This is a genomic window from Streptosporangium sp. NPDC050855, from assembly GCF_044456585.1.
In the GTDB taxonomy this organism is placed as follows: domain Bacteria; phylum Actinomycetota; class Actinomycetes; order Streptosporangiales; family Streptosporangiaceae; genus Streptosporangium; species Streptosporangium longisporum.
Map to the genome: position 1 here is coordinate 1 of NZ_JBITFY010000035.1, position 51,303 is coordinate 51,303.

Annotated in this window: 40 protein-coding genes; 20 read left to right on the plus strand and 20 right to left on the minus strand. The window is 69.1% G+C overall.

Translation table 11 applies throughout. The annotated features are described in order from the left end of the window. Positions 1-222: 222 nt before the first annotated feature. Positions 223-1,167 (minus strand): SDR family oxidoreductase, encoded by a 945-nt coding sequence (locus ACIBCT_RS38435; RefSeq protein WP_399196950.1) that lies wholly within the window; start codon positions 1,165-1,167, stop codon positions 223-225. Positions 1,168-1,296: 129 nt separating this feature from the next. On the opposite strand from ACIBCT_RS38435, the gene ACIBCT_RS38440 reads away from it, so the two are divergent. Continuing rightward, positions 1,297-1,863, plus strand: coding sequence for a TetR family transcriptional regulator (locus tag ACIBCT_RS38440; protein WP_399196951.1), 567 nt, complete (start codon positions 1,297-1,299; stop codon positions 1,861-1,863). Between the two features lie 286 nt (positions 1,864-2,149). Here the strand turns inward: ACIBCT_RS38440 and ACIBCT_RS38445 are convergent, their stop codons facing one another. After that, the gene (locus ACIBCT_RS38445) at positions 2,150-2,884 is read right to left on the minus strand and encodes a DJ-1/PfpI family protein (RefSeq protein WP_399196953.1); all 735 of its coding nucleotides are present in this window, start codon (positions 2,882-2,884) and stop codon (positions 2,150-2,152) included. Between the two features lie 149 nt (positions 2,885-3,033). Beyond that, entirely contained in the window at positions 3,034-3,171 is a 138-nt protein-coding gene (locus tag ACIBCT_RS38450; protein WP_399196955.1) for a hypothetical protein, read from the minus strand. 201 nt (positions 3,172-3,372) lie between these two features. Between ACIBCT_RS38450 and ACIBCT_RS38455 the strand changes: the two genes are divergently transcribed. Further along, on the plus strand, positions 3,373-4,311 hold the full coding sequence (locus tag ACIBCT_RS38455) for a GlxA family transcriptional regulator (protein WP_399196956.1): 939 nt from the start codon (positions 3,373-3,375) through the stop codon (positions 4,309-4,311). Between the two features lie 220 nt (positions 4,312-4,531). Here the strand turns inward: ACIBCT_RS38455 and ACIBCT_RS38460 are convergent, their stop codons facing one another. The 6 genes from ACIBCT_RS38460 to ACIBCT_RS38485 all read right to left on the minus strand — a co-directional run bounded on the left by ACIBCT_RS38460 (position 4,532) and on the right by ACIBCT_RS38485 (position 17,016). Continuing rightward, the gene (locus ACIBCT_RS38460) at positions 4,532-7,366 is read right to left on the minus strand and encodes an RICIN domain-containing protein (protein WP_399196957.1); all 2,835 of its coding nucleotides are present in this window, start codon (positions 7,364-7,366) and stop codon (positions 4,532-4,534) included. A 117-nt stretch (positions 7,367-7,483) separates the two neighbouring features. Next, positions 7,484-10,252: an AbfB domain-containing protein gene (locus tag ACIBCT_RS38465; protein ID WP_399196959.1), complete on the minus strand. Its 2,769-nt coding sequence runs from the start codon at positions 10,250-10,252 to the stop codon at positions 7,484-7,486. A 23-nt stretch (positions 10,253-10,275) separates the two neighbouring features. After that, the gene (locus ACIBCT_RS38470) at positions 10,276-10,416 is read right to left on the minus strand and encodes a hypothetical protein (RefSeq protein WP_399196960.1); all 141 of its coding nucleotides are present in this window, start codon (positions 10,414-10,416) and stop codon (positions 10,276-10,278) included. Positions 10,417-11,635: 1,219 nt separating this feature from the next. Then, a complete protein-coding gene (locus tag ACIBCT_RS38475; protein ID WP_399196961.1) occupies positions 11,636-13,651 on the minus strand; it encodes a beta-1,3-glucanase family protein in 2,016 nt (671 codons plus the stop codon). A 791-nt stretch (positions 13,652-14,442) separates the two neighbouring features. Then, the gene (locus ACIBCT_RS38480; RefSeq protein ID WP_399196962.1) at positions 14,443-15,708 is read right to left on the minus strand and encodes a M20/M25/M40 family metallo-hydrolase; all 1,266 of its coding nucleotides are present in this window, start codon (positions 15,706-15,708) and stop codon (positions 14,443-14,445) included. Between the two features lie 126 nt (positions 15,709-15,834). Beyond that, on the minus strand, positions 15,835-17,016 hold the full coding sequence (locus ACIBCT_RS38485; protein WP_399196963.1) for a diaminopropionate ammonia-lyase: 1,182 nt from the start codon (positions 17,014-17,016) through the stop codon (positions 15,835-15,837). 116 nt (positions 17,017-17,132) lie between these two features. On the opposite strand from ACIBCT_RS38485, the gene ACIBCT_RS38490 reads away from it, so the two are divergent. Next, entirely contained in the window at positions 17,133-18,059 is a 927-nt protein-coding gene (locus tag ACIBCT_RS38490) for a LysR substrate-binding domain-containing protein (RefSeq protein WP_399196964.1), read from the plus strand. 214 nt (positions 18,060-18,273) lie between these two features. Here ACIBCT_RS38490 and ACIBCT_RS38495 read toward each other — a convergent pair whose 3' ends face one another. Both ACIBCT_RS38495 and ACIBCT_RS38500 read right to left on the minus strand, forming a co-directional pair. Then, on the minus strand, positions 18,274-19,296 hold the full coding sequence (locus ACIBCT_RS38495) for a peptidase (protein ID WP_399196965.1): 1,023 nt from the start codon (positions 19,294-19,296) through the stop codon (positions 18,274-18,276). A gap of 18 nt (positions 19,297-19,314) precedes the next feature. Beyond that, a complete protein-coding gene (locus tag ACIBCT_RS38500) occupies positions 19,315-19,851 on the minus strand; it encodes a hypothetical protein (RefSeq protein ID WP_399196966.1) in 537 nt (178 codons plus the stop codon). A gap of 443 nt (positions 19,852-20,294) precedes the next feature. Here ACIBCT_RS38500 and ACIBCT_RS38505 point away from each other — a divergent pair, with 443 nt between their 5' ends. Genes ACIBCT_RS38505 through ACIBCT_RS38515 form a run of 3 tightly spaced genes read left to right on the plus strand, consistent with a single transcriptional unit; the run spans position 20,295 to position 22,343 of the window. Next, positions 20,295-20,483: a hypothetical protein gene (locus ACIBCT_RS38505; RefSeq protein WP_399196967.1), complete on the plus strand. Its 189-nt coding sequence runs from the start codon at positions 20,295-20,297 to the stop codon at positions 20,481-20,483. After that, positions 20,480-21,058, plus strand: coding sequence for a TetR/AcrR family transcriptional regulator (locus ACIBCT_RS38510; protein WP_399196968.1), 579 nt, complete (start codon positions 20,480-20,482; stop codon positions 21,056-21,058). The genes ACIBCT_RS38505 and ACIBCT_RS38510 overlap by 4 nt, the downstream gene beginning before the upstream one ends. A gap of 43 nt (positions 21,059-21,101) precedes the next feature. After that, positions 21,102-22,343, plus strand: a complete 1,242-nt coding sequence (locus ACIBCT_RS38515; RefSeq protein ID WP_399196969.1) for an MFS transporter — start codon at positions 21,102-21,104, stop codon at positions 22,341-22,343. Between the two features lie 237 nt (positions 22,344-22,580). On the opposite strand, the gene pulA (ACIBCT_RS38520) is transcribed toward ACIBCT_RS38515, so the two are convergent. The 5 genes from pulA (ACIBCT_RS38520) to ACIBCT_RS38540 form a co-directional block, all read right to left on the minus strand. Continuing rightward, a complete protein-coding gene (gene pulA / locus ACIBCT_RS38520; RefSeq protein WP_399196970.1) occupies positions 22,581-25,943 on the minus strand; it encodes a pullulanase-type alpha-1,6-glucosidase in 3,363 nt (1,120 codons plus the stop codon). A 92-nt stretch (positions 25,944-26,035) separates the two neighbouring features. Next, positions 26,036-27,733 carry a glycoside hydrolase family 13 protein gene (locus ACIBCT_RS38525; RefSeq protein ID WP_399196971.1) on the minus strand — a complete coding sequence of 566 codons (1,698 nt, stop codon included), beginning with the start codon at positions 27,731-27,733 and terminating at the stop codon, positions 26,036-26,038. Positions 27,734-27,866: 133 nt separating this feature from the next. Then, positions 27,867-28,652 carry a sugar ABC transporter permease gene (locus ACIBCT_RS38530; protein ID WP_399196972.1) on the minus strand — a complete coding sequence of 262 codons (786 nt, stop codon included), beginning with the start codon at positions 28,650-28,652 and terminating at the stop codon, positions 27,867-27,869. Between the two features lie 146 nt (positions 28,653-28,798). Further along, entirely contained in the window at positions 28,799-29,794 is a 996-nt protein-coding gene (locus ACIBCT_RS38535; RefSeq protein ID WP_399196973.1) for a carbohydrate ABC transporter permease, read from the minus strand. Positions 29,795-29,874: 80 nt separating this feature from the next. Next, a complete protein-coding gene (locus ACIBCT_RS38540; RefSeq protein ID WP_399196974.1) occupies positions 29,875-31,179 on the minus strand; it encodes an extracellular solute-binding protein in 1,305 nt (434 codons plus the stop codon). A 288-nt stretch (positions 31,180-31,467) separates the two neighbouring features. Between ACIBCT_RS38540 and pulA (ACIBCT_RS38545) the strand changes: the two genes are divergently transcribed. Beyond that, positions 31,468-34,971 carry a pullulanase-type alpha-1,6-glucosidase gene (gene pulA / locus ACIBCT_RS38545; protein ID WP_399196975.1) on the plus strand — a complete coding sequence of 1,168 codons (3,504 nt, stop codon included), beginning with the start codon at positions 31,468-31,470 and terminating at the stop codon, positions 34,969-34,971. Positions 34,972-35,016: 45 nt separating this feature from the next. On the opposite strand, the gene ACIBCT_RS38550 is transcribed toward pulA (ACIBCT_RS38545), so the two are convergent. Both ACIBCT_RS38550 and ACIBCT_RS38555 read right to left on the minus strand, forming a co-directional pair. After that, positions 35,017-36,090 carry a LacI family DNA-binding transcriptional regulator gene (locus ACIBCT_RS38550; RefSeq protein WP_399196976.1) on the minus strand — a complete coding sequence of 358 codons (1,074 nt, stop codon included), beginning with the start codon at positions 36,088-36,090 and terminating at the stop codon, positions 35,017-35,019. A 578-nt stretch (positions 36,091-36,668) separates the two neighbouring features. After that, positions 36,669-37,664 (minus strand): GlxA family transcriptional regulator, encoded by a 996-nt coding sequence (locus tag ACIBCT_RS38555; protein ID WP_399196977.1) that lies wholly within the window; start codon positions 37,662-37,664, stop codon positions 36,669-36,671. A gap of 126 nt (positions 37,665-37,790) precedes the next feature. On the opposite strand from ACIBCT_RS38555, the gene ACIBCT_RS38560 reads away from it, so the two are divergent. The 6 genes from ACIBCT_RS38560 to ACIBCT_RS38585 all read left to right on the plus strand — a co-directional run bounded on the left by ACIBCT_RS38560 (position 37,791) and on the right by ACIBCT_RS38585 (position 43,634). After that, positions 37,791-38,675, plus strand: a complete 885-nt coding sequence (locus ACIBCT_RS38560; protein WP_399196979.1) for an NAD(P)-dependent oxidoreductase — start codon at positions 37,791-37,793, stop codon at positions 38,673-38,675. Then, a complete protein-coding gene (locus ACIBCT_RS38565; protein ID WP_399196980.1) occupies positions 38,672-39,301 on the plus strand; it encodes a maleylpyruvate isomerase N-terminal domain-containing protein in 630 nt (209 codons plus the stop codon). Before ACIBCT_RS38560 ends, ACIBCT_RS38565 begins: the two co-directional genes overlap by 4 nt. A gap of 637 nt (positions 39,302-39,938) precedes the next feature. After that, the gene (locus ACIBCT_RS38570) at positions 39,939-40,916 is read left to right on the plus strand and encodes an ABC transporter ATP-binding protein (RefSeq protein ID WP_399196982.1); all 978 of its coding nucleotides are present in this window, start codon (positions 39,939-39,941) and stop codon (positions 40,914-40,916) included. 13 nt (positions 40,917-40,929) lie between these two features. Beyond that, a complete protein-coding gene (locus ACIBCT_RS38575; protein WP_399196983.1) occupies positions 40,930-41,691 on the plus strand; it encodes an ABC transporter permease in 762 nt (253 codons plus the stop codon). Between the two features lie 10 nt (positions 41,692-41,701). Continuing rightward, positions 41,702-42,517: an ABC transporter permease gene (locus tag ACIBCT_RS38580; RefSeq protein WP_399196984.1), complete on the plus strand. Its 816-nt coding sequence runs from the start codon at positions 41,702-41,704 to the stop codon at positions 42,515-42,517. 586 nt (positions 42,518-43,103) lie between these two features. After that, entirely contained in the window at positions 43,104-43,634 is a 531-nt protein-coding gene (locus tag ACIBCT_RS38585; protein ID WP_399196985.1) for a hypothetical protein, read from the plus strand. A gap of 19 nt (positions 43,635-43,653) precedes the next feature. Here the strand turns inward: ACIBCT_RS38585 and ACIBCT_RS38590 are convergent, their stop codons facing one another. Continuing rightward, the gene (locus ACIBCT_RS38590) at positions 43,654-44,340 is read right to left on the minus strand and encodes a DUF4386 domain-containing protein (RefSeq protein ID WP_399196986.1); all 687 of its coding nucleotides are present in this window, start codon (positions 44,338-44,340) and stop codon (positions 43,654-43,656) included. 169 nt (positions 44,341-44,509) lie between these two features. Between ACIBCT_RS38590 and ACIBCT_RS38595 the strand changes: the two genes are divergently transcribed. The 5 genes from ACIBCT_RS38595 to ACIBCT_RS38615 all read left to right on the plus strand — a co-directional run bounded on the left by ACIBCT_RS38595 (position 44,510) and on the right by ACIBCT_RS38615 (position 49,409). Then, positions 44,510-45,703, plus strand: a complete 1,194-nt coding sequence (locus ACIBCT_RS38595; protein ID WP_399196988.1) for a sensor histidine kinase — start codon at positions 44,510-44,512, stop codon at positions 45,701-45,703. Continuing rightward, positions 45,691-46,365 carry a response regulator gene (locus ACIBCT_RS38600; protein WP_399196989.1) on the plus strand — a complete coding sequence of 225 codons (675 nt, stop codon included), beginning with the start codon at positions 45,691-45,693 and terminating at the stop codon, positions 46,363-46,365. The genes ACIBCT_RS38595 and ACIBCT_RS38600 overlap by 13 nt, the downstream gene beginning before the upstream one ends. A gap of 306 nt (positions 46,366-46,671) precedes the next feature. Further along, on the plus strand, positions 46,672-47,199 hold the full coding sequence (locus ACIBCT_RS38605) for an RNA polymerase sigma factor (RefSeq protein WP_399196990.1): 528 nt from the start codon (positions 46,672-46,674) through the stop codon (positions 47,197-47,199). Beyond that, the gene (locus ACIBCT_RS38610; RefSeq protein WP_399196991.1) at positions 47,196-48,317 is read left to right on the plus strand and encodes a CU044_5270 family protein; all 1,122 of its coding nucleotides are present in this window, start codon (positions 47,196-47,198) and stop codon (positions 48,315-48,317) included. The genes ACIBCT_RS38605 and ACIBCT_RS38610 overlap by 4 nt, the downstream gene beginning before the upstream one ends. A gap of 534 nt (positions 48,318-48,851) precedes the next feature. Next, complete coding sequence (locus tag ACIBCT_RS38615; RefSeq protein ID WP_399196993.1) at positions 48,852-49,409, plus strand: phosphotransferase; 558 nt, start codon at positions 48,852-48,854, stop codon at positions 49,407-49,409. A 105-nt stretch (positions 49,410-49,514) separates the two neighbouring features. Here ACIBCT_RS38615 and ACIBCT_RS38620 read toward each other — a convergent pair whose 3' ends face one another. Beyond that, a complete protein-coding gene (locus tag ACIBCT_RS38620) occupies positions 49,515-50,138 on the minus strand; it encodes an NUDIX domain-containing protein (protein WP_399196994.1) in 624 nt (207 codons plus the stop codon). Between the two features lie 247 nt (positions 50,139-50,385). Between ACIBCT_RS38620 and ACIBCT_RS38625 the strand changes: the two genes are divergently transcribed. Continuing rightward, positions 50,386-50,646 carry a hypothetical protein gene (locus ACIBCT_RS38625; protein ID WP_399196995.1) on the plus strand — a complete coding sequence of 87 codons (261 nt, stop codon included), beginning with the start codon at positions 50,386-50,388 and terminating at the stop codon, positions 50,644-50,646. 64 nt (positions 50,647-50,710) lie between these two features. Further along, the gene (locus tag ACIBCT_RS38630; protein WP_399196996.1) at positions 50,711-51,283 is read left to right on the plus strand and encodes a PolC-type DNA polymerase III; all 573 of its coding nucleotides are present in this window, start codon (positions 50,711-50,713) and stop codon (positions 51,281-51,283) included. The last annotated feature ends 20 nt before the right edge of the window (positions 51,284-51,303 follow it).

The following is a 51,303-nucleotide window of genomic DNA, read 5'->3' on the forward strand; positions in this document are numbered from 1 at the left end:
CTCAAGTCCCTCGCCGACTACCTCGCCAAGATCAACCCGCCCAGCCAACCATCATAGAAATAGTTACCCTTTGAATTTGCGGCGCAGGACACTAGCCGATCGCCTTGTGCGCCTGGGGCGGAGCCCTCATCGATGAGGAGGTCAGCAAGAACCCCTACCCGGCGGGACCCAAGAGATCTGGCCGGGTGCGAACGGCCATGATCTCGCCGCGCGGCCGGACGGCTACGGCCGCGCGGGCCGGTCGGTGCGGAAGTAGTGCCCCTTCTCCAGGTCCTCGACCAGGCTCGGCCCGGTCGGGTGCCATCCCGTCAGCTCGCGGGTGAGGTCGCTGGAGGCGGGGCTGTCGACCGAGAGGAAGTCCGCCAGCCAGCCGAAGTGCCCGGCGGCGGCGTCGGCCGGGATGGAGCGGACCGGCAGGTCGAGGTGACGGCCGACGATCTCGGCGATCGAGCGGATCGGCACACCCTGGTCGGCGGCCGCGTGCAGGACCGATCCGGCCGGTGCGCCCTCCAGGGCGAGCCGGAAGAGGTGTGCGGCGTCGATCCGGTGCGCGGCCGGCCAGCGCTGGGAGCCGTCGCCGATGTGGCCGGAGACGCCCTTGGCGCGGGCGATGCCGATCAGGGCCGGCATGAACCCGTTGTCTCCCTCTCCGTGCACGGTCGGCGGGAGCCGTACCACGCAGGAGCGGACACCCCGATCGGCGAGGCCGATGGTGAGCCGTGCGGTGCTCATGCGGATCTCCGGCCCCTCGGCCGTGTGCGCGGAGGACGAGTCGGACGCGCGTCCGTCCTCTTCGGTGCTCACTCGGCCCGAGGTGAGCCACAGCAACCCGCTGGCGAGCACGAACGGGCGGGCGGAGCCGGCGAGCGCCTTCCCGAACGTCTCGACGGCGCGGCGGTCGGCGTCGGCCGCGCTCTGAAAGCTGCCCTGGAAGGCGAGGTCGTGCTTGAAGGCGAGGTGGACCACGCCGTCCGACGCAGCGGCCGTGTCGTGCAGGACATCGAGGTCGTCGAGCGTGCCGCGGATCACCTCGGCCCCGGCCGAGGCGAGGGCGGCGGCCGAGGCGTCGGAGCGGGCGAGCGCGACGACCTGGTGGCCCGCGCCGATGAGTTCGGGGGTGAGTGCGGAGCCGATCCAGCCGGATGCCCCGGTGACGAAAACGCGCATGAGCAGATCTCCCGGTGAAAGCCGGTCGCCCGTGCCGATGACGCATGACGGACGACCGAACGATGTCAGCGACTGTCATTGCACCGTAGCACCTGATGTCAGTAACTGTCATCGGGTACGATGCAGGACATGGGGCGATGGGAGCCGGACGGGCGTGGCCGACTCGAACGAGCCGCACTGGAGCTCTACCTGGAGCGCGGTTTCGAGCGGACCTCGGTGGCGGAGATCGCCGAACGGGCGGGGCTGACCGAACGGACGTTCTTTCGGCATTACGCGGACAAACGGGAGGTGCTGTTCGCGGGCTCGAGCGCGATGCAGGAGCTTCTCGTGGACGCGGTCGCCCGCGCTCCCGGGTCCGCCCCCCCGATGAAGGTCGTTGCGGCGTCTTTCCAGGCCATCGCGGTCCCGCTGGAGGAACGCCGGGAACTGGTCCGCAGGCGCCAGGCCGTCATCGCCGCCACCCCCGAATTGCTCGAACGCGAGCTGATCAAATTCGCCTCGCTGTCGGCCGCACTCGCCGGGGCGCTGCGGCAGCGCGGGGTGGACGACGCCTCCGCGGGCCTCGCCGCGGAGGTGGGCATCGCCGTCTTCAAGATCGCATCCTCGCGCTGGATCGAGCAGGCCGACGGGAAGGATCTGTCATGGTTCATCGGAGAGTCGTTCGCGGGACTTGAGACGGTGATCGCGGGCCACTGACCGGCGATACCCAGCCGCTTCGAACTCCGGGAGATCGAGAAACTCCGCACCAAACGCCTCGTCGTCCTTGTCGTCCTGACGTACGGGCGGCGCCTAGACCATCGGCCGACGTGTCCGGCACGGCAACGAGCCGACGTGCCATCAGGCGAGGTGGACGCCAGCTCATCCGGCGGCGAACCGAGACGGAACGGCCTCGCTCGCCGACCGAGGCGCAACTCGCCATCACTTAATAGGTCGGGTGATTCAACGCCCGCCCAGGCGCACTGACTTTCGTTCGGCGAACGGCTTACACGATGGCGACGGGGCGGGCGCGTCCCCACCCTCGGGTGGCGAGGTCTTCTGCGATGGCGGTCATGGAGGTGTTGATGGGTTCGGTGAACGCGCGTGCTTGAGCGGTGAGCTCGGGCCCGGCACCTTTCGGGGAGCCTGCCGTGAAGGGCGGGCGGGGGTCGTACTCCATGATGAGCTGGGTGAATTTGGCGACGTCCTCGCCAAGCAATTCGGCCTGGACGACGAGACCGAAGTCCAGGCCGGCCGTCACGCCCCCGCCGGTGATGCGGTTGCGGTCGATGACCACGCGTTCGCTGACGTTCTCGGCTCCGAACAGGGCCAGGACATCGCGCCCGCTCCAGTGGGTCGCCGCCTGATAGCCGCGTAGCAATCCGGCGGCGCCCAGGACAAGCGATCCACCGCACACCGCGGTGACGTAGCGAGCACGAGCGCCGCGGTCTTCAAGGAAGGTCAGAACCTCTTCGTCGGCGGCGACTTTGTCCTGGGCAGCTCCTCCGGGCACGAAGAGCACGTCCAGGTCCACCGGACAGTCACCCAGGGTAGTCGTAGGCTGCACGGCCACGCCGGTGTCGGAGATGACGGGATCCGTCGTCTTCCAGACCAGGTGCACGTCCATGGTGTGGGCGAAGACAGTGTGCGGCCCGAACAGGTCCAGAAGTGTGAGACCCGGATAGAGCAGCATCGCCACTTGCGGGCGTAGGTGAGCGGGAGAAGTACCGGTGTCGGTCATGCAAGCTCCTCGGTTCGGCCGCGAGGTCATCGCAGAAGCCGGGCTGTCTTTTGGCGGGATGCATCGAGAACGGGTACGGCGGGCGTATTCCAGAGATGGCAGGCCGGCACGGGCCAGAGGCAGGCGACCGTACGGTGGCCCAGCGCAGATCAAACCTGTGAGACATAGGCGGTGACGGTGTCCAGCGGCAGGAAGACCGGGGTGGTGGCTTCGGCCCGTGGCAGGGTGACGGCCCCGGACGGGCACAACCGTTCAGCGATGGAGGCCATGAGTGCTCTTCCGTTCATGGAGCTCAAGGAAACTGTGCCGTGCGATCACCGTCGACACTAACAATGATCTTTTTGAGATCACTACTGGCATTAGTGCCTACTTTCAACGGAATATCGCCAGGGGCCTCCAGGCCGTTCAGAGGTCTCACGTGATGACGGTACGTGATATCGGCTGGTGAGCGCGTTGGCGATAATTAGTTGTTCGCCTATATTATTGACATGCACACCGTGGCCGTCCTCGCCTTGGACAACGTCATCCCCTTCGACCTCTCCACGCCACTGGAGGTCTTCGGCCGCAGCCGGTTGCCCGGCGAACGTCCCGCCTACCGGGTCCGCGTCTGCGCTCCCACCCCCTGCATCGAGGCTGGCCTGTTCACCCTTCAGGCCCGTATGGGGCTGGAGGCGCTCGCCGACGCCGACACCATCATCGTGCCCGGCACCGCCACTCCCTTCGCCTCCGTACCCGATCGCGTGCTGAACGCCCTGCGCGCTGCGAGCGCTGCGGGCACGAGAGTGGCCTCCATCTGCACGGGCACCTTCCCCCTGGCCCAGGCGGGGCTCCTCGACGGACTGCGCGCCACCACCCACTGGCTCGTCGCTCCCGAGCTCGCCCGGCGATACCCGCGCATCGACGTTGACGCGAACGTCCTCTACGTCGACAACGGCCGGCTCCTCACCTCCGCCGGCGCGGCCGCCGGACTCGACCTGTGCCTGCACATGGTCCGTGGTGACTACGGGTCGGCCATCGCCGCCGACGCCGCGCGCCTGTCCGTCATGCCCCTGGAACGAGAAGGAGGACAGGCTCAGTTCATCGTCTACGAACAGCCGCCCGCGCCTCGGGGCTTCGAGCTGGAACCTCTGTTGCGCTGGCTGGAGGACAATGGCGGTCGCGAACTCACTCTTGAGGAGATCGCCCAGTACGCCGGCATGAGCACCCGGACCTTGCTGCGCCGCTTCCGCGAGCAGACGGGCACCACACCTCTGCAGTGGCTGCATCGCGCCCGTGTCCGCCAGGCCCAGCACCTGCTGGAAACCACTGAGCATTCCATCGAACGCATCGCCGCCCAGGTCGGGTTCGGTTCTCCCACCGCTTTCCGTGATCGCTTCAAACGGGTCACCGGTGTCACCCCCCGGTCCTACCGCCGCACCTTCCAATAGAGGCTGGGATCCGCCTCTCTCGCGATCCTGGCGACGGTGCCGTCGATCGACGGCCGTGATCCTCTTGGCGTTCTTACCGACCTTCGCCCAGGTGGTGACCCGGCCGGACGCGTCAGACCTGTCCGAGGGGGTGTGAACAACCCCCCACGTCGCCCCGCGTCCTCTCGGCGCTGGGCGGCGCCGAGAGGACGCGGGGCGGCGTGGGACGGCTCCGAGCCGGTCAGGCGCCGGGGATGACCATCCAGTTGTGGTCCGGTGTGCCGTTGTCCTGGAACTGCTCCACGTTGGCGGAGTCGTCGGTGGAGGCATGGTGAACCGCGAGCACCTTGCCGCTGTGGGCGTTTTGGATGCGCATGGCGCCGCCGCCGTCCGGCAGCACGCGGATGCGCCACAGGTGGTCGGCGGTGCCGTTGTCGTCGAACTGCACGACTTGGGCCGAGTCGGCGGTGGACATGCCGTCGACGGCGAGTACCTTGCCCGAGTACTGGTTGCGGATGCGGAAGTAGCCGTTGGTGTCGGGCAGGAACTCCCACTTGTGGTCGGGGGTACCGACGTCGGAGAACTGCTGGACACGCGCGGAGTTGTCCTTCGACATGTTCTCCACCGCCAGCACCTTGCCGGAGTTCACGTTGCGAAGCTTCACCGTGCCGTCCGGGATAAGCCGCCAGTCGCGGTCGGCCGTGCCGTTGTCGTCGCGCTGCACGACCTGGGCGGAGTTCCCGGTCGACATGCCCGCCACACCGACCACCTTGCCGCTGTTGACGTTCCTGAGACGCAGGTAACCATCGCCGGTGTCGACGAGCCGCCACACGTGGTCCGGGGCGCCCACGTCGTCGAACTGCTGGATCCGCGCGGAGTCGTCCTTCGACAAGTTCTCCACCGCCAGCACCTTGCCGGAGTGGACGTTGTAGACCTTGACGGTGCCGTTGCCCGCGTCGACGATGCGCCAGAGGTGGTCGGCGGTCCCGTTGTCGTCGAACTGCACCACGTTGGCGGAGTTGTCGGTGGACATACCCTCGACTCCGAGGACTTTGCCCGAGTGGCGGTTCTGCAGGCGAAACGCCGCTCCGGCCGGCAGCCACGGCTTGGTCCCGCCGGTCTGCGGGAAGGAGGTGATGCGCAGCCGGGCGGCACCCATCGGGATGAGGGTGACCTGCTCGATCGGGGTCGTCGCGGCGACCGGACCGTCCTGCAGCGGTGTGACCACGTTCTGGCTGTCGGCCTGCCACTGCGGGATGCGCTGCGCCTGCGTCGTGATGCGCACGGGCGCGTTGGCGACGGTGAACGGATCGTTGGTGTTCCCGCCCGTCGAGACGCTGTATGACGTGTTGGGCGGCAGGCCGTAGTTCCACGCGGACCCGGCGTGCACGTCGTACTCGGGCCATTGCGCGCTGCCGCCTGTTTGCACCCAGTTCTCGGTGATGCGCAGGGACATGCCGAGCGGCCCGTAGTGGATCGACGCCGCGTTGCGCTGCGTCGGCCAAACGCGTTTGCGCACCTGCATGGGCAGGCGCAGCGTGAGGGTGTCGCCGTTGGACCAGGTGCGCCGCACCGTGACGAACCGCGGTCCCCCGGCGGCGGCCACGGGCGCCTCGTTGACCCGCACCTCCGGTGCCGAGCACCAGGCGGGGATGCGGAGCACGAGGGGGAAGGACACCGGGGTCCCAAGTCGCAGGGTAAGCGTGACGGTGTCGGCGAAGGGGTAGCCGGTCGACTCGGTGATCGTCACACTCGAGCCGCCGGCGACCTTCGCCGTCACGACGCACGGTCCGTACAGCGACGCGCACAGGCCACCGTCCGGGGTGGCCAGCCACATCTCCTCGATGTAGTAGGGCCAGCCCGTCCCGTAGTTGTGCGGGCAGCACCGGTACTGGTCCACGCCCGGCCGGTAGGACTGCATCGCGAAGCCGTTTTGGAACTGGCCCAGAGTCTTCGGCCTGTTGTCGAGGTCGACGCTGTTGGCGGAGGTGATGTAGTGGATGGCACGGCCGAGCGGGTCCAGCGCCGCGGGCAGCATGTTGAACGCCAGTTCCTCGGTGCGGTCGGACCACACCGGATCCCCGGTGATCCGGGTGAGGATCTCGTGGCTTTGCATGTACTCGACGATGCCGCAGGTCTCGAAGCCCTGCCGGGGGTCGCCGAAGCCGGGGCGGGCGTTCTCGTCACCGGCGAACCCGCCGCCCGGGAACTGCCCGTAGGTGTTCTGCACCGTGTCGTAGACGTTGTAGGTCGCGTTGCGATGAGCGGTGTCGCCGGTGAAGACCCAGTAGTGAGCGGGCTCGCGGAAGCCTTGGGCGATGTTGACGTTGTGAAGGTTGGGCAGGCCGTTCATCCAGTTCGCCGAGTTGGCGTGGATCCTGTGCACCAGGTCGATCAGGAACCTCTCTCCGGTGCGGTTGTACAGCCAGTGGATGACGTCGATGGTGTCGGCCCACCGCCACGTCCCCCATCCGTCCCGGAACACCCCGTTGGGCTGGCGGTTGACGAAGTCGAAGAACTTGAGCAGGAACGGGTTGATGCGGCTGTCGTCGGTGTACTCGGCGTGGGAGCGGATCGCGTGCAGCATCGGCATGTGCGGCCATAGATCAGCGTGCCCGTTCAGCGAGGTGCGCAGCGTCCGGGGCCCGAAGAAGCCGTCGCCGGCCTGGGTGGCGAGCACCCCGTCGATCCAGCGCCTGGCGGTGCTCAGTGCGGTCGGGTCCGCGCTGACATAGGCCATGTCGACGTATCCGCGCAGCCAGTACGGCACCTCCTCCCAGCCGCCGAGCTCGCTGCGGATCCAGCCGGTGTCGTCGTAGCGCAGGAAGTGCGACACCTGCGCGTACCGCCCGCACATCCCGTCGACCTGGCGCTGGAGTTGGGTGGCCAGCCACCCGTGGGGGCGGGTGGCCCCCGGGGGCAGGCGAAGGAAGGCGGCGGGCTGCAGCGGGGCACGGTTGGCGAGGTAGGGAGGCGTGGGCGCCGCCTGGGCCGCCCGGGGGGTGGAGATCGTGGTGACCAGGCCGCCGGCGGCGGTCAATCCGATCTTCAGCAGGTCACGTCGGTCGATGGTCATGCTCGGGGCTCCTGGTTTCATCCTTGTTCGGTGGTGTGGGGGGTGAGGGAGCGGGGGGTGGCGGCGGGAAGAGGCGCCGCCACCTCCGGTGGATCTGAGCCGGTGGGTGCCTTGCGCCTACCCCCAGGGGGCCTCCACGGCCCAGCTGGTGTCCTCCGCGTACATGTCGGGGTTGTCGTAGGTGTGCTGACCGCCGCTGGAGGCGACCCAGACCTCCTCGGCGTAGTGCCGCACGTTCGTGCCCAGCTCGTTGATCGAGGCCAGACGCACGCTGCCGGCGGCCGCTCCCGGTTGCGCGCAGAAGGTCGCGTCGCGGCGGTAGAGGTCGGTGGCCTCGGAGGGGTCGAGCCGGACGCGGAAGGCGGAGTGGCGTAGGTAGCGGCCGGGGTGGTTGCGCGATTCGAGGGAGTAGCAGGTCGGGTCGGCCAGGCCGCGCCGCACGACGAACGTCGCGTCGGCCTTCAGCAGGCTTGGGCTCTGGCCGTCGACGACGTCGGTACGGGCCAGGCTGTCGGCGTGGCGCAGGTAGCGGTTGGTGTGGCCGGGCGTGGTGACGCGCAAGGAACGCGCCTGGTTCAGTGGCAGGCCGGCCCCGCTGCGCCACAGCGGGATGGTGGCGGCCCAGGTGGTGTCGGCGGCGAAACCGGTCCCGGTGTCCCAGGGGTTTGCTCCGCCCTGTCTGGCGATGTAGACCAGTTCGTTGAAGTGGCGGATGAAGTGGCCCCGGTAGTTGTAGGACTCCAGCGCCGTTCCCCCCTGGCCTTCGCGGGCGCAGAAGGTGGCGTCCGCGGCGAACGTGGCGCTGCCGTCGTTGCGGTCCCTGCGGACCCTCCAGGTGGAATGCCGCAGGAACTCGCCGGGAAAGTTACGCGACTCGAACGACAGGCACGTCGCGTCGGCGAGGCCGGGACGGGCCCAGAAGGTGGCGTCTTGCTTGGCAACGTCGCCGCTACCGCCGTCGATCACGTCGGTACGGGCCAGGCTGTCGGCGTGGCGCAGGTAGCGGTCGGTGTACACGGACGTGGTCACCCGCAGCGACACCGGCTCACCGCGACCCACCTCGGTGCCCGCCGCCATCGCCAGAACCCGCTGGTTGACCTCGCGCACGCGCGACTCGGTCATCTTCAGCACGCGCCGGTCATAGGTGTAGAAGCCGTTGACCTCGTTCTCCACATCGTAGGGCTCGGTGTACACCGACCCCGACAGCCCACGGCCGTGGACGAACCGGCCCACCTCCTTGGTGATCTCCACATACCGGTTGGTCAGCGACCTCTCGTCCGGGTAGAGGTCGCCGTAGGCGAAACCGGCGCCGGGCTGGTACTCATGGCCCACCACGCGCCTGCCCAGCCCGCCGAACTCACCGAGCACCGCAACGCGCGTGGCGGTCGGCAACCGGGTCCCCGGTGACATCTGGTAGTAGTGGTCGTCGATCACATCGCCGTTGCTCGGCTCCGGGTCCGACACGCAGCAGTTCGACCCCGAGTTGTGGTTGATCAGACGAGTCGGGTCGATCGATCGGACCAGGTCGACGATGCGCCCGTTGTCATACTCGCCCCAGCCCTCGTTGAAGGGCACCCACATCACGATCGACGTGATGCCCTTGAGCTGGTCGACGATCCTGCGCAGCTCCGACTCGAAGTTGGCGTGGCTGCGCTCCGGCGTGTCGTCGACGGAGTCCAGCGAGGGCATATCCTGCCAGACCATCAGGCCCAGCCGGTCGGCCCAGTAGAACCAGCGGGCCGGTTCGACCTTGATGTGCTTGCGCACCATGTTGAAGCCCAGGGCCTTTTGCCGTTCCAGGTCGAAGCGCAGGGCCTCGTCCGTCGGCGCGGTGTAGACCCCGTCCGGCCAGTACCCCTGATCCAGCGTCCCGAGATGGAACACGAACTTCCCGTTGAGGACCGGCCGGAGCACGCCGCCGACCATCGCCTTGCCGATCGACCGCATGCCGAAGTACCCGGTGACGACGTCGCCCCCGCCCTCACCCAGCAGCGTGACCCGCAGGTCGTACAGGAACGGGTCGCTCGGCGACCACAGGCGGGCGTCCGGCACGGGGACGCGGATGTGCGAGCCGACCGCGCCCGTCGCCGATCCCACGACCTGGCCACCGCTCAGCACTTCGGCGCGGGCTTGGCGGCCCGAGCCCTGCACGACCAAGTCGAGCACACCGGCCTGCACGTCGGGCGTGGTGTCCAGCCGGGTGATGTGCGCGGCGTTGACCGGCTCCAGCCACACCGTCTGCCAGATGCCGGACGCCGCGGTGTACCAGATGCCCGACGGGTCGCGCCGCTGCTTGCCGATCGGGTAGGTGCTGCCGTCGATCGGGGAGGACACGCCGACGATGAGCTCGTTCGTGCCCGGCCGCAGCGCGGAGGTGATGTCGAAGGAGAAGGCGTCGTAACCGCCGGTGTGCCGGCCGACCTGCGTGCCGTTCACCCAGACCAGGGACTCCCAGGTGACGGCCCCGAAGTTCAGCTTGACCCGGCGCCCGTTCCAGTTGGACGGCACGGTGAACGTGCGCCGGTAGAACATGGTGTCCTCGTGGCGCTTGATACCGGAAAGGGCGGACTCGATGGGGTAGGGCACCAGCACCCCCTCCGACAGCGACCGGTTGAACGGCGGGGAGTTCAGGTTCGGCGCGCCGGCGAACTCCCACACCCCGTTGAGGTTGAGCCAGTCGGGGCGCACCAGCTGCGGTCGGGGGTATTCGGGCAGGGCGTTGGTCGGCGACACCTGGCTGGTCCACGGGGTGGTCAGGGGTGGTGTCTTCGGTTGCCAGGGGGCGGCGGTCGCGCCGGGAGCGCCGACGACCAGGGTGGCCAGGACGACGAGGACGGCGGTCAGGACGGCCAGGATACGCGCCAGTGGTGCGCGGGAACGGTGCATGGTGATCCCAAGGGTTGTGGGGGTTAGCCGGGGATGAGTCCGTCCGGCCCGCTGGCCTGGGTGCGCCAGTCGAGCCGGTCGGTGGTGCCGCCGGCTCGCCGCCGGCCGATCCGGTTCAGCGTGTCGCGGCCGACGTTCCGGATGGAGTCCGATCCCGGTTCCACCAGCCCTCTCCCCCGCAGGTGGCCGGGTCCCGGAAGCGGTGCGTGTAGTCGGAGACGGTCGGCAAAGGAAGGCGCGGACAGCCGGAGGGGCGAGGTCGGCCACCCGCGTCCGGCGGGGGAGGGAAGGCCGGCTGTGGCGTCAGCCGGCGCTCGGACAGAGAGCATGGCGTGGCTCCAGGTGGGGGCCCGGCATGAGCCCCGGCGTGAGGACCGGAGGCGATGAGGAGGAGATGGCGTTCCTGAAGTGAGCGCAGGTCGTGTTCGTCACGAAGCGCCGTGGCAGCGCGCGGCGGGCCGGACGGCTCAGCGATGTCCGGACGGCTCGGTGAGGACGCTGCGGGGAAGGCCGGTGCTCAGTCCGGGCCGGTGACGTCCGCACACCTGATGGCCGCCCCGCCTTCGTGGGCTTGGCGGACGCGGGCTGGCGCGGGGGTCAGGCCGAGGTCTCGTCTCTTCGCCTGCCCGGCGGTCACCGCCCTGGACGGGTCGAAGCCAGGTTCAGGCCCCGCGGCGGCCTGCGCGCTCGCAGGCGGGACGACAAGCGCGGCGAGTACTGCCACGCTGTTCAGCATGGTGAATCTCACGGCTGGTCCTTGGGGGTGGGGGGTGGACGAGACGTGAGAGCGCTCTCTTGAAAGAAACTTTACATTTACCCGACGTGAAGTCAAGACGATTGATGACTGAATCTGATCGAAACGGATCGATAATTTCCGATCGTCTCCGTTTCCCGGTCGCCGCTTGAGTCGGCCACCGAACCCGATCACGCTCCAGCCTCCAACGGCTCGTTTCACAGTGAAACAGCGTGTCGGTTGGTGACGACCGTGCCGTTGAAGGAAGATCAGCGGCGCATCTTCCCCCGGCCTCACTGTCGACGATCTGTGGGAACGCATCGCTCCGCCGCTGCCGCCCTACCCCTACGTTGCCCTCGGGAGCGACGGCCGGTCGAAGACCGCATGGCCCCGGCCGGCATCATCTCCATCCTGCGCACCGGTGTGGCCTGGCGCGACGTTCCGGCCTCGGCGATCGGCCGCTCGGGAGTGACCTGCCCGCGCCGGCTGTGCGACCGGACACATCGTGGTGGATGAACTCGACCCGCCACTTCACCGAACGCGCCCCAGCGAGCGTCGCGATGTGGACGGGATCCCGCTGGTGGGCGGCGGATGCCCGGCGGGGGCGCCTGGGTCCGGGGCGGAGCGTCGCGGACCCAGGCGCTGTCGTCTCAGGACTTGCGGAAGGACTGTGCCGGGGCGCCGTTGCAGTCCCAGATCTGCAGGCGGGTGCCGTTGCCGCTGGCACCACCCGGGGAGTCCAGGCACCGTCCCAGGCCGACGTTCACCAGCGTCCCCTCGGGCGTGGCGCGCCACTGCTGGTCCTTGGCGTTGGGCTGGCAGTCCCACAACTGCACGACCGCACCGTTGCCACCGTTGTCGTCACCGGCGACATCGAGGCAGCGGCCCAGTGTGGTGAGCGTGGAGCCGTTCCACTTCCAGTTCTGGTCACGGGCGGTGTCCTGGCAGTCCCACAGCTGTACCGCCGTGCCGTTGGCGCCGTTGTCATCGCCTGCCACGTCCGCGCACTTACCGGCCGGGCCGATGATGTTGGAGAAACCGCCGTTGTAGACGAACGACTGCGCCGGGGCGCCGTTGCAGTCCCACAGCTGCAGGCGGGCACCGTTACCGCTGGCACCCCCCGGGGAGTCCAGGCACCGTCCCAAGCCGTTCACCAGCGTCCCGCTGGGCGTCGTGCGCCACTGCTGGTCCTTGGCGTTGGACTGACAGTCCCACAACTGCACGACCGTGCCGTTGCCACCGTTGTCGTCACCGGCGACGTCCAGGCACTTACCCAGCGTCTGCAGCGTGCCGTTGTTGCGCAGCGTCCACTCCTGGTCCTTGGCCTGGGACTGACAATCCCACAACTGCACCGCCGTACCGTTGCCACCGTTGTCGTCACCGGCGACGTCCATGCACTTACCACCCGGCCCGACCACCGGATAACCCACACCGGAACCACCACCAGGGCCACCTGCGCCGAACGGGCTGAGCGTGATGGCGGCCGAGCGCGGGTTGCCGTCGTGGACCAGCGACTCGAAGGCGCCGACGTCGTCGAAGGCGAATCCGTACGCCTTGCCGTCCACCATGTTGGCGTGGATGATCCGCGAGTAGTGGTTGGTCAGCGGACCGCGGTAGAAGTCGGCGGCGTTGTAGCTGGGCTGGGTGTCGATGGTACCGAGGGTGGAGCGATTCAGCGCCGCGCAGAGCGACCGCGCGATCGGGCCCTTGACGAGGTCGTTGGGGGCGTGCAGGGCGCCGTCGCAGCCCCACACGTCCGAGGTGCTCGGCTTGTTGATGGAGTGCACCTGGCGTCCGGAGGCGTCGGTGAAGTTCATGACGTTGCCGGAGGTGCGGCCGAAGTACTTGACGTCGGGCTGATGCTGGAACGGCACGACGGTCAAGGTCTTGCCGGTGTAGGCGTTCCAGGCACTGTCGATGTACGGGGCCAGGTAATTCCTGTCGAACTGCCCGCCGTCGGCGGCCTTGCCGGGCGCCAGCACCCGTAGCACCGTCCCGTCGCCCCGCGTGTAGACGGTGTTCGCCCAGCCGGGCTGCGCCTTGATGGCGTTGATGATGTTCTCGCGGCCGTTGTTCACCACGTCGCCGGTCCGCTTGGTCGCCCCGTCACTGCCGGTCACGCTGACGCCGTGCGGGATCGCGAACTGGTCGACCTGGGAGCTGTTGAGCCACAGGCCGGCGTCGTTGTAGGTGAACTCGCTCCAGTCGAAGAGGATATCGCGGTTGGGATCGCCGCCGGCCCAGGGCGCGGGCTGGACCAGGCCGTCCGGGGTGAGGAAGAACTTGAGTTTCTCCCCGATGGAGAAGTACACCCGGGCCGACAGGAAGCGCGGGAAGTAGATGGTCTTGCTGGCGCCGTTGCCGGGGCCGGGGATCGACACGTCGGGCGCCGGGGACGGCGGCTGTGAGCCGGCCGGCCAGTTGGAGAACCCGCCGCTGCCGTTCACATATCCCAGCCGACCGCCGGGCCGGACGTCTTGACCGATGACGTACAGGTGGACCGGCTCGTTGCGTCCGGTGTTGTTGGTCACGGTGACCGGCAGCAGGTCCGGTCCAACCGCGTGCGCCGGGGTGGCCGCTGCAAAGGCGGCCATCGGTAGGGCGACCGCAAGGGCGAACAGCCAGCTGAGCAGCTTCCTGGTGATGGACTGTGGTCTTAAGGACATCGGCAACTCCTGAACAGGGGGTGTGCGCCTCATCCGGCTGATTCGTCATCGGATCGGATGGGGGCCGGTGAGCGGGTCGCTGTCTGGGCGGAGAAACCTCACGTGGGATACCCAACGGGCGAGAGAGCGCTCTCTGCAAATTTTGGGCATAGGGACGTAAATGTCAATAGAGTGTCTTGCATGTTTTGAAGCCGTGATGAGATGTGAACGACTCCGCTCGCACTGGCGTGACGACTTCCTCCGCTCCGAGCCGCCGACGTCGTCCAGGAACGCGACCATCAGGGAATAAGTTCGCTGAACAGCGAAAACCTGATGGCGAGAGGCCCGGGACGGCTCGACGAGGGGCCTGGGCGATCGGTGGGAGCGCTCCCTTCGAACGATTTTCGCCCAAGCGAGCCCTCACCAAATTCTTGGGGCTTGACAGGGGTCCCGCCTTCTGTAAAGAATCTTTCGTGAAAGCGCTCTCACTTCTTGCGCTCCCTCCGTGCCCGAACCCCTGTCCTCAAGGAGCCGTCCGGGTATCGCGGGCGGTGCGGTATGGAAGTCGGCGAGTGCCTTCTTTGGACCACCGCACGCGTCACCGAGCCGACCGAAGATCACTTCACCTGCCGACATCGCCCATCGGCGCTGATGTCCGTTTCGCCTCTCGTCAGAGCATCGACCCGCCGGACTCGTCTCGACTACCTCGATGCAAGATCGCCGGTTTGCACCTTCTCCTGTACGGCCGGTGGCACGTTTCCTACCGGCACGTCCTGGAGTCGACGGCCCTCCGTGTCACGTGGACCCCAGGGTCAAAGGCAGAAGTCCGCAACGGTAGCGGCGAGAATGTCGGTGAGACGGTCCAGGGAGGCGAGATTGACGTACTCGGTGGCCGCGTGAGCGCCCCCGCCGTCAACGCCGAAGAGCAGGCAGGGAATGCTCGCCCGATCCAGGAGAGCACAGTCGGTCCAAAACGGCTCGGCACGTACCGGGGGCGGGTGTCCCAGGACCTGCTCGGCGTGACGGATGAGGGTCCGCACGATCAGGGCCTCGGGATCGGCCTCGAAGGGATCTCGGTACAGCCCGCGGGTCAGGTGGTAGCGGAAGTCGGGGATCGTGGCGGTGAGATGATCGAGCAGGGTGCTCAGCTCGCGCTCCACGGCGTCGGCGCTCTCGCCGGGGACGGTCCGCCGCTCCAAGGTGATGCGGCAGACGGCCGGATAGGTGGAGGCCTCCTGGCCGCCCTGGATGAGGGAGGCGTGTATCGTGCCGGCGCCGAGGAGCGGATGCGCGGGCCCCTGGGCGAGGCGTCGTCCTTCCGCTTCCAAAGCGATCAGGAAGTGCCCGGCCTTGACGATGGCGTCGATGCCGAGTTCGGGGCGTGAGCCATGTGCCGCGCGCCCTTGGATCTCCACGTCGAACCAGGCGAAGCCCTTGTGCGCGAGGGTGATCTCGAGCTGGCTCGGCTCGGTCACGATCGCCGCGTCGGCGGTGAAGAACTCCAGGACTTCCTGCGTGCCGGAGCTGGCGTGCTCCTCGTCGGCGACACAGGCGAGAATGACGTCGCCACGTAGTGAGCCCCCTGCGGTGGCGCGGGCGGCGGCACACATCATGGCCGCGATGCCGCCTTTCATGTCGAAGGCGCCACGGCCGAACATCTTTCCGTCACGGATCTGCGGGGCGAGCGCGTCACCGGCGTAGTCGGCCACCCCCACCGTGTCGAGGTGACCGTTGAGCATCAGCGACCGGCCGCCGCCGCTACCGTGGGCGATCGCGACCAGCGACGGCCGGCCGGGGCGTCTTTCCAGGCGGTGGATCTCGAAACCGCGGGCGGCCAGCCACCGGCCGCAGAAGTCGGCCATGGCGGCCTCGCCCGCTCCCCCGGGTACGAGGTCGGGATTGACGGAGTCAATGGCGACCAGCCGGGCCAACAGGCGGGTGGGGTCCAGGGAGCCCGAAACCGGCGGGGGCGCGAAAGTCTTGTGAAGCATGAAGGGCCTTTCGAAGTTCTCTGCCGCCGTACCGACTGAGAGCGGTCGATTCTGGCCGCAAAGGCGCGACAGGACGGTGGTCGTCACGCAGATCCGTGTGCGCACAACTCGGGATGGAGTGGTCAGGGGGTGTGGCCGAGGCAGCCGTACTCGCCGCGAACGAAGACCATGGCTGTGGGGCTGCGTACGGCGACTTCATGGGCGTCATGGGCGTCATGGGCGGCGTCGGAGAGCGGCAGAGGGGGGTGCGATCGGGTGACGCGAGGGTGCCGTGGACAGGCGAATCTCAGGGGTCGAGGTGGAGTGCGGGTTGGCGGCCGGGCCCTCGGTGCTCAACAAGACGACCACCGAGGCCAAGCCGAGCCCCAGTTGCTCACGGTCCTCGTCGGCGCCGACGCCGGTGAGCACGACGCGGGCACCGGCGAGCGCCGCGGCCCCGCATGGGCCCGAGGCGGCACCGAGCGCGGCCAGGTCGCCGACGGCACAGGCGCTGTCGGTGTCGGTGACGGTGACGGCCGCGTCCAGCCCGTCGCGCAGGTAGGACCAGGCGATGCTGGAGGGGGTGCCGCAGTTCAGGCCGGCCATGATGGTCTGGCCGGTCGTGACGCTAACGGGTTCACCGCGGGTGAGACTTTCGATGACGCAGGCCGCCGCCTTGGGCTCGACCGACAGCAGCGCCGGAGCCCGCCCGCCCGGACGGCTGCGGTAGTGGATGATGACGGCCTGGGCCAGGGATCCCACGCCTACCGGGATCGCAACAAGATCAGGGCCTTCGATTCCTTCGGCCGTCAGCTGCTCGTCGATCTCGGCGCAGAGGGTGGAGTAGCCTTCGACGATCCAGCCGGGGATCTGCTCGTAGCCCGGCCAGGCGGTGTCTTGGATCAGGACCGCATCCGGTGCGGCGGCCGCCGTCGCCGCCAGGCGTACCGCGTCGTCGTAGGTTCCGGTTATCTCGGTGACCTCCGCGTGCTCGGCGGCTATGGCGGCGACGGCCTGCGGATGAACGCCCTTAGGGACGAAGACGCGGGCGCGTTGCCCGAGCAGGCGTGCCGTGCGGGCCACCGCCCGGCCGTGGTTGCCGTCGGTGGCGCTCACCAGGGTGAGCGGGCCGCCGCTCGCGACGCGCCCGGCAAGGGCGCGGTGAACCGCCCAGGAGACACCCAGCACCTTGAACGCGGGCAGATCCAGACGGCACGACTCGTCCTTGACGAAAACCCGGCCGACCCTCAACTGCGCCGCCAAGGGCGGGAGCTCGATCAGCGGGGTGGGTGCGTAGCCGGGCAGCGCGGCGTGGAAGGTGCGCACCTCGGCGGGTGCGGACGCACACCTCCAGGCACGGGCACCGGGCCGGACGAACCACGGTGGTGAACGGAGAGAGGAGACGTTCTCGGACACGGCATCAGTGTGAGATGTACTCCTGTGATCGGTCCAGCGAACGTTTCCGAACATCTATCATCGGAAAAACCGATCGGTTCGTGGCCGCCCCACGACGGTCCAGAGGGCGGTGTGCCATGTTCGACCTGCACCGGTTGCGTCTGCTGCGCGAGCTCAAGCACCGGGGCACACTGGCGGCCGTCGCCACCGCCCTGTCCTACGCGCCGTCTTCTGTCTCCCAGCAGCTCTCCTTGTTGGAGGGGGAGGTCGGCGTCCAGTTGCTGGAACCGGTCGGACGACGGGTGCGGCTGACGCCCCAGGCCGAGATTCTCGTCGCTCACACCGAGGCGATCCTCGAACGCCTCGAACGGGCAGAGGCGGACATCGCCACATCCCTGACCGACCTGACCGGCACCTTGCGCATCGCCTCCTTCCAGACGGCCGCCTTCACCCTGGTTCCGACCGCACTGGGCCTGCTTCGCGACATCCACCCGCACCTGCGCGTCCATGTCACCCAGCAGGAACCGCAAAAGGCGCTGCCCGCCTTGCACGCCCGCGACTTCGACGTGGTCATCGCCGAGGAGTATCCGGGCGACCCCAGCCCGCGCCCTGCCGAACTCGAACAGGAAGACCTGCTCGAAGATCCCCTGTACCTCGCTCTGCCCGACCAGGCAGGTGGTGCGGACGCCCACAGTCCCGCAGCGGCACTGCGCTCGCTCGCGGATCGGCCCTGGGTCATGGAACCCGAAGGCACGGCCGCCCGGCGCTGGGCCATGACCCTCTGCCGCAGCGTCGGTTTCGAACCCGACGTCCGGTTCGAGACCGCCGACCTGTTGCTGCACCTCCGCCTCGTCGAGCAGGGGTACGCCACCGCCCTCCTGCCCGGTCTCGTCTGGAACGGGCGCCCTCCGGCCGTCCCCTTGCGCCGGCTCCCACGTGGCCAGGACACCCGGCGCGTCTTCACCGCCGTACGTCGCGGCCGTAGCCGGCACCCCGCCATCCAGGCGTGCCGGCATGCGCTCCTGCAGGCGGCCACGGACGCCAGTGGCACGGCGCCCGGCTGATTCGCTTCCACTCCCGCACCTCGATCCTTGTGTCCGAAGGTTCCGGCAGGGAACGTATGACCAGTCGCACGTGAGACGAAAGGCGCTCCGAGCGACACCCTTTCTGCCTGTCGTTCACACGTCAGGGGCCGCACCCGCTGTCGGCGCCGAACCCCCATAGGCCGCCTGACGGCACGCCGCGGGGCATCGACGGCGATGAGCCGCCCGCGAGATCTCAGGCGTTTAAGGCGGTTCTCCATGTCCGGCGTGAACGGCGTTTGCGCCGGATCAGCAGGAAGGCGAGGACGGCGAGGACGGCACCGGTCAGGAGCGCTGTCATGGGGTGGTGGCCGGTGTCCATCTGTGCCTTGACCGCTTGGGCCGTCCCGGTGGCGGGGAAGTGGACGGTTGCTTCGGCGGTGCGTTGTGTCAGCCCGCTCTGCAGGCGTATGTGGGCGTGCCAGGGGCCGTCGGGCACCTGCTCGGTGAGGGGAACGATGACGGATCCGAGATCGCCGGGAGCCAGCGTCGTGCCCGTGTGGACCGTGAACGGGCCCGCGGTCAGCTTTTCCGAGGGGGTGGTGAGTTCCAGATCACCGCTCAGGTCGAGTGCGCGGCCTCCGGTATTGCGCACCTGTGCCAGGACGATCTGCCGGCCGCTGGGTGAGCGCTGAGCCGTCAGCGAATCGATGGTGAAGTCCGATGCCGGGGGGTTGTCGCCTCCGACGGACAGATAGATTCTGATGCCGACGCGGTTGACCTCGACGATGCCGCCGCCCGGTGGCATGGCCTTGGCCGCCTGGGCCCAGATCATCGCGTAGTGCTCCGCGTGGGCAGCGTCGTGCGGCACTTTGATGGTCGCAGTGACCATCGAGCGGGCGTCTGGTGCCAGGGTCACCTCATGTCGGTTCAGGGTGATCCAGCTGGACAGCTCGTTGGCGGTACGGCCGGTGGCGAACTGGAACTTCCGGTCGCGAACCTGCGCGGCCGCCGGGTAGAGCGAAAGATTTTTGGGGGAGTCGGTCGTGTTGAACACCTCGAACCGCCGGCGGATGACGGAGCCGGGCTTGAGGTGGTCGACGATGTAGACCCAGGCTCGCCTGTCGGCCCGCGCGTGAAGGGGCGCTTCGGCCAGGCGGATCCCGATGCCCTCCCCGGAAGACCGGCCTGCTGCCGACGCGGGCCGGTCGAACGTGGCGGCGACGGGGCCGAGAAGTGCGGCCACCAGCAGCCCCAGAGCGATGGTGCGAAGGGTCATGATCGTCGCCGGTTTCGGTCAGCCGACCGAATGGGTGATGACGCCTGAGTAGGTTCCGCTGACGGTCGTGTTCGGGATCGTCACGGTGAGCGTCGGGTCCCAGGTGGCGGTGTTGTTGCCGGAGAGGTTGGTGCCGGTGAACGCGACGCGCGGCACGTTGATGACGCCGCCGGGGCCGGGGGTGAAGGTGCCGGTGCCCGTCGTGGAGGTGGCCTGCCCGGGGGAGTAGTTGAGGTTGCCGTTGGTGATGGTCTCGGGGCCGGTGCCTGCGCCGGTGGTGAAGTTCTCGCCGGTGACGGTCGCGGTCCAGGAGCCGTTCAGGGTGCCGCGCTCGTCGGTCACCGTGACCGGGCCGATCTGTCCTGAGATGCTGGGAACGCCGGAGGGCACCGTGCCAATGTTCACCGATCCCGGCGCGCTGATCGTGATGCCGGCGGACCCGATCGCAAACGTGACGATGGTGTCCACGGCCAGGGCGGGCGCGGCGGGCAGAGCGGTCGCCGCGCCCAGGCCCAGGCACATGGCCGCAGCGATCACCGAAAGCGGTCTGCGCATCTTTTGCTCCAATGTTCGAACAGGTGTGAGGAACGGCGCATGGCCCACAAGGCCGTCCTAAGAGACCAACCATGTTGACATAGAGACAAGTCTCATAGCAGATAGTAACCATTGGAGTGCGTCGGGCCACTCATCGCCACTCCGGACGAACCTCCCGGGAGACGGCTCTCTTTCGCCCCTGGCCGTGACGAGCGCAGCTCACGGGAAGGCCGACGACGGTCACAGCGGCGTTCCTCGCCGGTGGGCGGATCCATGTGAGCCGCATGCTCGCCGACGCCGCCCTTCCCCCTCCCCCGCGCCCCGACGCGAGACTTTGCGACACCTTCCCGGCCGGACGCGGGCGCCTTGCCGCCGAGAGCGCGCTCCGGCGGACGATCGAGTGTTGCCGGCGCCACACTCCCATGATGTGCACAAACGTACACATGATGTGTACGCTGGTACGTATGGTGTTTGATCCGAACGACCGATCGCTGCGCAGGAAAGGGCTCGCCGATGACCGGTGCAGCATTGGCGGCCGGGAGAACACCGTCGGCGACGTCGCCGCGATGATCGCTCGCGATCGGCCGACGAACGTCGTGGTGGTGGGCGATCAGGCCGATGTGATCCGCACGATCGCGCCGGGCACGGCATGAGCGACCCCACCGCCGCTCCGCGGCCCCCGGTTCCACGGCGACCTCGCCGATACGACCCCGGACGCAGGGACCGGCTGATCGACGCCGCCCTGACCGTGATCACCGAACGTGGCGTCGCCGGCACCACGCACCGGGAGATCGCCCGCCTCGCGGACGTGCCGCTGGGGTCGATGACCTACCACTTCACCTCTCTGCGGGAGGTTCTCATCGAGGCGTTCACCCGGCACGCCGAGTCGGTGGCCCACGTCTTCGACGAGCGGTTGAGCGCCGCCCGAGACCGCGAGGCGGCGGTCGAGGCCGTCATCGCGCTGGTGTCGGACGATCTGCTCGGCTCCCGGCACGACCTCGTCCTGACCGTGGAACTGTACGTGGCCGCGGCGCGTGACCCCGCATTGAGGACCGTCACGCAGGCTTGGATGGCCCGCAGCCGCCGGGCGCTGGAGCGTCACTTCGACGTCACCACCGCCAGGGAGCTGGACGCGCTCATCGAGGGGCTCGTGCTGCACAGCGCCCTGTCGACCGACCCGATGACGCCCGAGCAGATCCGCCACGCCGTTCACCGCTTCCTGCGCTGATTCCCTGCCCGCATCCACCCTTCTGCATCACGATCGGAAGACCATGCCCCCTGCCGCCACCCCGCTCACCGCACCCACCCGCCAGGCGCGCCGGGCTCGCGCCGCCGTGGCGGCGCTGTTCCTGACCAACGGCGCCGTGTTCTTCAACGTCGTCCCGCGTTACCCGCAGATCAAGGCCGACCTCGGCGTGAGCAACGCCGTCTTCGGTACCGCGCTGGCCGGGTACTCGATCGGTGCGCTGCTGGCCGGGCTGCTCGCCGGTGCCGCCATCCGCCGTTTCCGCTCCGCGCGCGTGGCGGCGTTCGGCATCGTCGTGACCACCGTTGCGACGCTGGCCATCCCCTTCGTGCCGAACTGGGTCGTCTTCGGTGCCGCTCTGTTCGTCGTGGGCGCTCTCGACGCCGTCGTCGATGTCGCGCAGAACGCGCACGGCCTGCGGGTGCAGCGCCTCTACGGCCGATCCATCGTCAACTCGCTGCATGGTGTGTGGAGCATCGGCGCGGTCCTGGGCGGCCTGATGGGCTCGGCCGCCGCCGGCCTCTCGATCCCCCTCACGCTCCACCTGAGCATCTCCGCGCTGCTGTTCGCAACCGTGGCCGTCCTCGCCTACCGCTTCCTGCTGCCCGGCCCGGAAGACGCCGAACGCTCCACCGAAGGCCAGGATTTCACCGGCGGCGACGGGCGTCCGGCCGCCCCGCCCATCCGCCGCGAGGGCCGGCGCCCGTTCAGCGGTCCGGCCGTGCGGATGCTGGCCGCGCTCGGCGTGCTGGCCGCGTGCGGCGCGCTGGTCGAGGACGCCGGCGCGTCCTGGGGCGCCCTCTACCTCAGCGGCCTGAACGCCGATGCCGCCACCGCAGGACTGGCCGTCGTGGCCTTCCAGACGGCCATGACCGTCGGCCGCCTCACCGGCGACCGCGTGGTGAACCGCTTCGGTCAGCGCACGGTGGCCCGGGCGGGAGGAGCCCTGGCCGCCGTCGGTATGGGCACCGCTCTCGCCATGCCGTCCATCGCGGCCACGCTGGTCGGCTTCGCCCTGGCCGGTCTTGGTTTCGCCACCCTTGTCCCCGCCGCCATGCACACCGCCGACGAACTGCCCGGCCTGCCCTCCGGTACCGGCCTGACCATCGTCAGCTGGCTGCTGCGCGGCGGTTTCCTGCTGTCTCCGCTCCTTGTCGGACTCGTCGCCGACCTCGTCAGCCTGCGTGTCGGCCTGCTGTCCGTCGTCGTGGCCGGCATCATCACCATCGTCTTGGCCCGTGTCCTGGTGAACCGCACGCCTGCCTAGTGCTGTGACCGGAACGGTTCACCCAACGGCACCGGCGACCACCTGTGGCGGTTCGTCTGATCCGTCGACCAGGACGTGGAGCGGGAAGGGACGACCAACCACCCGAAAGCGCTTCTTGCGGGAGCGTTACGACCGCCCCGCGGCGTCGCCACCGCGGGGCACCTTCCCGTTCCACGCCCCGGACTCCCCGCGGCCGGCGTCACCGGATTCCTCTCCCCCGAGCCTGTCGGCGGGTGATCATCTCTGGACGAAGACGGCCACGGTGTGCGCCGGGACGGTGAAGGTTCCGGTCGCCGGGTCGTAGGCGGACCGCTTGACGATGGGGTCGGTTCCCTTTCTCTGAGCGGGGTGGAGGTGCCTGCGGGTGCCGATCAGGCCGGTGAGGGTCTGGGTCTGGGTGTTCGCGGTGGCGTTGTAGATGACGGTGACGGACCTGTCGGCGCCCCTGAGGCCGGTGCCGTCGAGGTGCTGGGTGATGACGCCGGGGATCTCCCCGGCCGTGCCCGACAGGGGGAAGGTGAGGCGTTTTTGGACGTCGACGCTGGTGGTGAGGGAAAACAGCGGGCTGGAGCGTTTGATGCCGAGGAACTGCTGGTAGGCGTCGGTGGTGTCGGTGATGGTCCGGCAGCCGGGGACCAGGGCCGGATCGGCCAGCAGGGGCTTGGCCAGGGGCCAGGTGTCGCGGTTGCTCTCGGCCAGGGGCAGGCCGCGGCCGAAGCCGTTGCCGTCGGCGCAGTCCCAGTGGACGGCGTTGAACCAGTCGCCGCTGTCGTAGGAGTTGTCATCGAGGGACTTGGAGCGCAACAGGTCGGAGCCTGCCTGGATGAGACCGGGTCCCTGGGACAGGGCGGTGGTGGCCAGGGCCAGCGCCTGGAGACGTCCCCGGACCTTCATGGAGGTGGGGGCCGGGAGCTTGTAGGTGAGGGCGTCGTACAGGGCCAGGTTGTCGTGGGCGTCGACGTAGGTGACGGCCTCGCCGGGCGCGGCGGCATAACCCGCCGGTTCGCCGTTGTAGTCGAGGTCGGAGCCCTTGACGGTCGTCCCCGAGCCGGCGGTGAAGGTGTAGTCCTTGAGGTTGCCGGTCAGGCCGATCTTGATCAGGTCCATGGCCGCCAGGAGGTTCGTCCTCTGCTGGGCGGCGGTGCCGTTGGCGGCGTCGCCGTTGGGCAGGGTGAGCAGGCCGCTGGCGAAGCCCTGGGTGCGGGGGTCGTCGGGCTTGCCGCCGCGGACGGCGTCGCGGAGCCGGTCGTTGAAGGTGCCGATGCCGGTTCCGGCCATGTTGGGCTGGGTGGCCTGGACGAAGCGGGCGTTGTTCGCGACGATGCCGTAGTTCCAGCCTTCGCCGTACAGGTAGACGTTCTTTCCGTCGACGCCGTCCCGGCGGGGGGTGAGCCTGGCCAGGGCCGCCTGGGTGTCGAGCATGGTCTGCTTGGGGTCCAGGCCCATCAGGTCGAACCGGAAGCCGTCGATCCTGTACTGCTTGGCCCAGGTGGTGACGGAGTCGACGACGAGCTTGTTCATCATCGCGTGCTCGGGTGCGGTGTCGGCGCAGCAGCTGTCGGTGGTGACGGTGCCGGAGGACGACAGCCGCTGGTAGTAGCCGGGGACGATCCGGTCGAGCACCGCATCGTCGGCCTGCCCGGCGGCGGCGGTGTGGTTGTAGACCACGTCCAGCACCACGCCCAGGCCGGCGTCGTGGATGGCCTGGACCATCCGGCGGAACTGGACGATCCGGGCGGTGCCGTCCGGGTCGGTGGCGTACGACCCCTCGGGCACGGTGTAGTGCAGTGGGTTGTAGCCCCAGTTGTAGCCGTCGCCCGCCTGGGTCTTGGCGACGCATGCCTGCTGCTGGTCGGAGTCGGCCGCGAAGGACGCCAGGTCGCACGGCGGCCGGGCCTGGTCGGCGCGGGTCTCGACGGTCCCTGCGAAGTCGAAGGCCGGAAGGAGGTGCACCGTGGTCGCGCCGGCCTTGGCCAGCGCCTTGAGGTGTCTCATCCCGGCGGATCTGCCGTGGGTGAAGGCCAGGTAGGTGCCGCGGTCGGCGGCGGGGACGGTGGCGTCCTCGACGGAGAAGTCACGGACGTGCAGTTCCTGGATCTGGAGCCGGGTGCTCTTGACCGGTTCGGGAGCCGTGGAGCGGTTCCACCCGCGCGGGGCGAGGTCGTGGTCGGACAGGTCGACGATCTGGCTGCGCTCGGAGTCGGTGGACAGTGCCAGGGAGTAGGGGTCGGTGACGCTGTTGGTGACGATTTCCGAGGCGGTCGGTGCGAATACCTTCACCCGGTAGCGGTAGAACTTTCGGTTCCAGTCGCGGTCGCCGGTGACCGACCAGACGCCCGTGGCGTCGTCACGGCGCATCGGTACGAGTCTCGCGGTCGCCGAGGTCGCCGAGGTCGCGGTGTCGTACAGCTCGACCGAGACGCTCTGCGCGGTCGGCGCCCACACCGACAGCGTCGGCCGGCGGCCGTGGTGGACGGGGCCGAGGGCGGCCTTGACCGCTGTGGCGGCGTAGAGGGCGTCCAAGACGCCGGGGATCTGCAGGCCGGTGGCGTTGACGAGCGCACCATCGGCGTCCAGGGCGGCGACGGCGACCTGGCCGCGCAGGAGCTCGGCCGCCCTGGTGGCCGCGGCAGCCGGGATGCGGAACGCGGCGAGGGAGGCCAGGTGCGGGAATTTGGCCTTCAGTGCCGGGGGCAGCCCGGCGGGGTCGTGGGTGAGCGGGACGACGGTGCCGCCGCCGATGCCGGTCGCGCCGGCCGTCAGACCGCCGTCGGCGGCGGCGGCCAACTGGTAGGTCTGGCCGGTGAGGTCGCCGCCCGGGTTCCAGGCGATGATCTGCGGGGTGAGCCAGTGGGCCTTGCGGATCTGGAGGCTGGGCCGGGCCTGGCCGGCGTACACGGTCATGGTGTGGGTGGCGGAGTCGAAGCCGAAGGTCGTCGTTGCTCCGTCGGCATCGACGGTGAAGGGGATGTCGGCGCCGCCGGGTACGCCGTCCTCACCGTAGTTGACCTTCCAGGACATGCCGAGGGTGGCCTTGGCCTTGTAGGTTCCGGCGGGGATGGCGGTGGTGGTGAAGGTGTAGGTGCCGTCACCGTCGGGGTCGGTGAGCCAGGATCTCAGGCAGTCGGGCGACCAGTCCGCGGGGCAGCCGAGCTCGCTTTGGAAGTCGCCCGCGGCGGTGGCGATGGGCTCGGCGATCGTGTCGGTGATCCAGTGGGTGGCGTGGTCGTACAGGAAGGTGACCTCGCCTTCCCCGGCGGGAACGGTGAGCGGGATGTTGCTTCCGCCGGGGGTGGCGTGCAGGCCGTAGTTGACGGCCCAGCTTTTGTCGAGCGCGGCCTTGTAGCCGTAGGTGCCCTCGGGCAGCCGCGCGGTGAGCGCCCAGACGCCGTCGTTCTCCCGGCGGGTCAGCTGGGCCGCGTCGCAGTCGGGTGCCCAGTCTGAGGAACAGCCGAGGGCGATGCCGAAGTCACCGGCGACGGCGACCGCGTCCGGTTGGTCCTGGGCCCATGCCGCGGGGGTGGTGGTCACGTGGAGGAGGCCGAGGAGGAGGAGTGCGGCGATGGCGATGGGAGCCACGCGCCGGGATCTGGTGGACATGGACCAACCTCTGTTCCAAAAGCGGTCAGAACGGGATGAAGCAATGTGACCCGTCGGAACCGGTGTACCGATGGTGCCGACGGGGGCAAAGGTCAGATGGCCGTCCACCACAAGGTGGTGTCCGGGGGGAGGATGACCCCGGTCGGGCCGTATTCCATCGGACCGCTCGCGAGCAGGGGCTCACACGGCCGGGCGATCCGGATGGGCCGGGCGCTCATGTTGACGGTGCAGCGGAACTCCGGGGCCGAATCGCTGAGGCGTCCGAAGGCGAGCACGTCGCCGGAGGTCTCGTGCCAGCGCAGGTTGTCGGGGGCGCCGAGCGCGGGGTGGGCGCGGCGCAGGGCCAGGGCGTCGCGGTAGAGCTCCAGGGTGGAACCGAGGACGCCGTCCTGCGCGGCGACGCCGAGTTCGGCCCAGTTGTCCGGCTGGGGCAGCCAGCTGGGGCCGCCGGCCGGTCCGAAGCCGTAGGGGGCCTCGTCGCCGCTCCAGGGGATCGGGACGCGGCAGCCGTCGCGGTAGCCGTCCTGGCCGGTGGCGCGGAAGAAGGCGGGGTCCTGGCGGGCTTCGGCGGGCAGGTCGATGACCTCCGGCAGGCCGAGTTCCTCGCCCTGGTAGAGGTAGGCGGAACCGGGCAGGGCGAGCATGAGCAGGGACGCGGCGCGGGCCCGTCGCAGCCCGGCGGCGTCATCCACGGGCTCGGGCCTGCGCCCGGCGACCCCGTGCCCCTCCGGCTGCATCAGCCGGGTGGTGTGCCGCGGGATGTCATGGTTGGACAGGACCCAGGTGGCCGGAGCTCCGACGGCGCGCATCGCGTTCAGGGACTCGTCGATGACCCGCCGCTGCTCATGGGGGTCCCAGGCGGTGGCGACGTAGGTGAAGTTGAACGCCTGGTGCAGCTCGTCGGGCCGGACGTAGTTGGCGACCCGCTCCAGGGTGGGCGCCCACGCCTCGGCCACACCGATCCGGTCATCGGGGTACTCCTCCAGGATGCGCCGCCAGTGCCGGTAGATCTCGTGCACGCCGTCCTGGTCGAAGCAGGGGGTGACGCCCACCTCCAGCAGGTGCAGCTCGGCGTGGTCGCCGATGTTGGGCAGTCCGGCCGCCTTCACCAGGCCGTGTGCGACGTCGATGCGGAACCCGTCCACGCCTCGGTCGAGCCAGAAGCGCAATACGGTGCGGAACTCGTCGGCAACGGCCGGGTGCTGCCAGTTGAAGTCCGGCTGCTCGGCGGCGAACAGGTGCAGGTACCACTCCCCCGGCGTGCCGTCGGGGTCTGTGGTCCGGGTCCAGGCCGGGCCGCCGAACAGCGACTCCCAGTCGTTCGGCGGCAGTTCCCCGTGCTCGCCCCGGCCGGGACGGAAGTGGTACCGCTGCCGGAACGGGGAGCCGGGGCCGTCGGCCAGCGCCCTGCGAAACCACTCGTGCTCGGCCGAGGAGTGGTTGGGCACGAGATCGACGATGACCCTCAGCCCCAGGGCGTGGGCGTCCTGAATCAGCCCCACGGCGTCGTCGAGGGTGCCGAAGACCGGATCGACCCTGCGGTAGTCGGCGACGTCGTATCCAGCGTCGGCCTGCGGGGAGGCGTAGAACGGTGAGAGCCAGACGGCGTCCACCCCCAGCTCACGCAGGTAGGGCAGGCGGCTGCGGATGCCGGGCAGGTCACCGATGCCGTCGCCGTCGGAGTCGGCGAAGCTGCGCGGGTAGATCTGGTAGATCACCGCGTCACGCCACCACCGGGCGGGAGCGTCCGCGATGGCGGTCTCACGCTCGTCGGTCAGTTGCTCGGTCATGAGACCCCCAAGGAGAACGTAGCTGCGGGAAGGGCGTGCGGAGGCGTGCGGGGGCGGGGCCGGAGGGACCGGCGTCGCTCGGGATGCGGTCCGTGCCCCGGCCGGGGTCACGAGGGGGTGGGAGGAGGGCGGGTCAGGACTTGCTGGCGCCTGCGGTGAGTCCGGACACCAGGTGGCGCTGCACGAGGAAGAAGACGGTCGCCGCGAAGCCGGAGATCATTACGGACGCCGCCGTCATCGCCCCCCACTCGGCCTTGAACTGGCCGACGTAGGTCTGCAGGCCGACCGCCAGCGTGTAGTGGTCGGGGGTGGTCATGAACTGGGTGGCGTAGGCGACCTCACCCCACGCGGTCAAAAAGGTGTAGAAGGCGGTGACGGCCAGTCCCGGCTTGGCCAGCGGCACGATCAGCCGCCAGAACGCCCCGAACGGGGAGAGCCCGTCGATCCGCCCGGCTTCGTCGATCTCCGGGGGGATCGTGTCGAAGTAGCCCTTCATCATCCAGGCGCAGAACGGCACCGAGATCGTGCAGTAGGTCAGGATCAACCCGGCGTAGGTGTTCAGCAGTTGCAGCGACGACAAGATGTTGTAGAGCGGCACGATGAGGATGGCGACCGGGAACATCTGGGTGACCAGGAAGGTCCACATCAGCGGGCGATGTCCGGGAAAGCGCATCCGGGAGATGGCGTACCCGGCGCTGGCTGAGATGAGCACGCCGATGAGCGTCGTGCACAGCGCGACGATCAGGGAGTTGCTCAGCCAGGTGGTGAACCCGTTCTCCTGGGCGAGGACGTCGCCGTAGTTGGAGGTGACCGGATTGCGCAGGATGTCGCCCGGGTTGGCCCAGGCGTCGGCGTCGCCGAACGACATGTAGACCACCCACAGCACGGGAAAGATCGCCAGCGCACTGGCCGTCATCATGACCGCGTGGTAGGCGACGGATCCAAGCCGGGTCCGTTCACCACGGCGTCTGCTGCGTCCGCGCGAAGGCGCGGGCGGTACGGCGGGGTCGGCGGGCCTGGTCCGGGTGGCCGTCCGGCTCATGGGGGTCTTCCTTCCTTCCCGGATCATCGGGCGTGGGAGGGTTCGGAGCCGGCCAGGCGGCGCCGGTAGACGATGGAGAAGACCAGCAGCATGGAGAGGATCAGCGCGCCGTAGGTCGCCGAGCCGGAGTAGTCGCGCACCATGCTGAAAGCCAGCCGGTAGGCGTAGGTGACCAGGATCTGGCTGTCGGCTCCGGCGTCTTGGCCGACCAGCAGGAAGATGATGGCGAACTGGTTGAACGTCCAGATCGTGCCGAGCAGGATGACGGTGTTGCTGATCGGCCGCAGGGACGGCAGCGTGACGAACCGGAACCGGTCCCAGGCCGAGGCGCCGTCCATCTCGGCGGCCTCGTACAGCTCGCCGGGGATCGACTGCAGGCCACCGAGCAGGGCGACCATCATGAACGGCACCCCGATCCAGGTGTTGACCACGATGACCGAGACCTTCTGCCAGAACGGGTCGCTGAGCCACTGGGCGGTCGGCAGCCCGAGCCCGGCCAGGGCCTGGTTGACGATGCCGCTCTGGCCGTTGAGCAGCAGCCGCCAGGCGAACACGCTCACGAACGGCGGGACGGCCCACGGCAGGATGAGCATGATCCGATACCCCGTGCGGAAGGCGGCCCGCTGGTTGAGCATCAACGCCAGGCCCAGGCCGATCCCGTAGTGCAGGACGACGCAGACGACGGTCCATGCGACCGTCCAGAGCACGACCGGGTAGAAGTGGCCCTCGGCGCCGGACAGGATGTTCCAGTAGTTGTCCAGCCCGACGAACTCATACGTCGAGGGGATGTGGTTCGGGCCGATCGTCCGTCCGAGGTTGGACTCGTTGGCGTTGGTCAAGGACAGGTACAGGCCCCTGCCCAGGGGATAGAGGACCAGGACCGCCAGCACGACGACGACCGGCGCGACCATCGCCCAGGCGTACCAGTGACGCTCCAGCAGGCGCCGCACGCCGGACGGCGACCGGTTCCGGCGAGCCGACGGCGGCCGCCGTCCGGGAGCTGTGAGGGTTGAGCCCATCGGGCGCGTCTCCTCGGGGTCGGGGCGGGGCGCCCCCGGCGTGCGGCCGGGCGGGCACCCCGCGGTCGGGGGGGGCGGACCTACTGCTTGGCGTAGTCGGGCAGCAGCTTGACGAACTCGCCCGCGGTGGCGTTGAGACCGTCCTGCGCCGGCTGCCCCTGGAGGATCTTGATGTAGTTCTGCGACAGCGGGGTCAGCAGGTCACTGGCCTGCGGGAGCGCCAGTCGCGGCTGCGCGGTCTTCATCACCTCCTGGAAGGCGGCGATGACCGGGTCGGCCTTGACCGCCTGCGTGTAGGCCGAGGAGCGCGCCGGCAGGGTGCCGTTCTTCTGGGCGACGGTGGCCTCGGACTCCGCGGAGGTCATGAACTTCACGAACAGCTGCGCGGCCTGGGGGGCCTTGGTGCCCGCGTAGACGACGAGGTTGTGGCCGCCGACGGGGGCACCGGCCTTGCCGGTGGAGCCGGCGGGAACCGGGGCGATGCCCAGGTTCTTCGGGTCCTTGAACGCCGTGCCCGCGAAGATGTCCTTCGCCGCCCACGGACCGTTGATGATCATGCCGACCTTGCCGTCCTTGAAGGCGGCCTGCATGTTGGCGTAGCCGTCGGTGTAGGCGGGTTTGGCCGCGGCCCCCGACGTCACCAGGTCCTGGGCGATCTCGACCGCCCGGACGGCCTCGGGCGCGTTGACGGTGATCTTTTTGCTCGAGGTGTCGACCATGGACGCGCCCTCGCCGTACAGGAACGGGTGCAGGAAGTAGGAGTCGGGGTTGAGGTAGACGCCGTCGACCCCGGCCTTGGACTTCAGCGCCTGGGCGGCGGTCTTGAGCTCCGCCCAGGTCTTGGGCGCCTCGGCGATGCCGGCCTTGTCGAACAGCGCCTTGTTGTAGAGCAGGCCGAGGGTGTCGGTGACCTGCGGGGCGCCGTAAATCTTGTCCTTGTAGGTGACGGTGCCCAGCGGACCGGGCAGGAAGTCGTCCTTGTCCTCCAGGGCCGGGGTTCCGTCCAGCGCCAGCAGGTAGCCCTGCTCGGCGAAGCCCGGTGTCCAGCCCACGTCCGAGCGCAGCACATCCGGTGCGCCGTTGCCGCCCTGGGCGGCGGTCTTGAACTTCTGCTGCGCGTCGGAGAACGGGACGTTGACGTAGTTGACCTTGATCTTGGGGTGTTTCGCCTGGAAGTCGGCGATCAGCGCCTGGAAGGTCGGGGCCTCAGTCTTCGCGTCGGAGGTGTCCCACCAGGTGACGGTGCCCGACACCGAGGCCGGGTCGGCGGCGGCCTGGGACGCCTGGGACGCCGAGGGCGCCGAGGGTTCGGCCGACCCGCCGCAGGCTGCCACCGTCAGGGCGAGGCCCGCGGTCACGGCGATCGCTGTGATGCCATGTCTCATGTTCATTCCTCCGATGAGGGACCGGCACCCGAAAGGCTGATCCGAGGGTGGATGGGCAGATATGGTCGCCAGAGGAACACAGGCTACGGGTGACCTGCGGCGATGGCGGGCGGTGGCGGGCGCCACGAGCCGATGCCAGCGACGATAGCAGGCAACTAACACGAGTTAGTTAACATATTGGTAACCGAGGGCGGATCCCGGAGGATCCTCTTGACGGGGTCTGACTAACACCTTCTTAATTCGTGTTATTAATCGGTTACTTCATCTACCCCCCGAGGAGAACGCCCGATGAGTCCCCCAGTACGGCCCGGCCGCCTGAGAGCGGCCGGCGCCGCCATCGGCGCGAAAGTGATCGGCACCGCCGCCCGCCTGAGAAGGACCGGTACCGCCCTCGGCGCGACGGCCGCGCTGGTGGCGGGCCTGGGCGCCACCCCGCAGGCGATGGCGGCGGCCCCCGCTTCGGCCCCCGCGCCGGTCTCCGCGTCGGTCACTGCGTCGGTCACTGCGTCGGTCACTGCGGCGGCTCCCGCGTCGGTCACCGTCGTCGGTGACTTCAACGGTGAGATCGGCTGCTCCGGCGACTGGAACACCACCTGCCCGCAGGCCGGGCTCGCCGCCCGCGCCGACGGCGCGTGGTCACGGACGATCACCATCCCGGCCGGCTCCTACGCCTACAAGGCCGCCCTCAACGGCGGCTGGGCGGAGAACTACGGCGCCAGGGCCGTCCTCGGCGGCGCCGACATCCCCCTGACGATCCCCTCCGGCGGCCGGAGCGTCACCTTCGTCTACGATCCGGTGACCCACTGGATCACCGACGACGTCAACAGCAGGATCGTCACGGCCGCGGGCTCGTTGCAGAGCAAGCTCGGCTGCGCCGCCGACTGGGCCCCCGACTGCCTCAGGAGCTGGCTGCAAGACATCGACGGTGATGGCACCTACACCTGGACGACCACCGCCGTCCCGGCCGGGACCTGGGAGGTCAAGGCCACCGTCGGGCAGTCGTGGAACGAGAACTACGGCCGGGACGGCACCCCGGGCGGTGCGAACATCGTCTTCACCGTGCCCGCCTCTGGGACCTCCGTGACGTTCCGGTACGTCGACGCCACCCACGTCCTGACCGTCACCCCCGCCGGCGGACCCGGCGGGTCCGGCACCGTCCCCGGCACCAACCGCTCCCCCGACTCCGGTGCGAACGCCCACTGGCTGTCGCGCACGTACATCGCCTGGGACCGCGCCACCGCCGGGCGCGACTACTGGCTGTACTCCGCGCCCGGAGGCAACGTCAAGATCGGCGACCAGAGCCGCGGCATCAAACTGACCCACGTCGGCGCCGGCCTGCCCGCCGCACTCAGAGCGGCCTTTCCCGCCCAGGCCTCCCTGGGCGCGCTGGCCCTGCCCGACGACGTCACCGAGGCCGACGTCGAGCAGATCCTCAAGGGTGACGTCGCGATCGCCGCCTTCGACGGCACCGCTCAGGTGGCCTCCACCCGCCTTCGGCTGCCCGGTGTGCTGGACGACGTCCACGCGAGCGCCCGCTCCCGCACGCTCGGCCCCGTCTGGGCCGGCGGCGCCCCGGCCCTCAACCTGTGGGCGCCGACCGCCCGCTCGGTCAAGGTGAACCTGTACGACACCGCCACGGCCGCGACGCCCTCCTCGGCCGTCGCGCTCACCGCGAGCGGCGACGGTGTCTGGAGCGTCGTGGGCACCACCGCCTGGAAGAACAAGTACTACCTGTTCGACGTCGAGGTCCTCGACGACAACGGCTCCTTCCAGATCAACCGGGTCACCGACCCCTACTCGACGGGCCTGTCGGCCAACAGCACCCGCAGCCTCCTGCTCGACCTGAAGGACGCCGCGCTCACTCCCGCGGGCTGGACCTCGCTCGCCAAGCCCCCGCTCGCCAGACCCGAGGACCAGACGCTCTACGAGCTGCACATCCGCGACTTCTCCATCTCCGACACGACCGTCCCGGCCGCGCACCGCGGCACCTACAAGGCGTTCACCGACACCACGGCCAACGGCATGAAGCATCTGACCGCCCTGGCGGCGGCGGGACTGACCACCGTGCACCTGCTCCCGGCCCAAGACTTCGCCCCGCTGCAGGAGATCAGGTCCCAGCAGCAGACCCCCGGCTGCGACCTGGCCTCCTACGCGCCGGACAGCGACCGCCAGCAGTCCTGCGTCGACGCGGTGCGGGGCGGCGACGGCTTCGACTGGGGCTACAACACCCAGCACTTCGGCGTTCCCGAGGGCTCCTACGCCACCGACCCCGAAGGCGGCACCCGCACCCTGGAGTTCCGGCAGATGGTCGCCGCGCTCAACCGCGCCGGGCTGCGCACGGTGATGGACGTCGTCTACAACCACACCCCCGACGCCGGAAGGTCCGGCACCAACAACCTCGACCGGATCGTCCCGGGCTACTACCACCGGCTCAAGGCCGACGGCCAGGTCGAGACGTCCACCTGCTGCCCGAACACCGCCACCGAGCGCGCGATGATGGAAAAACTCACCATCGACACGGTCCTGACCTTCGCCAGGCAGTACAAGGTCGACGGGTTCCGGTTCGACCTCATGGGCCACCACCCCAAAAAGACCCTCACCGACCTGCGCGCCGCCCTGAACCGCCTGACGGTCGCCGCCGACGGCGTGGACGGCTCGAAGATCTACCTGTACGGCGAGGGCTGGAACTTCGGCGAGGTCGCGAACGACGCGCTGTTCGTCCAGGCCACCCAGGCCAACATGGCCGGCACCGGCATCGGCACCTTCAACGACCGGCTCCGCGACGCCGTCCGCGGCGGCGGCCCCTCCGACGCCAACCCCCGCGCCCAGGGCTTCGCCAGCGGCCTGTACACCGACCCCAACGGCGACGGCGTCAACGGCGACAGCACGGCCCAGAGGAACGATCTCCTGCTCAAGCAGGACCAGATCAAGGTCGGCCTGACCGGGAACCTCAGGGACTACACCTTCGTCGACCGCAGGGGCGCCGTCGTCAAGGGCTCCGACGTGGTCTACAACGGCTCCCCGGCGGGCTACACCACCGACCCCCAGGAGGCCGTCACCTACGTCGACGCCCACGACAACCTGACCCTGTTCGACGGGCTGACCTACAAGCTGCCCGTCTCGACCTCGATGGCCGACCGCATCCGCCTGCAGTCGCTGGCCCTCAGCATCCCCACCCTCGGCCAGGGCGTCCCGTTCTGGCACGCCGGCGCCGAGATGCTGCGCAGCAAGTCGCTGGACGGCAACAGCTACAACTCCGGTGACTGGTTCAACGTCTACGACCCGTCCATGACCGTCAACGGCTTCGGCCGCGGGCTGCCGCCCGCGGAGGGCAACAGCGGCCAGTGGAATTACGCCCGCCCGCTGCTCGCCAACGCCTCCCTCAAGCCGAACGCCTCCCACCTCGCCACCGCCAACGCCCAGGCGGCGGACTTCCTGAAGATCCGCAAAGCCAACCCGCTGCTCAGGCTCGGCACCGCCGCGCTCGTCCGGCAGAAGGTCTCCTTCCCCCTCGGAGGACCGGACCAGACACCCGGCGTGATCGTCATGCGCATCGACGACACCGCCGGAGCCGACGTCGACCCCGCGCTCAGGGGTCTGGTCGTGGTCTTCAACGCCACCGGCCGGAGTGTCGGCCAGACCGTCGCCTCGGCCGCCGGGAGCCCCTACGTCCTGGATCCGGTCCAGGCGGGCGGCTCCGACCCCGTGGTGAAGACCGCCACCTACGCGGCGGCGAGCGGGACCTTCACCGTTCCCGCCCGTACCACGGCGGTCTTCCGGCTCGCCCAGTAGCCCGCCGAAGGGCCGGTGCCTTCGAGCACGGGCCCTTCCCGTTCTCTATGTCTCCGTCCGCGGGGCCCGGCTCGTCGAGTCACGAACGATCAAGGACGTACTGAGAAGCTGATGCGGGTGCTGGTCCTCGTTGCGGATCGCCGAGATCAGGAAGTCGGCCGCCGTGCGCCCCTTGGTCGCGATCGCCTGCCGTACCGTCGTCAGCCTGGGGCGCAGCCACGCCGACTCCGCGAGATCGTCGAAGCCGGTCACCGACACCTCACCCGGCACCGCGACGCCCAGATCGTGCAGGGCGTCCACCGCCCCGAACGCCAGGATGTCCGACAGCGCGACGATCGCGGTCGGAGCGTGCTCGGCCATCAGGTTCTTCGCCGCCCGGTACCCGTCCGCGCGGGTGACCGGGACCTCCGCCAGCGCGACGTCGTCCATGGTCATGCCCACCTCGGCGAGCGCCTCGACGATCCCCGCCATCCGCCGCGCCAGCGGCCCGCGATACCCCCTGACCGGCTTTTCCGGGCCGGGATCCAGCGACAGCACGGCCAGCCGCCGGTGCCCCAGGCCCAGCAGGTGACGCACGACGTCCCGGGCCCCGCCCTGGTCGTCGACGTCCACGCTCGGCACGTTCTCCTGCGGGTCGCTGTCGACCAGCACGAAGGGGATGTCACGCCGCTCCAGTTCGGCGACCTCGCCCCGGTCGATCTCCAGGCCGCACACGATGAAACCGTCCACCGCCGCGTACGGGATCGCCTTGAGCATCGAGTCTCGCAGGGGCGGCGTCAGCAGCAGCGTGAACCCCTCCTGGTCGCAGACCTGTCCGACCCCCATCAGGAAACCCGCGTAGTAGGGGTTCTCCATGATCTTCGCCAGGTTCTGCGGCAGCAGCACGCCCAGCGACTGGGTCTGTCCCGCCTGGAGCATCCGCGCGAGCGTGTTGGGCGTGTACCCCATCTCCTTGGCCACCGCGAGGATCCGGTCCCGGGTGGAGGTCGAGATCCGGTGCGGGTTGTTGAACGCGAAGGAGACCGCCGAACGGGACACTCCCGCGGCGGCGGCGACATCACTCGAGGTCGGCTTCCCCTTACCGACGCCCTGCCGCGTGCCACCCGTTCTCGACGGCATCCGACGACCCCCGCTCTGTAGAGTTTCCGACCACGATAACGCAGGTTACTAACGGTTAGTAACACTGTTTAAGCAGATGCTCCGGGGCCGTCGCCCGAATGACTCCGCCGGACGTGGTCACGTCGGGCCACCCTCCAGTGAGCGGAGGGCTCGAACCGCGACGGAGATCGTTCTGCTGGGAGCCGTGAGCGAGGCGTCGGTGGACACCGGCGATTGCACCCTGCGAATGATCAGGAAGGCGCAGCGGGGTTCCTGCTCAAAGACACCGGGCCCGCCGGCATCGCCGAGGTTCATCGGCGCTCGCGCGGCACGCGTTCCACAGAACCATGCCGTCCTGCATCGGGAAGGGGCCGGTCGTGATCGGCGCCGGGTGGCGCGGCTGATGAAAGCGGCCGGGTTGCAAGGCCGTCCCCGGCGCCCCGGCAGCAGACCACGATCACCGACCCGGCCTCGGTTGTGCGGCCCGACCTCATCGGTCACGCTGTGACATCACCCTCTGGTCTCGGCGGCATCGAGCCAGGTCATCGAGCCCGTCCGACTTCCTCCCTCGTAGGCCCGGCACCAGTCCGGTCAACCGTTCATCGTGTGGGGAAGGCTCGCCGGTAGTCGCCCGGAGACACTCCCAGTTGCTTGAGGAAGTGGTGGCGGAGGTTGTTGGCCGTGCCGAGCCCGCTCAGTTCCCCGACCTTCGTGATCGGCAGATCCGTCGATTCGAGCAGACTCCGGGCACGTGCCAGGCGTTGGGTGAGCAGCCACTGCAGCGGCGTCATCCCGGTGGCCGCGCGGAGCCGCCGGTAGAAGGTCCGGGGGCTCATCGCGACCCGTTGCGCCAACTCCTCGACCGTGAGCGGCCGATCCAGGTGCGCACGGGCCCACTCCAGGACAGGGCTCAGGCTATCGTCGTCGGTCGCCGGTACCGACAGGTCGATGAACTGTGCCTGGCCGCCGGGCCGATGGGCGGGGACCACCATCCGGCGGGCCAGCTGGTTGGCGACGTGTGCGCCGAGGTCGCGGCGTACCAGATGCAGGCACAGATCGAGTCCTGCGGTCAGCCCGGCGCTGGTGAGCACGTCGTCCTCGTCCACGTACAGCACCGAGTCGTCGACCTGGACCTTCGGATAGCGCTCGGCCAGCTGGGCGGTGTGCATCCAGTGAGCGGTGGCACGGCGTCCGTCGAGCAGCCCTGCTTCGGCGAGAGCGAAGGCGCCGGTGCACAGGGAGACCATCCGGGCGCCGGCGGCATGGGCGCGACGCAGGGCTGCCACCAGCTCGGGCCGCAGCGGCACGCCGTCCTCGACGCACGAGTCGGGAACCGAGGGCACGATGATCGTGTCCGCACCGATGAGGCCGTCGAGCCCGTAGCCGGTTCGCACCGTCAGGCTCGGTCCGGCCGGACCGCTCCGGCCCTCCGGCGGCCGCTCGGCCGTCCCGCACAGCCGCAGGCTGTACCAGGGATCGGCGAGGTCGAGCTGTGGCTGGCCGAAGACGGTGCAGGGGATGCTCACCTCATACAGATCCCAGGAAGGGACCTTGATGTCTTCGGGCACGATCACGGCGACGGAACCGGCAGGCATGAACCGAAGCCTATGGCAGGAATCTGGTGGCACCCGTCATCCCTGTCACTGTTCGCGGCCACGGCCTGCTGAGAGCGTGTTCTCCACGTGATCGACCGCCACCGGCGAACTGACGAGGAGTCATGAGTGACCTTTGACCACCCGGCCGTGACCGTCATCGGGCTGGGCTCGATGGGCTCGGCACTGGCCACCGCACTGCTGGACCGTGGCCATCGAACCACCGTGTGGAACCGTACGGCGCACAAGGCCGAGGCGCTGTCCGCCCGGGGTGCCCTTCCCGCCGCCACGCCCGAAGAGGCCGTCACGGCGAGCCCGCTCATCGTCGCCTGCGTGCTGGATCACGAGGCGCTGCACGCCGTCTTGGAGCCCGCCGGCGCCTTTCTCGAAGGCAGGACTCTGATCAATCTCACCTCCGGCTCCCCGGAGCAGGCGCGGGAGAGCGCCGCGTGGACCCGCTCGCTGGGCGCCGGCTATCTCGACGGCGCCGTCATGACGACTCCCCCTGGCGTGGGCAGTCCGGAGATGATGTTCCTCTACAGCGGTTCGTCCGAGGTCTTCGAAGCTCACCGTCCTACCCTGACGGCGCTGGGCGATCCCGTGCACCTGGGCGCCGATCCGGGCCTGGCGTCCCTCTACGATGCGGCGTTGCTCGGCCTCATGTGGTCCGCCATGACCGGCTGGCTGCACGGAACCGCGCTGGTCGGCGCGGAGAAGACGCAAGCCACGGCTTTCACCCCCTTCGCGGTCCGCTGGCTGTCCGCCGTCGCCGGGTTCATGACCGCGTACGCACCCCAGGTGGACGCGGGCCTGTATCCGGGTGACGACGCCACCGTCGATGTGCAGATCGCGGCCATCGACCATCTCCTCCACGCTGTGGCGGCGCGGGGCGTCGACAACGCACTCCCCGAGTTGTTGAAGCACACCATGCAGCGGGCGAGCGCGGCCGGCCACGGCTCCGACAGCTACGCGAGCGTGATTGAAGTCCTGAGGAACCCGGAGAACGGCCGATGACCGCGACACCGCAGACCGCCCTCCCCTCCTTCGCCGACCCGGTGCCCACCGCCATCGAGCCATGGCCGGGCCTGCTGTCGGCCGTCGTCGACGACTGCCTGGCCGTCCTCCTCGAGGGAGCCGACCAGGACTGGTCACGCCGGGCCGGTGACCTCGACTGGACCTGCCGCCAGACCCTCGACCACCTGGCCCTCGGCCTGGTCGGCTACGCCGGTCTGCTCATCGCCCGCCCCCATGACCGCTACATCACCCTGTTCGCCTCCCTTGACGCCGACGCCCCCGTTCCCGCGTGCCTGGAAGGACTCGGCATCGCCACCTCCCTGCTCGGCACCACGGTCCGGGACACCGCCGCAGACGCGCGCGCCTGGCACCCCTGGGGACACTCGGACGCCACCGGTTTCGCCGCGATGGGCATCGTCGAGCTGGCCGTTCACACCTACGACATCACCCGCACCCTCGGCCTGCCCTGGACACCGGCCGCCGAGCCGAGCGCCGCGGTCCTCACCCGCCTCTTCCCGGATGCTCCGTCCGGGCACGATCCGTCCGCGACCCTGCTGTGGTGCACCGGTCGCGTCGTGCTTCCCGGACTGCCCCGGCGCACCCGATGGCAGTGGTACGGAAACTGATCATCCTGTCGGCGGGGAACGCCGGGGCAGTCCGGTACGGGTAGCGGACGGCTACATCGGCACGCCGGGCCGGTACCGCTACCAGGTGAGCGCCACGGCCGGATCCGGCGACCACACGCTGGGCTTCAACGCCTCCTGATGTACAGGTCAGGCAGTTGGTTCGTAGCGGAACGACGTGCAACCGGACGCGTCGGAAACGATACGGCCGGCTCGGTCGTGCGGGTGGCGTTGGTCCGTGTCGTCTGCGGCCGGATCGTTGCCGACCCGCTGACCGTACCGGCTACGGCGTCGCCCTCCCGCCCCAACGGAACTGCCGGGGCATCCGCGACCGGTCGGCCCTCGCAACCGGGTCAGATCCCGAACAGCTCCAACTGCTCGCCCTGACCGGGATCGCCCTCGTTGAGGTTCACCGGCTTCAGACAACGCGGGCAAGTAACCGGCCTCCCCGCCTCGACACCTGTCGGCGTTGCGAGGCACTCGCAGGGACGCCGCCCCCTGACGTCAGGACCGATATATACCGCTACGTCCCTACATAAATATATTGCATATTTTTCTCTGTATCTTGCAGAATAACATCTTGAAAATTCTGTGATCTATGGGCAAGGCGGCTCGTTGTGCCGGAGAGTTCAAGGTGTCCATGACGGGCGATGGCAGTGAGACACCGCTGATCCGGGCGGAAGGGCTCAAAAAGACGTACCCGCCCAGGGACAGGCGGACAGCCGGGTTCCAGGCCGTGGCCGGGATCGACTTCCACGTCGACCGGGGGGAGGCCTTCGGATTCCTCGGTCCCAACGGGGCGGGCAAGTCCTCGACGATGCGCATGCTCGGCTGCGTCTCCACGGCCACCGCGGGAACTCTGCGCATCCTCGGCATGGACCCCGCGCGCGACGGCCGGAGCATCCGGGCGCGCCTGGGCGTGGTCCCGCAGGACGACGTGCTGGACCCCGATCTCACCGTGCACGAGAACCTGACGATGTACGGCCTGTACTTCGGGCTGCCCCGCCGCGTGATCAGGGAGCGGGCGCAGCGCCTGCTGGAGTTCGCGCAGCTGGAGGAGAAGGCGGGCGAGAAGCTGGGGGCGCTGTCGGGCGGCATGCGGCGGCGGCTGACGATCGCCCGCTCCCTCATCAACGAGCCGGACATCCTCCTGCTTGACGAGCCGACCACCGGGCTCGACCCGCAGGCCCGGCACGTGCTGTGGGACAGGTTGTTCAGGCTGAAGCAGCAGGGAGTGACACTGCTGCTCACCACCCACTACATGGACGAGGCCGAGCAGTTGTGCGACCGCCTGGTGGTGATGGACAAAGGGCTCATCGCGGACGAGGGGTCACCCCAGGAGCTCATCCGCAGGCACTCCACGCGCGAGGTCTTGGAGCTGAGGTTCCGGATCGACGAGCACGAGCAGGCCGCGGAGAAACTGCACGACCGAATCCGCACCGACGAGGGAGAGCGGGTGGAGGTCCTGCCGGACCGGGTGCTGGTCTACACCCATGACGGTGAGGCGACGCTGGCCGAGGTCACCGCCGCACGGATGACCCCGATCACCGCCCTGGTCCGGAGATCGACGCTGGAGGACGTGTTCCTGCGCCTGTCCGGCCGGACCCTGACGGACTGAAGGCGGACGACACATGCCTATGTTCCTTCGCGAGTTCTCCTCGTGGATGCTCCGCTACCGCCGCACCTGGAAGGGCACCATCGTCATCAGCGTGGCCAACCCGCTGCTCTTCCTGATCGCCATCGGCGCCGGGCTCGGACAGCTGGTGGACCCCTCATCGCTGGGCGGCCTGACCTACCTGGAGTTCTTCGCCCCCGGGATGCTGGCCGCCGCGGCGATGCAGAACGCCTACGTCGAGGCGGCGTTCATGGTCCACAGCTCCCTGCGACAGGGCAAGGGCTACCTGGTGGCCGCCGCGACCCCGCTGGAACCCCGCGACATCATGGCCGGGCACCTGCTGTTCATGGCGTTCAGAATCGGGACGAGCGCGCTGGCCTTCGCCGTGGTCATGGCGGCCTTCGGCGCCGCCCGCTCCCCGTGGGCCGTGCTCGCCGTGCCCGCCGCCCTGCTCACCGGCATGGCCTTCGCGGCCCCGCTGGCGGCGTGGACGATCACCGTCGACACGTTCGGCACCCTCAACACGGTGTTCCGGTTCGTGCTGATGCCGATGTACCTGTTCTCCGGGACCTTCTTCGCCATCGAGACACTCCCCGACTGGCTGCGCCCGCTGGCCTACGTCCTGCCGCTGTGGCACGGCGTCGACCTGTGCCGCACCCTGAGCCTGGGCACCGCGACCCTCCTCACCTCCGCGATCCACGTCGGCTACCTGGCCGCACTCACCGCCGGGGGCATCGCGGTGGCCCTGACCACCTACCGGCGCCACATCCACATCTGAGGGGGATCACATGGTGCAGAGCACGATGCTGAACAGCCGATCACCCGCGCCGCCGATCGTCCCCCGCTGGGGTGGCGCGCACTTCCTGGTGTTTCGCAATCTGCGGGTGCACACCGGGAGCAACCCGTGGACCATGGCGATGTACTCGATCTTCGAGCCCGTCCTGTACCTGCTGGCCATAGGCGTCGGCATCGGGCAGCTTGTCGGAAACGTCAACGGGGTGGGCGTCACCTACGCCGCGTTCGTCGCACCCGGCCTGCTCGCCACGGCGGTCATGAACAGCGCCCTGTACGAGACGATGGAAGGCGCCTTCGTCAAGTTCACCCATGAGCGGTTCTACCGGGCGATCCTGTTCACCCCCGTGTCCCTGACCGGGATCATCGCCGGCGAGGTGGCCTGGGCGGTACTGCGCGGGTTCGTCACCGCGGCCGGGTTCCTCCTCGTGATCACGATGTTCGGGCTGGTCTCCTGGTCGAACGCCCTGATCGCGGCGGCCGGGACACTGCTGGTGGCCTTCGCCTTCGCAAGCGCGGGACTGGCCGTGACAACGCGCATCAGGGCCTGGTCCGACTTCCAGTACGTGCAACTGGTACTGCTGCCGATGTTCCTGTTCGCGACGACGTTCTACCCGGTCACCGTCTATCCCCGGGCGGTGCAGATCCTCGTGGAGCTGCTGCCGCTCTACCACGCCATCGGGCTGCTGCGAGGGTGCGCCCTCGGCCAGATCGACTCCGGCATGATCGTGAGCGTGGCTTATCTCCTGACGCTGGGAGCGCTGGGCCTCGTGGTGGCCCGGAGGCGGTGGGCGCGCGTCATGCTGCACTGAAACCGCACCGCACGGACGGGTCGATGCCAGCCGAAATCGGGGCCGGCGAACAACTCGACGGCTCGGTTCACAACGGTCACCATGCGCGACATGCCGCAGGACACCAAGGTGGAGTCCGTGATCCACACGGTGTCCGTCCAGAAGTCGCTGTCCGTTGCCAGCTCCCGGATCATACGCTCGACCAGCGGCAACGCCGCGCATGAGCGCTTGTTGTCCTCAAACTGCTGTGGAAGGTATGAAAACAGGGCGGCCAGGCGCTTGCGGGCGAAGCGCAGCCAACACGCCTCGAAACGGAAGCCGAGCAGGGGCCTGGGCCACGGCCGGGCAGACGAGTTCGCAGTCGCTGAGCAGGAGCGGTCGTCCCATCCACCGCGTTCCCCCCGATCTCATCGTCGATCTTCACGCACAGTACGGTCAAGAGGGTCTCAAGGTCCGTCGTCACAAACGGATCATCGAGACCCTCGCCCCTTTCCCGTGACCGGACCGGGAAGCCGGACCGTTTCCTACAAGGGGCGAGGGGCGAAGCCCGGGCCGTATCTTGCTCCGCGGGAGGCTGCGTGCAGGCGCGACTCGTTACTGTTCGGCCATGACGTTTCCCGCCGCGCGGTTCAAAGGATGCTTTCCCGAGCTCTTCGGGTTCGTGCTGCTCGATGCCACAGGGCTCGACGACGTCGGTGCCGGCAACCCCGTCGGCAGGAATCTGCTGCAGCTGTTCAGCACGAGTGAACAGGGCGATCAGGTCGTACGTGACGGCATCGCGATTCCCGCGCAGAACATCGATCCCGGCTTCTACACCGTGCTCGTACGCCATGCCCGGAGTCCTTCACCGTGGCAAGACCCCAAGGTGACATCCGCCGGGTGGGCTCTGCACGTCCGGTCACAAGAGCTGCTGCTGTGTGGCCTGGGCCACCTCACGAAGTGGACGCCCGACGATCCCCGGCATCGTCGCATTTCCGTACCACCCGGCTGGTACGAAGTGGAAGTCCGCGGGCACCTCGTGGATCCCGACGATCCTGACGACGCCGCCTACGAGTTCGTCCTGAGCGGTCCGACCAGCGTCCGGCCCACGTTCCATGCCCGCCTCGACCACGGCCTCACCCTCATCGGCAACGACTGATCACATCGGACTCATTCGTCTAGGAGCTGTAAGCGGGCGTGTCGGCGGGCGCCGGCGACCGGACGCCGCGGATGATCAGGTAGAACATCAGGCCGAACTCCGCGAGCCACGTGGGAGCCGACACCACGTCGCGAACGAGACCGGGAGCGGCGGGCAGCGCGAACGCGATCACCGGATCGACGACCCAGGCGAAGCCGCCGATGACGAGCAGCACGCCCATCGGCTTCGGGAACAAAGGTGAGCGCCAGGCGAGGTACCCCATGGGCAGCAGCCACAGGCCGAAGAAGACACCGCCGAGGGTGTAGCCGTACCCGTGCAGTTCGAGCAGCAGCGACGCCATCCCATCGGCCCGTGCCGGACCGGTGGCCACCTGCAGCGCCCCGAGGTGGAAGGCGAGGTTGAGCAGGATGGAGCCCGCACCGACCGACACGAACACCAAGAGCGCCGTCGCGGCGCGCTCGTCGACGTGGTGCAGCAGGCGCTGCAGGACAAGGCCCAGGAAAACAAAGACCACCGCCATCAGCACGTCCGCGGCCAGGCCCCAGCGCAAGAGCGTTTCGTGGTTCACGATGTTGGCGGCCGTGGCGGCGGCGTCGCCGGGCACGCGCACACCGCCGCGTACGAACAACTCCGCCCAGGTGCCCAGGGCGGCGAGCGCCAGGTACAGCAGACCGGCGGTTCTCGCCAGCGTCGTGGGTCTGGTCATGGCTTCTCCTTGTGGCGTGGAGCCTGTGGTGGGGATGACGGCTTCAACCTTGCCCGGCCGAAACCTCGGGCAACTCCCCACAAGGGCTCGGCCGTCTCCACCTCTGGGTGGAGACGGCCGAGCCCCGCGACGGGCCCGCAGCCTCCCCGGGAACATCTAGGCTCCAGTCATGTCCAAACCACCGCGTCCGTGGTCCCGTGCCTGGCGTTATCTGCTCGCGACAGTCGTCGGCATGGCGGCGTGGGGTGCGATGACCGCCGTGGTGCTGTCTGAGCCGCTGACCGCGGCCCAGGAGGACGTCGTGGGCGCGGTGCTGGTGCTCGACCTCGCGCTGGGTGCCGTGACACTCGCACTCCTTCCCCTACGGCGCCGCCGTCCCCTGGTCGTGGCATGTCTCGTCAGCGCCGCCTGTGCCGTGTCGGTGACGAGCATGGGCACGACGGCGCTGGCCGTCGCCTCGATGGCCACGCGGCGGCGGCGTTCCCAGGTCGCGATCGTCGCGGCCGTGTTCCTCGCGGGCTCGATCGTGTCCGAGTTGCTGTACCGGCCCCGTTTCCACCTGACCGAGGGCGGTGGCCCGGAGGCGGCGAGCGGCATCGTGCTCGGCGGGGCCTTCTTCGCCGCCGCCGTGGCCACCGGATACTACATCGCCGCCCGTCGCGAGCTGGTCGACTCCCTGCGCGAGCGGGCGCTCACCGTCGAACGAGAGCAGGCGCTGACCGCGAAGATCGCCCGCGACGCGGAACGGACCCGGATCGCACGGGAGATGCACGACGTGCTGGCGCACCGGATCTCCCTTGTCGCGCTCCACGCCGGAGCGCTCACCTACCGCGAGAACCTCGGTCGCGAGCAGACGGCCAGGACGGCGGAGACCATCCAGGACAACGCCCAGCTCGCACTGGCCGAGCTGCGGGACGTGCTGGGAGTCCTGCGGGCGGACGGACCCGTGGACGTCGCCGTCGAACGACCGCAGTCCACGCTGGCGGAACTGCCCGCCCTGCTCGCCGACGCCCGAGAGGCGGGTTCGGCGGTCCGGCTCGACAGCGGGGAGGTGCTCACGTCCCACCTCCCCGAAACCCTGTCGGGCACGGCGTTCCGGATCGTGCAGGAGGCTCTGACGAACGCCAGGAAGCACGCCCCCGGCGAGCCCGTCGTGGTGCGGCTCGCCGGCACCACCGGGAGTGTGCTCGAGGTCGAGGTCCGCAACCTTCTCGGTGACCGGGCGCCCGGGGACCCGCCGTCACCGGGAGTCGGCCTCCTGGGGCTCGCGGAGCGCGTCGAGCTGGCGGGCGGGACCTTCTTCCACGGGCCACGGCCGGACGGGTCCTTCGTCGTGACGGTGAGGCTGCCATGGCCGAGCTGAGCTCAGTACGGCTGGTCGTCGTCGACGACGACGCGCTGGTGCGAGAGGGGCTCCGGTTGATTCTGGGCGGCGCCCCGGACATCGACGTCGTCGGCGAGGCGGCCGATGGGCGGGACGCGATCGACGTGGTCATGCGCGAACGACCCGACGTCGTCCTGATGGACATCCGGATGCCCCGGATGGACGGGCTGGCCGCCACCCGCAGGCTGCACGAGCGGGGGACGTCGGCGCGGATCATCGTCCTGACCACGTTCGACACCGACGAGATGGTCCTGGTGGCATTGCGCGAGGGCGCGGTGGGATTCCTGCTCAAAGACACCAGGCCCGCCGACATCGTCGCTGCCGTACGTCGCGTCGCGCTCGGCGAGCCGACGCTCTCACCGAGCATCACCGGCCGGCTCATCACGATGGCCACCAGGCAGGTGGATGACTCCCGGCAACGCGCGGCCCGCACGCTGATCGCCAGACTGACGGATCGTGAACGACAGGTCGCCCTCGCGGTCAGCGAGGGGTTGTCCAACGCCGAGATCGCCGAGTCGCTGCACCTCGGTCTCGCCACCGTCAAGACGCACGTCGGAAGCGTGTTCGCCAAGCTGGAGGTCACCAATCGCGTCCAGGTCGCCCGGTACGTGCACGACGCCGGGCCGGAGCCGGGATCCTGATGAGTTCCCTGCCCGGTGGCACCCGGTGCCGTGCCCGCCGAGCAGGCCGCGAGCGCGTGAGCGGGACCCGCCCGGAGCGCGGTCCGGGATTCCCGCTGTGGCGGGCGACCTCACGCCGACGGCGTCGGGTCACCGCGGCGTTGAAACCGTAATATCTCAGCCCGGTGAGGGCTCACCCGGCTGCTGGGACATGCCCGGAGGCGGAGGACCATCAGAAGATGATTCGAAGTCGTTCGTAACATTTGGAGGCCTCGGCCCACTTCCTGGTGTTGAAGCAAATTACCCCGGACGAAGGGGGGCCAGGCGGTGACGGACGACTCACAGCGGTTCACCACGATGTACGACGAGTGCCGACAGCGGGTCTGGGCCTACGTGGTCAGTCAGGCGGGCCGCCGGATCGCCGACGAGGTGGTGAGCGAGACGTTCGCGATCGCCTGGCGGCGGTTCGACGCCATACCGGAGCCTGCGCTGCCATGGCTGCTCGGCGTGGCCCGCAACGTGCTGCGGGACAACATCCGCACCGAGATCCGGCGAGAGTCGCTCGCCGGCGAGTTGCGCGCGTGGACGGAGGAGGACCACGCCGACCAGGTGACCGAACGTCTCACCGTCATGACCGCGCTCGCCTCGTTGAACCAGGACGAACGCGAGCTGCTGATCTTGGTGGCTTGGCAGGGGCTCTCGCCGCGCGACGCGGCACGCGTCATCGGATGTTCCACCGGGACCTTCCGGGTGCGGCTCCACCGGGCCCGCAAACGGCTGGCCCAGGCGATGAAGTCGGCACCGGCGGTCCGTCCCCCGTCCCGGGTGCACAATCTCACGGAGGAGTGGTCATGAACCCGATGGACCGACTGCGGGCGGCCCGCCCGGCCCGTCTCGATACCCCGGTCGACGAGCGCACCCGGGCTGCCGAGCTCTCCTACGCCATGTCTCAGGCCAGGCCGGCGCGGATGCGCAGGACCCGCGTCCCCAGGCCCGTGTGGGCGCTCGGCCTGGCGGGTGTGGCCGCCACCGCCGTGGCTGTGACGATCACCGCGACCGGCGGCACGACACCGGCCCCGAGTTCCTCGGCCGTGGCCAAAAAGGAGCAGCCGGTGAAGCGGTCGTCGGCCAGGCAGATCCTCCTCGTCGCGGCCGAGTCCTCCCTCAAGGCCCGCCAAGGCAGCGGGGCCTACTGGTACGTCGAAAGCACGGGCGGCAACGCTCAGCAGGTGGGCACCAAGGTGCCCTACACGGTGAACAGCCTGGGCCGCAGTCAACGATGGATCGCCCGCTCTCCGAAGCAGGAAAGCTGGTGGGTGTCCCAGAACCTGGACACCAGGCCCGCGCCGGGCTCGGAGACCGCCTGGAAGCAGGACGGCTCGCCGACCGAATGGACGGTGACCATGGCCGACAGCAAGGCGCGCCTGCTCATCAAGGCCAAGGGGGGCGAACCCGTCGGCAACGTGATCAACGACGGCGACAAGGTCGCCGAGCTGGCCGGTGAGAACGTCTCGGTGGCCGAGCTTCAGGCCCTGCCCACGACAGCGGCCGAGTTGAAGATGTACTTGCTCAAGGGGTACCGGGGGCACGGCACCGAGTCCGACGACCCGCAGGATGCCGACTCCTGGCTTTTCCAGGTGACCGCGGGCCTGTTGAGCGACCTGCCCGTCAAGCCCGGTGTCCGGGCCGCAGCCTACCAGGTGCTCGCCGGGCTGAACGATGTGCGATCGCTGGGTGAGGTGACCGACGCGCTGGAGCGCAAGGGCCAGGGCGTCGCCCGGGCCGAGAGGTGGCCCACTGGCACGTTCGAGCGGCAGCTCATCGTCGACCCGGACACCGGCATCCTGCTGACGGACCGGTTCGTGGCTGTCGCCCCGACCGGGACCTACGGCTGGGCGAAGCCGGGCACCGTCGTCAACTGGAACGCGATCATCAAAGCCGAGTGGACCGACCGGAAGCCGGTCAAGCCGTAACGGCCGGCGGTTCCGCCGCTTGGACACCGAGGCGGGATCGACGACCTGCCCGGTGGACGTCATCACCCACCGAACCGTCGGCCTTCCACGCCGCCCGGCCCCGTGCCCGGTGAAGGCCGGCTCGGGTAGCGCACCCCGTCGGCGATCCACCACAGGCGCCAGTCACCAGGTAGGGCCGGTGGTGGGGGCTGCGACGCCCTTGCCGAGGAACCGCGCAGCCGAACCGGCCGCTGGCCCGCAGGTGCTGACAACCGTCGTCACCGAGCACCGCCACCCGCTGGCCATCCACAGAAAGGTCCGCAACCATCCGGCCGAGCCCAGTAACGTCGTTTTCTGTTCGCTGCTCACGCCCCTTCACCTGCCGGAATCCCCGTTCTCATGGGAGATTCGCCGGGTCCAGAACGCATCGGCGGGAGTGGCGCTGCCCTGGGCGGGTGGCGAGCACCGCACCGGCCTCGACCTAGGCTTGGATGAGGCCGCTGCTCTCGGAGCATTCGTCGGGCGCGGGCCTCCCCCGCCGCGGGCTTGGAGTCCGTGACCGGCGCGCTGAGGCCGAAGGTACGCGCCCCTAAGGACGACATGGCCGAAGCAGATCGGTTCCTGGCGATCATCGCCGACCGCACCGAGCCGGATGCGTTCGACACGGCGGCGGCCGAGGCGCAGGACGGTGAGGACGTGCGGGGGCCGGCGGGGTGGACGCATGGCGATGTTCAGGTGCTGAACCTGTTGTGGGAGCACGGGGTGGTCACGGCGGTACTCGATTGGGACCGGCTTCGGGTCCGCCCCTACGGTGAGGAGGTCGTGCGGACGGCGCGGGTGCAGTTCGCCGCCGCCGACGGGCGTTGGGACCTGGAGCGGGTGCAGGCGTTCGTCGCCGGGTACCGGTCTGTGATACCGATCTGCGACGCGGATCTGGTGGACGCGGTTGAGCGCCAATGGTGGGATTGCATGCCCGGGTTTTGGCAGCTCACCTGGCACTACGACAGGAATGATCACAACCCTGATCGTCTGTGGGCATCGGGAGAACGGCTGCTGCACTGGTGGAGTGCACGCCGGGATCAGGTACGGGCAGCGTTCACGAAAAGCTCGTAGGTTCCGTGTGGCTGCGCTCTGCGCTCCACGTGCGGCACACGCCCGGTTTGGTGGGCTGGCGCCGCGAGCTGGTGAGCGCGCGGATCAACCTGGCCGTCCCGGTTGTCAGAGCCCGCGATGAGATGCGCTCCCTGTCGAAGCCTCAGGGGCGAGGAGGGTCGTGAGTTTGTTCAGGAAGCGCTCGAGGCCCGGGTCGAAGACACCCTCTGGCCAGGATGCTCGGTCATCGAGCGGCACCCACCGTACCTCGCTGAACTCGCGCAGATCGGGCACGACCGGCTCCTCCCGGTTGGCCAGGAACAAAAACCAGAGCGTGACGTCGGTGTGGGTGTTTGGGCCCCGTGTCTGGGTGACGGTCAAGAAGACCGGGTCATCACCGAGTGCCGGGTGGAACGGGGGTTCGATCTGCAGTTCCTCCGTCAGCTCGCGCCGAGCTGTGGAGCGTGGATTTTCAAGATTATCTACGTGGCCGCCCGGGAAGAGCCACGCCTGGGCGAGCAGGTGGTAGACGATCATGATCGAGCGGGTCGGCTCATCGAACAAGACGGTGTAGACGACCAGGTGGCTGGGTGGCGTCGCTGGTTTTTCCACACGCCACAATTGCGTTCCAGAGTCGATCCAGGCGAATACCCACGCCTGGTCGGTGGCTTCTTGTGGGTCGTGTGGTCGCATGGCGGCGACCAGCTCACGCACCGCCGAGCGGGCGTGCTCTTCGGCCAGCGAACTCATTGCCTTCCTTCCCGATCATCGACCTGCGGGCGTGCTTGGCTGGTGGGCCAGCGGACGCGTGAAGTGTTCTCCCTCTGCGATGCCTCCCGGTGGTCCACTGACGCCTGCGCGAGCGCGGGCCACCGCGGCGGCGCTGGTTCGCCGCGCGACCGCGGCATCAACGCGACGGGAACGCCATGAGCGGGTAGCCGATTCTCCCAGACGTCGTCAGCGGTGTCGCGGCCTGAGGTGCTCAACGGATCTGACCATGCACCACATCATCACCTACTCCGGTGCACGCGGCCGACATCTTGAGCAGGAGCTGAAGGACCCCAACAGCTACAGCCTGCTGGGGTCCATCACCATGACCGAACCGCGCGCGTTCGCCCGCCGTCTGGCCGATGCTGGAGCGCACAACGGCGTCGGCACGTTCGATTTGTGCGCGACCTCGGCCCACCCGGCGTGTCGGGTGCTGAACCTCGCGTCCTGCCCGGCCGCCGCCGGCTGGACCGCCTGCTGGCCGTGGTGATGGGCGGCGGCGACACCGAAGAAGCGCTGCGCTACGCGCAGATCATCCAGAAAGAGGCCTTGGCATGGACCCCGCAGCACCCTTGAGCACGCCGCCGGCAGCCGGGCCGGGGCTTGCCGGCGACCCGGACTTTGTCCGCCACACCTTCGTGGTCATCGACTTCGAGGGACTGACCCCGGCAGGTCGCCCTCCTGTGCCAACCGAGGTCGCGGCCTTGGCCTTGAAGACCAGGGACGGCGAGGTGGTGGAGTCCTGGCGGTTTCAGTCCCTGATCCGCCCGCCCACTGACGTGCCGGTGACCGACTTCGACGTCCGCCAGACCGGCATCACCGCCGCTATGCTGGCCGATGCGCCAGGTCCCGAGCACGTCATGGCCGACCTGGACGCGCACCTGACCATGCCGCCCTACCGGCTCATCGCCCACGGCGCCGGCACCGAGGCGACGCTGATCGCCCACCAAGGCGCGCACTGCCCGGCGCTCGCGGCCGTTCCGTTGCTGGACACCGTCCGTTTGGCCCGCAGCATCTACCCCGAGCTGTCCTCCCACGGCCTGGACGCGTTGGGGGGCTCGCCCCGAAGTGTGGACACCGGTTGTTATGCGGCGAGCAGCACCCCATCGATGGTCTGCTGCTCGTAGTCGATGGGGCTGAGGTAGCC

Excerpts from the sequence above, each read along its gene's own strand:
- ACIBCT_RS38580 (WP_399196984.1), top strand. The coding sequence starts at position 41,702 with ATGGTGCAGAGCACGATGCTGAACAGCCGATCACCCGCGCCGCCGATC.
- ACIBCT_RS38445 (WP_399196953.1), bottom strand. The coding sequence starts at position 2,884 with ATGACCGACACCGGTACTTCTCCCGCTCACCTACGCCCGCAAGTGGCG.
- ACIBCT_RS38625 (WP_399196995.1), top strand. The coding sequence starts at position 50,386 with ATGCACCACATCATCACCTACTCCGGTGCACGCGGCCGACATCTTGAG.
- ACIBCT_RS38540 (WP_399196974.1), bottom strand. The coding sequence starts at position 31,179 with ATGAGACATGGCATCACAGCGATCGCCGTGACCGCGGGCCTCGCCCTG.
- pulA (WP_399196975.1), top strand. The coding sequence starts at position 31,468 with ATGAGTCCCCCAGTACGGCCCGGCCGCCTGAGAGCGGCCGGCGCCGCC.
- ACIBCT_RS38450 (WP_399196955.1), bottom strand. The coding sequence starts at position 3,171 with ATGAACGGAAGAGCACTCATGGCCTCCATCGCTGAACGGTTGTGCCCG.
- ACIBCT_RS38600 (WP_399196989.1), top strand. The coding sequence starts at position 45,691 with ATGGCCGAGCTGAGCTCAGTACGGCTGGTCGTCGTCGACGACGACGCG.
- pulA (WP_399196970.1), bottom strand. The coding sequence starts at position 25,943 with ATGTCCACCAGATCCCGGCGCGTGGCTCCCATCGCCATCGCCGCACTC.
- ACIBCT_RS38505 (WP_399196967.1), top strand. The coding sequence starts at position 20,295 with ATGGTGTTTGATCCGAACGACCGATCGCTGCGCAGGAAAGGGCTCGCC.
- ACIBCT_RS38590 (WP_399196986.1), bottom strand. The coding sequence starts at position 44,340 with ATGACCAGACCCACGACGCTGGCGAGAACCGCCGGTCTGCTGTACCTG.
- ACIBCT_RS38515 (WP_399196969.1), top strand. The coding sequence starts at position 21,102 with ATGCCCCCTGCCGCCACCCCGCTCACCGCACCCACCCGCCAGGCGCGC.
- ACIBCT_RS38595 (WP_399196988.1), top strand. The coding sequence starts at position 44,510 with ATGTCCAAACCACCGCGTCCGTGGTCCCGTGCCTGGCGTTATCTGCTC.
- ACIBCT_RS38630 (WP_399196996.1), top strand. The coding sequence starts at position 50,711 with ATGGACCCCGCAGCACCCTTGAGCACGCCGCCGGCAGCCGGGCCGGGG.
- ACIBCT_RS38435 (WP_399196950.1), bottom strand. The coding sequence starts at position 1,167 with ATGCGCGTTTTCGTCACCGGGGCATCCGGCTGGATCGGCTCCGCACTC.
- ACIBCT_RS38440 (WP_399196951.1), top strand. The coding sequence starts at position 1,297 with ATGGGGCGATGGGAGCCGGACGGGCGTGGCCGACTCGAACGAGCCGCA.
- ACIBCT_RS38565 (WP_399196980.1), top strand. The coding sequence starts at position 38,672 with ATGACCGCGACACCGCAGACCGCCCTCCCCTCCTTCGCCGACCCGGTG.
- ACIBCT_RS38455 (WP_399196956.1), top strand. The coding sequence starts at position 3,373 with ATGCACACCGTGGCCGTCCTCGCCTTGGACAACGTCATCCCCTTCGAC.
- ACIBCT_RS38555 (WP_399196977.1), bottom strand. The coding sequence starts at position 37,664 with ATGCCTGCCGGTTCCGTCGCCGTGATCGTGCCCGAAGACATCAAGGTC.
- ACIBCT_RS38510 (WP_399196968.1), top strand. The coding sequence starts at position 20,480 with ATGAGCGACCCCACCGCCGCTCCGCGGCCCCCGGTTCCACGGCGACCT.
- ACIBCT_RS38530 (WP_399196972.1), bottom strand. The coding sequence starts at position 28,652 with ATGATGACGGCCAGTGCGCTGGCGATCTTTCCCGTGCTGTGGGTGGTC.
- ACIBCT_RS38575 (WP_399196983.1), top strand. The coding sequence starts at position 40,930 with ATGCCTATGTTCCTTCGCGAGTTCTCCTCGTGGATGCTCCGCTACCGC.
- ACIBCT_RS38495 (WP_399196965.1), bottom strand. The coding sequence starts at position 19,296 with ATGACCCTTCGCACCATCGCTCTGGGGCTGCTGGTGGCCGCACTTCTC.
- ACIBCT_RS38475 (WP_399196961.1), bottom strand. The coding sequence starts at position 13,651 with ATGTCCTTAAGACCACAGTCCATCACCAGGAAGCTGCTCAGCTGGCTG.
- ACIBCT_RS38465 (WP_399196959.1), bottom strand. The coding sequence starts at position 10,252 with ATGCACCGTTCCCGCGCACCACTGGCGCGTATCCTGGCCGTCCTGACC.
- ACIBCT_RS38610 (WP_399196991.1), top strand. The coding sequence starts at position 47,196 with ATGAACCCGATGGACCGACTGCGGGCGGCCCGCCCGGCCCGTCTCGAT.
- ACIBCT_RS38620 (WP_399196994.1), bottom strand. The coding sequence starts at position 50,138 with ATGAGTTCGCTGGCCGAAGAGCACGCCCGCTCGGCGGTGCGTGAGCTG.
- ACIBCT_RS38525 (WP_399196971.1), bottom strand. The coding sequence starts at position 27,733 with ATGACCGAGCAACTGACCGACGAGCGTGAGACCGCCATCGCGGACGCT.
- ACIBCT_RS38550 (WP_399196976.1), bottom strand. The coding sequence starts at position 36,090 with ATGCCGTCGAGAACGGGTGGCACGCGGCAGGGCGTCGGTAAGGGGAAG.
- ACIBCT_RS38490 (WP_399196964.1), top strand. The coding sequence starts at position 17,133 with ATGTTCGACCTGCACCGGTTGCGTCTGCTGCGCGAGCTCAAGCACCGG.
- ACIBCT_RS38585 (WP_399196985.1), top strand. The coding sequence starts at position 43,104 with ATGACGTTTCCCGCCGCGCGGTTCAAAGGATGCTTTCCCGAGCTCTTC.
- ACIBCT_RS38500 (WP_399196966.1), bottom strand. The coding sequence starts at position 19,851 with ATGCGCAGACCGCTTTCGGTGATCGCTGCGGCCATGTGCCTGGGCCTG.
- ACIBCT_RS38570 (WP_399196982.1), top strand. The coding sequence starts at position 39,939 with ATGACGGGCGATGGCAGTGAGACACCGCTGATCCGGGCGGAAGGGCTC.
- ACIBCT_RS38460 (WP_399196957.1), bottom strand. The coding sequence starts at position 7,366 with ATGACCATCGACCGACGTGACCTGCTGAAGATCGGATTGACCGCCGCC.
- ACIBCT_RS38535 (WP_399196973.1), bottom strand. The coding sequence starts at position 29,794 with ATGGGCTCAACCCTCACAGCTCCCGGACGGCGGCCGCCGTCGGCTCGC.